Below are 57,671 nucleotides of genomic sequence, written 5' to 3' on the forward strand. Positions count from 1 at the left end.
ATCAGTTCTCCAGTTTCTACGATAGACCAACTATGCGGATGTCGTTCATTGTTTGATCTGACACCTCTGTTTTCAGTTGGGATGTATTCCGTTTTGGTAAATCCTGCGTTTATTAATGTTTTCGATAATTCTTTAATTAGATAGGCATTGGTCTGATCAAAATCGGCCATTCTGTGCTCTTTCCACCAAAGTGAATCGGGTTCTGTATACAATCTGATTTTAGTGTTTTTCAGGTTATTGATGTTCTTTATGCTACTGGTTTTTAAGGTGAAAACAGAAAACGCTTCATAGGCAGTTAAGCTCTGGTTTGGATTGCCAAATCGATCTCCCAGCATTTTTATGATCCAATTACTTTCTTGAACAGACACTTCCGAAAAGTTGCGCTGGAGGTTCTTTTCTGAGCTGAAATATAACTCGGCCAAATCTATGGGTGAATCCACAATGAAGATCCCTTTTGGTGTTAAATTGAGCTGTTCATTTTTGGTCAAATAATCACCAACTAACAGCGCCACATCTCCACCACTTGAAAATCCGCTAATGTATAGGTGGTCAGTAGGAAGATTGTTGGTCGTAAAAATCTTCTGAATTGTTTCGGACAACTCATTCAATTCGTTTTCCTCAAACCATAGTTTTTTGTTCAGATTAGAATAGACAATGGCAATTTGATTGGCCTTGGCTTTTTCCAGTATTTTAAATTCTCTTTTGATATCCTTAGCCATCTCAGGATATCCACCAAATAAGACTAAAACTGCTGTCGGTTTCACATTGGGTCGATGCAGCTCATAGTCATCAGTAGAAATAACTTGATATGTTACCTTTTCAGTCGTTGCAACTTCTTCCTTGGTATCACTTGGCTTGCAAGCATGGAACGCTATAAGGATCAATAGTAGGATGGGGAAGGATCTCATGGATGTGCTTTTTTATCGAGTTTTTGATTTTTAGTCACAATTACGCTTCGCCTGACTGCCGTAGGATAAGCTAAACTTGCACCGGCAGGGTAGGTTACGTCTGGTAAATGTCCGTAGGCTTGGTCGATCAATTTTTATAAAAGTATCTCATCGCCACAGTCTTTGCAAATAGCTCAGTTGTTTATGGATGATGGTATTTTGTGCTGGCTTTTACTTGCTTCTGGCATTTGATCATGTAGAACGGGTAATTTTCATTTACTTCTGAAATTTCGAATAGGCCTGATCCAGCAAATTCTTCTTCAATCGTTTCTTTATCGTAGAAAAACATTTTTACTCCGCCAAACATCTCGAATCTATCTTTGCCTATACAAGTGCCTTGCCCATAAGTCTGAGCACTTTTGGTGATTGTGGTAAAAACCATTATGCCATGGTCAGATAGCTGCTTATAACAATCCTGAACAAGCTTTATTCTTTCGTTCTTATCCAATAGGTGTATGAGCGCGTGACAATATATTCCGTTGTACAGGTTGTTGTCAAAAGGCATTTCGGTTGCAGAACCGTGATAGATGGTAAGTTTATTATCAAAGTGCTTGTGCGCTAGGTTAATAGCAGTTTCAGAAATTTCAATACCGGTTACTGATATTCCACTTTCTACAAATATTTTGGCGTTCCGTCCGTAACCAATGCCTGGAATGAGAACATTTTTCACTCCACGGTTTACAAATATATTTTTTACCAGAAAACTTGATTTAGCAGGATCCAAGCCCCACATTTCATGTTTGTCTTTAAATGCTTCTTCCCAAAATTCACTCATATCCTACATGTTAAACACAAACTTTGTCCTCTAGTAGGTCACAGCTAAATCCTTGTTGTGACAATTCGGCTTTGATCCAATTCGGATGGGCTAGATCTCCAGCAATTCTTAAAACGGTATGTCCACAGGGGTAGGGTTTATTCGTTTCATTTAGATCAAAATGAAAGGTGAGTTGTGGAAACTGGTTGTTGAGGTGGTCAAGCGTTTTTTTGGATTGTGCTTCGGTCTGAATATCAGTTATAAATACGTGTATCATGATAAACTTATATTGAAAACCGTGAAGGTACCGATTTTCGTTTAACGCAACAAAGTTGCATTAATAAGAAGTGTTTTCAACTGCGTAATTGCTTGAACGTACAGCTATCGGGCGTATGTCCGCAGCTAGTGAATGGCACTAAAGTAGTGAAATCTGCCGAAGCTCACAACGGTTCCATATGGCACTGCGTTCCGAAAGTCAAAAATCCTGCGAGCAGAAGTAAGTAGAACGCACTGCTGTATCTCAGCGGCAGATTCACGGTCGAGTTGCACCGAAACCAGCCAGAAAGCACAGAGACATATGCCCGATCAGCGTCTGTTATATGCCTTTAATCTCCGAAAAACTTGTATTCCACTTGCAGTTCCCCGTCGATACTGTCAGTTGTTGGCTCGAAAGTTACGAAGCACAAAGTTGAATACCAGTCAGCATTATATTTAAAATCCACACCCCCAGGAGTTAGTTGTACTGTTCTGTAGATTGTTGAGTCGTTCACGCCAAAAGTGAAAGTTAGACTGTCGGATATGTTCCCATGTACTTCAAGAAGAAGCCCGTGGATGTGTTTCTGGTCATCTCTAGCTTGGATTTCTACGGTTTGAGTTCCATGAAGGTCATCCAGTTGGTGAGTTCTGGATGGGATAGGTTCCATCCCGAGAAAAAAGAACAAGTAAGCAAATCCAAAGAAAGCTAGAATGCCAGTTCCGGCGATTAGAGAAATTATGATGATGATTGATTTCTTCATGAAGTCACGGCATATCGCCTGTTAGCTGTTGCCTTTCCTTTGCAGTTCGTTATCCCAATTCTCTAACCTTTTTGTTGCGTACTTCGAGATTATATCGTTAGAGGTTTCAGATATCTCTTTCAGGAAGTTCTTGGCTTCAGTTGTTCTAATGTCAGCTAATGCCCAAGTGCATTTTCGAGCAAGTCCAAAGGAATCATCATATTTTAAATATTCGAAATCTTTGAATGTTGTTTCTTTAAGAACTTGACAAGTTTTAGGGTCTTTTGCTTCTTGAAGCAACCTCACTATGTCTTCATGTTTGAAGTGAAAATCTTCGTTCAAAAGGTCAATCAAGTCATCAATGAATTCGCCAATTTCAGAGAGTTGGTAAAGTGGCATTAAAGATTCTTCAACCTCATAAGGTTCTCTCGATAGCAAAGCAGTTCTAATATTGTTATGGATTTCGTGATTCGTCATTCCAGAGTAGTAACAGCTAACCCAAGCTATGAGGAGTGGGAATTAGAAAGCACTAACCTCTCTTCTCGCACATAGCCACGCCTTGATTTAAATTTAAAACTTGTGGCGGACTTTCCAACCGCCACGAAAATATCCTGACCTATAAAACCCCATTCATTCATAGCATTTGTTATGAGTCTTATTGGCTCGTTGCGTTTTTTGCGGAGTTTACAATTCCATCTTCAACTTCATCAGCCGTTGTTTCAATAATGTCTTTCGTTCGATCTTCTATCGTCTTAACTATTGATTTGTCTTTGTTTTTGTCACGATCCAGTAAGTTTAGAAGAGGGTTGTCAGATTTCTGATAATCAGAGATAAGTTTTCCGGGGTTCTCATTGGCTACTGCCAAGAAGTTGTGTAGTAATTTAATTCTAAGCTCTTCTGAAATATTGTTATCCTGAATTTCTTCAATTTGATTTGACAATCCTTCAATTGTCATGCTTAAAACTTGTTTGTGAGAATATTCTTCAATTAATCTTTTTGACAAGTTAACTTTTTTGTTCGCCGAAATTGTTGTCCAAATTAAGGGAACGTAAAGTGGCAAAAATGACAAAATAACTTTCGGTGATCTTTCAACTACTTCTATTAAATTCGAACCAGTTGCAAGAAAGAAAACACTTACTGCAATTGGAAGTAATGAAACCAAGGAGAGGTATAAAATTCCTCTACTAAAACTTGCCTTATATTCTTTAAATAGTTCTTCCTCTTCATTTTTCTTAGCTATGAAAGCTGAACTTAACCCAGCAGTTAATGCATCTGGTAAGAGCGATGAAATTCTCTTGTTGATTTCATTGTATTCATTTTTCGCATCTTCCTTCGCATTGTCAATCTCACTTTGGTTTTCTTCAATGAAATTATCGAATTGTTCCTTACTATAGGTTTTAAGGCTTTCTAACTGATCAATTAATTTTTCAGCGTTATCATTTAGTTCGCTATATGCTGTTTCTAGTTCAGCTTTTAAACCTTCAATATTTACAGTTTCACCGTCTTCATCCTCATCCTCATATCCAATAATTTCCCTGTGAAGTTCATCGATTTCTGATTTCTTGGCTAAAATACCTTTATATGTAGTTGTAGCCTTACTCGCATTTTCTTGAATGCCAGTAAGTACATTTTCTAATTCTTCTGCCTCATTTTCTAATTCAGGATGCTCTTCTAGAATTTGTGTTATTTTAGTTATTGAGGATAATAATTCGTCACTCCGTTCAGTAATATTATTACTAGATTCATGAGAATTCTGATTCAGTTCATCTATTTCATTTTTTAGTTTTGAGATTGATTCAGCTTTATTATTAAGTAATGCTTCTGTACTTGTAATCCTATCAAGAATCTCGATAGCCTGATTTAATCGTTCCTCAGTTTTGTTTTTATATTCAGCTGCTTTTTTTGATGCTTGTCTCGCTTCCTTTTCAATGTCTGATGGCTTTTCTTCAATTCTTTTTTCAAGAATGGTTAATCTTTCCCATAGTTTTCTCCTTTCGTCCTCCAGATAGTCAATCTTTTTAGAGTTTTTACCATCAAACATGTTTAGTATTTTTTAAGCGGTGAATATTCCGTGACTCATAACGTAGTGATATGTAGACAAAGGTGACTATATATCTACTATACGTACTTATCTATTTACTTTTTACTTAATTTTCTCAGAAGGGCTGCGGTCTGGCTGCTGACCAGACGTGATGCAAAATAAGAAAATCAAATGATGATCACAACTGGCTGTATATCGCAGTTGATCATTTCTGAATATTGTCAAACCAGATCACTTTTGAGTCCAATTGATTCTTCGTGATTTTCAAGATGCGATACGCAAAACCAATGTTTTCTACTTCTGCTTTTTCGGAGTGTCTTTTTACTTGAATACTGGCGGAAGGGGTCACGGTTTGCGTGATGTGATTTACTGTTTGACGATCATCCAAGTGCAAGTGTCCACAAAAGATGTGAATGGGTTGATGATGTGATTTTAGTATCTCAAGTATCAGCTCATCACCATCAAGTGGAAATTCCAAATGAGGCGTGGTGTTCGTTTGCAAAATAGGGTGATGAACAAAGAGCAAAATAGGCTTTTCAGTTTGTACTTCTGATTTGAGCCAATCTAGCTGGGCCTGACTGATGGCTTCCGTAGAAGTATCCAGATAGATAGATTTGAATGCTTCGTTTTCTTCACTCCAGTACCATTCGCTTCGGTCAGCTATCACTTCGGGTCTTCTGGTTTGAATTATTTCAGCAAAGTTTTCATGATTGCCAAGTATGATTTTGTGATCGAGCGCACTTTGATCCAAGGAATCGAAGAACTGCCGATGTGCTGTTGGTGACCCGATATCACCTAAAAAAAACAATTGTTTGATTCCTCTGGACTGAATATCAGCAAGGATGGTTTTCCAGTTTTCCCAAGGGTTGACACCGTTTTTAGTGGTAAAATCTTCTTCGGCATGTAGGTCGGTGACTAAGGCTATTTTCATTCAGGTTTCTTCTTGTAATATCTAGGCTTTCCAGGCTCACGTTTGGGTTTCTCTCTGCGGCTATAGCCGCGCTTTAGTACATGCAGGTAAAAACGCTCTACTTTTTCTCTTGCCCATGGGGTTCTACGCAAGAATTTCAAACTGGATTTGATGGACGGATCGTGGGTGAAACAATTGATATTTACTTCTTCACCTAGATATTTCCAGCCGACATTTTCAACCAGATATTCTAAAATATCAGCGAGTTTTACGCCGTGTAGGGGATTGTTTACTTGTTCGTGATCACTCATTGCATGCAAGTTATTTCAAAAGACTGATTCTTACCTTCTTCTTTTTCAATCGGCTATTGTTGAGTTGGTTGCAGAGGTTTTTAGACTTCGAAATCGGTACAGCCACAAAAGCACAGTCTTGCTTGAGTTCTATCATGCCAAGTTCTTCCTTCTTCAGTTGGCCTTGTTTCATGAACAGTCCGGCAATATCTCCTTTAGATATTTTGTCTTTTCTGCCGCCAGAAATAAAGAGTGTAATCCAGGCGCTGTCTTCAAACTGGTTTTGTCCATTCAAAACTTCCTCGTTTATGTCGGAGATAAAGTCGGGCAGTCTTTCGTTTTTACCTTTCAGTAAATAAGCGGTTCCATCTTGCTGCATTCGTGCCGTGCGTCCATTTCGATGGGTAAACTCCTCTTCTTTAGGCGGCAATTGAAAATGAATAATGAAGTCTAAAGCAGGGACGTCAATGCCTCTGGCGGCTAGATCTGTAGCCAAAAGCAATCGGCTCGTGCCATTTCTAAATTTGATCAACGCCCGTTCGCGATCCTGCTGTTCTAGACCGCCATAGAAACAGCTGTGACCGATGTGGTGATCCGACAGGTAGTCGCTCACTTCCTGTATTGTGTCTTTGAAATTGCAGAAGATAATGCCATTACCCCTTTGGATATGTCCTAAGAGTTGGACAAGTGCAGCGAGTTTGTCTCTGGAATCTGAAGCCACCAATTTCAAAGTTAGATTGCTGGTTGCCTGATCTAGGAAATCCAGCTGGGTAGGATTTTTTAAGTTGACAAATGAAGGAATTTCCACCTTTTGAGTCGCTGATGTCAGTATCTTTTTTTTGGCAGTTCTGAGCTCGTCGATGATCTCGATCATTTCTGATTCGAACCCGACTTCAAGGGATTTGTCGAACTCATCAAGTACGAGTGTATCAATATAATCGGTAGATATGGTCTCTCGACGGAAATGATCTGCTATTCTTCCTGGTGTGCCAATCAGGATGGCTGGTGCATGTTTCAGTTCCATTTTATCTTTCGATCCGGCTCTACCACCGTACACGGCATTGGCTTTGAAGCCACTGCCCATTTCTCTTACTACTTGCTCGATTTGGATCGCTAGTTCGCGAGAGGGAACTAAGATCAGGACTTGGACTTCTTTTAGACTTGGATCTAAGGAGGCAATGATAGGAAGCAAAAAAGCCAAAGTTTTGCCTGTACCTGTAGGGGAGAGTAGCACCACTTCGTTATTTTCTGAAATGGCTTGTTGTGCCGCTACTTGCATAGGGTTGAGTGCTGGTATTCCCAGCTTCTGAAGAATGGCTTTCTTATCCTTGATGTGTTCTGACATGTGGCAAAGGTAGGATTAAAGAGTCATTAAAGAGGTTACTTGAAGCAACCTCTTTAATCTGGTTTTTCAAATGCTTGTCATTTTGCAGGGAGGCGCGACTGGAGAAAACTCGTTAGTTCTTTGCAGTAAGGATTCAGACCAGACACCGCTGACAAGATTCCTCCACTGCGCCTGTCTGCCGTAAGGCTGGCTACGGAATGACCATTAAAATATAAACACCATCCTCAAGTCATTTCGCAGGGAGGCACGACTGGAGAAAACTCGTTAGTTCTTTGCAGTAGGTATTCAGACCAGACACCGCTGACAAGATTCCTCCACTGCGCCTGTCTGCCGTCAGGCTGGCTACGGAATGACAATTAAAATATTAACACCCTTCTCAAGTCATTTCGCAGGGAGGCACGACCGGAGAAAACTCCTTAGTTCTTTGCAGTTAGGATTCTGACCAGACACCGCTAACAAGATTCCTCCACTGCGCCTGTCTGCCGTCAGGCTGGCTACGGAATGACCATTAAAATATAAACACCATCCTCAAGTCATTTCGCAGGGAGGCACGACCGGAGAAAACTTCTTAGTAGTTCTTTGCAGTTAGGATTCTGACCAGACACCGCTAACAAGATTCCTCCACTGCGCCTGTCTGCCGTCAGGCTGGCTACGGAATGACCATTAAAATATAAACACCAACCTCAAGTCATTTCGCAGGGAGGCACGACTGGAGAAAACTCGTTAGTTCTTTGCAGTAAGTATTCAGACCAGATACCGCTGATAAGATTCCTCCACTGCGCCTGTCTGCCGTCAGGCTAGCTACGGAATGACCATTAAAATATTAACACCCTTCTCAAGTCATTTCGCAGGGAGGCACGACCGGAGAAAACTCCTTAGTTCTTTGCGGCAGGGATTCAGGCTAGACGTCGCTGAGGAGATTCCTTCACTGCGCTTGTCTGCCGTCAGGCTAGCTACGGAATGACATTTAGAATGTTAACACCATCCTTAAGTCATTTCGCAGGGAGGCACGACTGAAGAAAACTCGTTAGTTCTTTGCGGTAGGGATTCAGACTAGACGCCGCTGAGGAGATTCCTTCGCTGCGCCTGTCTGCCGTCAGGCTGGCTACGGAATGACAATTAAAATATTAACACCATTCTCAAGTCATTTCGCAGGGAGGCACGACCGGAGAAAACTCGTTAGTTCTTTGCGGCAGGGATTCAGGCTAGACGTCGCTGAGGAGAATCCTTTGCTTCACTTTACTTCCGTCAAGTTCGTTTTGGAATGACTGAAAAATGATAGCAGTTAATGATCTTCTTCGCCATTCATTTCAATACCTTTGCGCCTCGAATGGCTACAGATAAGAAAAATATTAGCAAAGAAGACTTAGAAAAGTGCTTGTCTATCTTACAAGGATTGGTAGAAGATAGCGAACCACTTGTGGATCTAAGTGAAGAGCAGCGTGTAGCATTAATGAAAGCGGCTGGCGAAGTGTCTCGCCCTGACAGAACCGAATTGCGCAAGCGAAGAAAGGATCTGAAGAATAAAGAAAAAACCGCCATTCGAAAACAAGACCGAGAAGCAAGAGAAGCCACGGGCATTCGTTCCGCCCGAACAGCTAAAATATTCGAAGCGCCAGATCAGATATTGCTACCGGCAGCCAAGCTGGACATGGAAGGGCAAGAGTTGAATTCGCCCAGAAACTGCTATGTCTGCAAAGCCGAGTATACCAAACTCCACCCGTTCTACGACACCATGTGCGAGACTTGTGGTGACCTCAACTATGCCAAGAGATTCCAAACTGCAGACCTGACCGGACAAGTGGCTCTGATGACAGGTTCACGCTTGAAGATCGGTTATCACGTGACATTGATGATGCTTAGGGCAGGCGCAACCGTGATAGCGACTACTCGATTTCCGGCAGACTCAGCCATCCGTTTTGCGAAAGAAAAAGATTATTTTAAATGGAGTGACCGCTTGCATATCCATGGGTTGGACTTGCGCCATACGCCGAGTGTTGAGCTTTTCTGTACTTATATCGAGCAGACTTACGATCGATTAGATATTCTCATCAACAACGCAGCACAGACTGTGCGTCGTCCTCCAGGTTTTTATTCCCACATGATGGACAAGGAGCAGTTGCCATTTGAAGATCATTCTCCAGATGTGCAAAAACTATTGACCAGCCACCACAAATGCCTCAATAGAATAGGGGCGGTGAGTCCATCAGGAAAAGATACTTCGACCTTAGCTGTGTCGTGGAATGAAAAAGCACCAGGACTAGGACTTCGTGCTTCTGCGCAATTGTCTCAAATACCATACAGTTACGATGGAGCCTTGCAAAACGAAGAGGTTTTCCCAGAAGGAAAACTAGATGTGGACTTGCAGCAGGTGGATTTGAGAACCACCAATTCTTGGAGACTCAAACTAGGAGAGGTGCCCACGCCGGAATTGCTGGAAGTGCAATTGGTAAATTCTATTGCTCCGTTTGTCCTTTGTAATCGCTTATCATCCATGATGAAGAGAGAGAATACGGGCATCAAACATATCGTGAATGTCACGGCGATGGAAGGGAAGTTCTATCGCTTCAAAAAGGAGCCTCGTCACCCACATACCAATATGGCGAAAGCAGCTTTGAATATGTTGACCCACACATCTGCTGGTGAATTGGCCAAGCACGGTATTTATATGAATGCGGTAGATACGGGCTGGGTGACGGACGAAGACCCAGCGCAGATCGCTAAGTTCAAAGAGGAAGTACACGACTTTCAGCCACCGCTAGACATTGTAGATGGTGCAGCTCGTGTCATGGATCCCATATTTGACGGTATCAACCGAGGCGAACACTGGTGTGGGAAGTTTCTGAAAGATTACTTTCCGATTGATTGGTAGGCCTTAATTGAAAATCCCACTCCAGATACTTGAACCATTCTCATCTGAGGTTCTTTTGATTGAATCCTTAACTAGTTAATTGATCTATTGATTATATTAGTTTTCTATTGTTATTTGGAATTGATCACCTTTCTATATGTTGAAGTATCTATCTTTTGAATCAAGGATATTGTGCATGTCATGTGTATTTGTCCTCATTAGGATGGTAGACCCTTTGATCCGATACATAAATAGAGGGCTGCTTCCTGAATTTCTATTAATGAGTATTCTGATTTCAAGCATAAGTATAATAGTTCTACTCATTACACTTTTTGGTATTCAATCCTATAAAATTAATCTTACTTATAGTGTGGTGCTACTTTTGATTTTTTCATTTTACTGGATATCCAGGGACGGCTTGGTGAGCACTTCTGACGTTAACCTTATCGCCTTGTTTACCCTTCTAGCAGCATGCAATAGAAAAAAAGAGCTAAAGCTCGTTTTGATTTGTTCTTATATCTTCATTGTATTTGTTGTATTTGCTTGGGTTTTAGACGCTGAATTTTTGGATGTATTAGAAAGGCACCCTGTATTTGATATTTATAAATATCAATTTATAGTAATACTCTTTACTTCATTTATGATTTTATGGTTGAAACAGTATCATCAAGATCAAGATTCTTCTTCTAAAAAGGCCGAAATGATATCTTCGAAGATTCAGGAATTGGCAAATGAAAATGAAGGACTGGAAGCTCAGCAAAAGGAATTGGAAATGTCCAATGAGCAACTTGAACAACTTGTTCAGGAAAGAAAAGAAAAACTAACGAATTCAAATGCTCAAATTTCTGCTTTTCTGGATGTGAATTCCAATCAAATTGCTCCAACGGTTGAAGAATTATTGGAAGAAATTGAGTCATTAGAAGGTCTTGAAAAAGAATTGGCTTATGCAGATTGGTTGCATCGATCTGCAGAGAAATTAGAGGAGGCTTTTGTTGCAGTTAAAATGTCTCACAATAAATGGGTTCAGGAAGAATGAAACATAGTGAAACAGAATTAGATTTTAAGTATGCCTTTTTTAAGGTTTGTCTGTATGTCACTGTATTGGCCACATTTTATCAACTGATTGTGTCTTTGGTTGTACTGACTGGTGCCTTTCATATCATGCTGTCCTCCACTCTTTTTTTGGTGTCCGTTGCTTCCTTATACTTCTGGAAAGACCCTTCTAAGTATTCGGTGATAGTTTGGATTAATGCCGCAGTCTGGACTACAGCTTATATATTTTACTGGATTGGAACTGGCGGTGTTTTCTCAGCGCCCGCTTATGTTTTCTTTGTTTTGGTTATTGTTTTCATCATTGTATTGGCCAAACCTTACGGGTATTACTATACGGTGCTTTTTTGTGCTACTTGCTTAGTGCTGACAGTTGTTGCTCCAACAGGTATGTATGAATATCATATGACGCTAAGTGATGATTTGTACTATGTTTTAGCTACTCAATTTTTGATTTGTCTATTATTAATTGTCATTTCTCTTCATTTCCTCAAAACTAATTTTGATAAAGAGCGCTCGAAAAATGAAGAGTCAAACGAAACCTTAATTAGTCTAACCGCTGAATTGGAGACCAAAAAGAAAGAACTATTGGCCAAGAGGGAAAAAATTGAAAATCTCAAAAGGAACCTCGAGCATTTAGTGCATGAAAGAACCATACAGTTAGAAGAGAAGCACGAACAATTGTCTCAATATGCTTATGATAATGCACATACATTAAGAGGAGCTCTCTGTAATGTTCTTGCGATCATCAGTTTGATTAAAAAGGAACCAAATAATAGTCAAACCTTAGATGCAATAGATCGACTCAATCAAAAAGCAATTGACTTAGATTCCTTGGTTTATCAAGTGAATAACCTGCTAAAGTAGGTTTCGCATTAGAGTTGATTCCAATTTGATAAACCTAATGAATCTCCTACCTTTGCGCCCTTAATAAAAGACATTATAATGACAGAATTAAACACTGAAGAACAAAAATTCAGTTACGGACTAGGACAGAGTGTAGGTACAAACTTCACCAACGAAGGATTCAATGAAATCTTCGAGATTGATGCTTTCATGAGCGGATTGGGTGATTCATTTGCTGGTCACAGCGAATTGACAGTTGAAGAAATCAACACTGTGATCCAAAAGAAAATTGGGGAATTGAAAGCAGCTGCACATGGCGACGCCAAAGAAAAAGGCGAAGCGTTCTTAGCAGTGAATGCTGAGAAAGATGGTGTAACTGTTTTGCCGAGCGGATTGCAATATGAAGTGGTAGAATCTGGTGATGCTTCTGGAACCAAGCCATCTCCTTCTAGCAATGTGACTACTCACTACACTGGCAGCTTGATCGATGGAAAAGTGTTCGATAGCTCAGTGCAAAGAGGTGAGCCTGCTACGTTCCCAGTAAATGGTGTGATTGCAGGATGGACTGAAGCGCTTCAGTTGATGGTGCCTGGAGACAAGTGGAGACTTTATATCCCTTTCAACTTGGCCTATGGTGATAGAGGAGCAGGAGCAGATATTCCTCCTTTTGCTGCATTGGTATTCGATATCGAATTAATCAAAGTAGACTGATTAATAATAGATACTGTAGAAAATTTATAGCCTTGGCGTTTCGTTAAGGCTTTTTTTGTGCCTTTAAATTAATACACATCTAGTAATGATTTATTTGATGTATGAGAATTGATAGAATTGAATTAATTTGTGATGATATACTATTAGGTAACCCAGTCTGAAATGTGAAATGATGTAGTCTGGAATTATGAAAACAAAACCAATTTTTAAACAATGACATCTGATTCGAATAATGATAATGGTCTGGTAAATAAACTGCTAGGCCACGTAGAGCGCATTGGTAATAAACTGCCTGATCCCGCTATTCTATTTTTAGTTTCTATTTTCATCGTATGGATATTATCAGCATTGATGGCATCTATAGAGTTTACTGAAATCAACCCAAGAGATGGCCTGCCCATTAGAGTTCAAAACCTCTTAACAGGAACGGCTTTGACCACCTTCCTGTCTCAAATGGTTACTATATTCACCAGTTTTGCTCCCTTAGGTGTGGTTCTAGTTGCCATGCTTGGCGTAGGCGTAGCTGATGGTTCTGGCTATATTCATACAGCCATCAAAATGATGCTGAAGAAAACACCTGGATTCCTACTGACTCCTGTGGTCATATTTGTAGGTATTGTTTCTCATTCAGCTATTGATGCAGGATATGTTCTGGTGATACCGTTAGGAGGGATTATTTTTTATGCCGCAGGAAGACACCCTTTGGCTGGTATAGCGGCCGCTTTTGCGGGAGTTTCTGGCGGGTTTAGTGCCAATCCATTGCCTTCTGCTATTGATCCTTTGCTTCAAGGTTTTACGCAGCCTGCGGCTCAGATTATAGATCAGGCGGTTCAAGTCAATCCGTTAGCCAATTATTACTTCACGGCTTGCTCTAGTATTCTTGTGACTTTAGTGGGTTGGTATCTTACGGATAAAATCATTGAACCAAGATTGAACAAAAACAACCCAGTTGATGATGATGTGGAAAAAGCACCGGATATGGGTGATTTTACAGATCAAGAGAAAAAAGGATTCTGGACGGCTACGATCACAACTTTTGTGGTGTTTGTTTTGTTTGTCCTATCGCTTTTACCAGAAAGTTCTCCATTTAGGGATGCCTCTGGTTCTCTGACATCATTTACGGCTCCTGTCATGCAGTCTATTGTGCCACTGATATTTTTGTTTTTCTTGTTACCAGGAGTAATTCATGGAATTGTGGCTGGCAAGTTTAAGTCTAGCAAAGATGTAATAGATGTGATGTCAGAGTCCATGAGGGGTATGGCATACTACGTGGTGATGGCGTTTTTCTGTTCCCTGTTTATTTATGCGTTTGGGACTTCCAATTTAGGTGCACTATTAGCCATTAAGGGAGCCAATTTCTTGAAAGGACTGGCACTTTCTGGTCCTGTGACGATCACGGGAATTATTTTTCTAGCGGCATTTGTGAACTTATTTGTGGGTTCGGCTTCTGCCAAATGGGCGATGCTCGCGCCAATTTTTGTTCCGATGCTCATGCAGTTGGGCTATTCTCCGGAGCTAACTCAGGCAGCCTATAGAGTAGGAGACTCTTCTACTAATATCATTACACCATTGATGCCGTATTTTCCTTTGGTGGTCGTTTTCTGCCAAAAGTATGTGAAAGGAACTGGTATAGGTACTTTGGTTTCGGTTATGATTCCTTATTCAATTGCCCTACTTATTCTTTGGACCATATTCCTAGTTACTTTTTGGATTTTAGGGATTCCTTTGGGACTTCAAGCGAGTTACTTGTATGCGGGGTAAATAATCAACTGCAAATGGTTGGTCCTAAAATTGCCATAAAGGTAATTTAGGACTAACCATTTTTTATAGATGCAAACTATTCCTCTGTGGCGGCTTTGGCACGAGCCTTTTCGATTTTCTTTTTGGATTTACCTAGAGGCGCCATGAAATGTTTAGGGTTTTCATCGAAATGAATAAGCAACTGATCTAGGTCCAGAATCGTCTGATTTAGATTATTGTAGAGACTGTCTTCTTTGAGTATTTTACCGACTGTGCCTTTACCAGCATTGATATCTTCCATGATCAACGTAAGCTCTGCTAGCGTGCCGTTAAGTGCATTAATGGCACTGTCGATTGGAAGATGTTGTACCATATTTAAAGTAGAATCAGCATTAGCCAAGACAGGCTCCAGCATATCTACTTTGTCATTTACATTGGCTAATAAGGTATTGACGCCTGTCATAGTTACCTTTAGATTAGCGTTATTTTGTCTCACAAATTGATTTACACCTTTGAGCGTGGTATTTAATGATTTTAATACATCCTTGATGTCCTCTCCAGCTCCCTCCATTCCCAAAAGAATTTCGTTGATTCTTCGGATCGTCACGGTTAAGTTAGAAGTGATAGGTTCTGCGCTTTCAAATAAAGCCGCCAACCCTTTGTCAATATCCGATTTGAGTGTATCTCCACTCTTTAGTGGTCTAGATAAATCACCAATCTGGAGCAAAATTGCCTTGCTGCCTAGAAAATCACTGTTTGTCAATTGTGCCACAGTCGAATCTCCAAGAACTACCCGTTCGTCTACGTCCAATTCTACTATGATTCGATTGTTTTTTTGCTGAAGGATACCAATTGAACTCACACGACCAACCGCATATCCATTGATGATGACGGGATTAGAAACATTGAGACCGTCTATGTTTTTGTAAAGCACATAGTATTTGTTGGTAGGAGAGAAAAAATCCTTGCCCTTTAGGTAATTGAATCCGAGATAAAGGATGGCGCCAGAGATGATGGCGAACAGGCCTACTTTAAATTCTTTACTCACGTTTAGGTATTAGTTTTTAGATTCAATTTCGGTTTTGTAATCACGAAATGCACGGTATATACCCGATGCAATATAGGTTTGTTGTAATTTATCATTTAATTCTTTTTCCTCCTTAGGATTGCTTAAAAATCCAGTTTCTACTAAAATACTTGGCATAGCAGAACTCCAAAGAAGGTATAAGCTAGATTGTTTCACTCCGCGACTCTTTCTTCCAACTCTGTTTTTAAACTGATCCTCGACATTAGTGGCGAGCAAGATGCTTTGTTCTTGATAAACAGATTGAGTCAATGAAAAAAGTATGTAAGACTCAGGAGAGTTAGGGTCAAAACCTTGATAAGTTTCTTCATAATTATCTTCCAACAGAATTACTGAATTTTCTCTTTTGGCAACTTCAAAATTCCTGTCAAAGTTCTTTAAACCCATGACATAGGTTTCTGTCCCGTGTACTTCATTACTCCAAGGTGCATTGTTACAATGAATAGAAATGAATAAGTCGGCGTCGTTTTTATTGGCTAAATCCGATCGCTCGAATAAAGTAGGGAAGCTGTCATCTTGACGCGTATAAATGATCTCAACTTCAGGCATATATTTTTTTATAATCTCACCTGTTTCAAGTGCGATACTTAAAGCAATGTCTTTTTCTTTGGAATAAGAACCAAAAGTGCCAGGATCTTTTCCTCCATGGCCAGCATCAATCACAATTTTTCTAACCGTAACATCTTTTACCCCTGTATAGTTAAAGGAGCTTAAAATGAACAGAATCGAAAAAAATGATATTGCAAAAATATTTTTCATCCAGATACGCTAGTTTAAATTATAATGGCAATATTTTTGTACAAAAATGTAAATTTTTACTCGTAACTGAAAACCCCTAGTGCGCATAATCAAGTACGTAGTCATTTTAATTTTACTCATTTCCGCTAGGTTTTCAGCTTTTGGTCAAGAATCTCCATTAGATTCTGCCCAAATTGTTCAACAAACGCTGCAATTGCTAGATTCTCTTGGTGTAAGAGACTCACTAGTGAACCATCCAGAGAGACTTCCTTTTATTGCAGATTCTGCTCAAGCCATCATGGGAGCGAATCCCGATGTATTAGATAGCCTTACAAATGCTGATTTGTTAGATAGTCTAACAGAAACCGTGCCTGTAGCGGCTCCACCAAAGCCTCGAGGTGATATTGAGACTACAATTGATTATAAAGCTCGGGATTCTATCTTTTTTGATCTTGGGAATCAAATGATGTATTTGTATGGAGAATCTCAAATTGATTATGGAGATATCAGTTTGTCTGCCGATCGAATTTCTCTGGATTGGGTAACCAATTCTATCCAGGCCAACTACACACTGGATAGTGCAGGAAAAAAAGTAGGTAAGCCGATTTTTTCAGAAAAGCAGGATGTTTATGAAACAGATGACATCAAATATAATTTCAAATCTAAACGAGCGCTAATCAATGGCGTGATTACAGAGCAGGACGGTGCATTTATGCACGGTGAAAAAGTAAAGAAGAATGAGAAAAATGAAATGTTTATAAGAGGGGCGAAATACACCACTTGTGATCATGCTTATCCGCACTATTATATCAAATCGTCCAAACTGAAAGTAATTCCTAACAACAAAGTAGTTTCAGGGCCATTCAATCTGTATTTTGGAGAGATAGCAACACCAATTGGCTTTCCATTTGGGATGTTTCCCCAGCCTAAAGAAAAAGCTTCCGGTATAATTTTTCCTTCCTATGGAGAAGATCAGAATCGAGGATTCTTTTTGAGAAATGGGGGGTATTATTTTGATATCAATGATTATATGGACTTGAAGCTGACAGGAGACATATTTACGAATGGTAGTTATGGACTTCAGAGTGTGTCGACCTATAGAAAAAGGTATGCTTTTTCTGGTAATTTTAATTTGAGATACAACAAGACCAACAGTACGCAATTTGAAGATGATTCCTTCTCTAAGGATTTTTGGTTAAACTGGTCACATAGTCCACAGTCAGCTGGAACTTCGAGATTTTCTGCATCTGTTTCTGCGGGTACATCTACCTATTCGGCCAATGCAAACAACGTGGGATATGATTATGAGCAGAGTGTCAATGCACAGTTTAACTCTAACATTTCTTATTCGAAAACCTTTCAGGGTACTCCGTTCAATTTGAGTTTGAATGCTCGGCACAGCCAGAATATAAGTACTGAAATCGTCAATGTTACCTTGCCGGAATTGAGTTTCAATATGAATCGGATTTATCCACTTAAAAATATTGTGAGTTCAAAGAATGGTATTTTAAGTAAGCTTGGTTTTTCTTATAACCTTGTAGCTAAAAGTGAATTATCCAATGCTACGGTAGCAAACCCAAGTTTTGATGTGATCAATAGAAATCCATTGGATGATAGTGTGATAGGATTTTCATCAGATAATCTAGCCGCTCTTTTTGATCGTGCAAAATTAGGAGCCAGACATACCATTCCTGTAGCCACCTCTTTTAATGTGATGAAGTATTTTACTGTTTCACCAAGTTTTAATTATACGGAAGTTTGGTACCCCAAAGAATTACAATACTCGTATGATGCTGAGGAAGAAGGGGTGAGGGTAGATACTTTACGCCAATTTTCACGTGCAGGCTGGTACAGTTCTGGTGCTTCTGTTTCTACTCGTTTTTATGGAATGTATAACTTCGGAGGGGGCAAAGTCCAGGCCATTCGTCATGTGATTACTCCTAGTGTAGGCTTTAGCTATAGCCCAGATTTTGGAGACCCTTCTAAGGGACACTATGAAGAAGTACAGGTAGACGAAGATGGAAATACAAGAATACTTTCCAAATATCAAGGATTCGCTTACGGTGGGCCTGCTTTAGGAGAAAATGCAAGTTTATCATTCTCCATGAATCATAACATAGAAATGAAAGTGAAGTCCAAAAATGATTCTATCGAAGAATACAAAAAAGTAAAAATCTTTGACAACTTGTCCATGTCCTCCGGCTACAATTTTCTGGCCGATTCTTTCAACCTAAGTAATATCAACGTCAATGCACGTACCAGCCTTTTCAACCAAATGGTGAGTGTCAATATGAGTGGTACGATTGATCCGTATGTATATGTTTTAGATAGTATTGGTGAGACTGACAATGTGTACCAAAGAAGAATCGATCGACTAGCGTGGAATAATGGAGGTGGACTAGGAAAACTAACCAGAGGGAATGTAGCCATTGGCTTGAATCTAAAGCCAAAAGGAAGTCAATCTAAACAAGACAATAATGGAGATAATGGTAGAAATATTGGAATGAACGATGGTCATATCAATAACTCAGATCCCGATAATCCCTTTTTGCCTGGACAAGAAGAGAATCAAATGGCAGGAAATGTAAATCAGTTCATATCTCGAGATCCCAATCAATACGTGCCTTTTGATGTGCCTTGGGCATTGAATATCAACTATGCTTTCAATTATACGAAGAATGGATTCAATGATGCGGTAATCACTCAGACGTTAAATTTCAATGGAAACCTCAGCATCACTGACAAAACCAGAATAGGATTTAATTCTGGATATGATATTAAAAACAAGGAATTTACGGTGACCCGATTGAATGTAGGTAGAGACTTGCATTGCTGGACCATCAATTTTAATTGGGTTCCTTTCGGTCCGCGCCAATCTTATTTTGTTGAAATACGTGTAAACTCACAGTTGCTGAAAGATTTGAAGCTGGATAAAAAGAGCCGCTCCACATACACCAGTTTCTAAGGTCTAGTCATTTTTATCACTTTTAATATTTTGATCTACATTGTCATTTCGACCTTAAGGGAGAAATCTTAATGAAATTAAGTAAAATCTTGTTGATGAGATTTCTCCGCTTCGACGAACCGACTCCGTTCGAAATGACAACAAATTTTAAGATATTCCATTTAGTTTTGTGCGTCTACTATGAACAACACTCCATCTATTTTTACCATCCAGTTTGGCTTGCTTTGCCTGAGTGGATTCCTCTTTTTCGGTAGTTTCAATATGATCATTCCAGAACTACCTTCTTATCTGGATAGTTTAGGAGGAGGTGAATACAAAGGACTGATCATTGCCTTGTTTACTGTGACTGCCGGTTTATCAAGGCCATTCAGTGGTAAATTGGCGGATAAAGTCGGACGAATCCCTGTGATGGTGGTAGGTGCCTTGGTGAGTAGTATAGCTGCGTTAATTTACCCTTTTGTCACAGGGATTATTGGTTTTTTTGCTTTGCGTTTCTTTCATGGATTTTCTACTGGCTTCAAACCCACAGGTACCTCTGCTTATGTGGCGGATATCGTGCCAGCTGCACGAAGGGGAGAAGCGATGGGTATTGTTGGGTTCTTTAGTAGTCTGGGCATGGCGGCTGGCCCGGCAATTGGTTCTTTTATTGCCTCTACTGCAGGTTTAAATACTATGTTTTATAGCTCATCAGGTTTTGCTATTCTTTCTGTATTAATCCTTATTGGCATGAAAGAGTCACTGAAAGATCCGGAGAAGTTGTCAGCCAGTCATTTCTATGTAAAACCAAATGAGGTGCTTGAACCAAATGTAATTTCACCCTCCTTGATGATGATGCTTTCTGTGTTTTCGTTTGGTGCCATACTGACCGTCATACCAGACTTAAGCGATCAACTAGGCTTCCCAAATCGTGGCTTGTTTTTCACTTTCTTTACGATAGCCTCTTTATTGGTAAGAATAGTCGCGGGTAAGGCCTCGGACAAATATGGTCGGATTCCAGTGCTACGCATTGGCAGTATGATTTTATTGGTGGCCATGCTATTACTTGCTAATACAGACAATCAAATCATGTTTGTAATTAGTGGTGTGGCTTTTGGATTAGGGGTAGGGATTTGTTCGCCTACGATTTTCGCCTGGACGATCGATTTGAGTAATGAAGCCCACAGAGGAAGAGGCATTGCTACCATGTACATTGCGCTGGAAATTGGTATTGGTATGGGTGCGTTCTTGTCCGGTCTGATCTACAATAATGAATTGGCCAACATCTCTTTGGTCTTTTATATTGCTTCAGCTACCGTCTTAATTGGGCTCATCTATTTATATTCGAATCCGGTTAAGAAATTGGCACTAGCCAGTAAAGCAACATAATGAGATGAAAGACGAAAAAACTGCCCAAATCCTCAAGTACGTATTTATTGTCATTGCCGTAGCAGAACTGCTCAGTCATGCGATGGAATGGACTTGGCTCAATCAATTCACCAAACCGCTGTTGATGCCTGTGCTCTTGGTCTATTTCCGTAAGGGTCTGGAAGGACCTGTGAACTTATCTTTTATCCTAGCGGTGTTTGCCTTGCTATTCTCTTGGTTTGGAGATGTAGCTCTCATGTATGTGCACGAAAAAGAATGGTTCTTTCTGGTGGGATTGGGGGCTTTCGCAGTCGCGCAATCGTTTTATTTTTTCTCTTTCAAGAATGCCAAAACACAAGGGGGAGGAGATAATTTCTCGCCTATTCAGCATCTATTTAATGTTTTTCCGTTCGCCGTCTTTGCCATCGGTTTACTCTACACGCTTTGGCCATTTTTAGATGGATTGAAACTTCCGGTTTCGATCTATGCCACTTTGATCTGTCTGATGGCACTAGGTGCGGTGTATAGAAATGGACGTACCAGTACAGAAAGCTTCAATCAAGTAGTCTTCGGCGCCATCCTTTTCATCTTATCTGATGCCCTCATCGCCATTAATAAATTCTACGCCCCCATGGAAAACGCCTCCATCTGGATCATGGGCACCTACATCCTCGCGCAGTGGAATATCATCAATGGGTTGCAGAAGGATTATAATGAGAGGGTGTGATATTAACGATTAGCTACATGAGTACGCTCCTGAGTAGCTAGAAACACCGAAGCTTCCCTTTCGTATTATCATTTCAGATGGCCAGTTAGCATGTTCATTTTAGTGTTTGTAATGTGCTGGTTATTTCTCGTTTTTGTAAACATTTCCGCCTTTCATGACAAATTTCACGTTTTCCAATGCTTTAACATCTTTCAGTGGATTGGATTCAACAGCAATGATGTCCGCCAATAATCCCTCTTTTATTTCACCTCTGTCTGTTAGGTTGAGCATTTCAGCGGGAACTATGGTCGATGACCGAATAGCTTCTATTGGTTTCATTCCACGCTCAACCAACGCAGATAACTCCTTTGCATTCATTCCGTGGGGAATAAGAGGAGCATCGGTTCCAAGTGCAATTTTAACTCCTGCTTTTACTGCTTTTTCATGACTTTTTATAGCAATAGGTAAAATGTACTTACCTTTTTCAACAAGTCTAGGATCCATTTTATCATAACCTTTTGGTATTATATCCATTAATCCTGTAGTAGGGACAAGGTAAGTACCCTTTTCTATCATCAATTTGATCGCTTCATCATTTAATATGGAACCATGTTCAATAGATGTGACGCCCGCATTTACTGCTGCAATAATTCCCTCCGTACCATGTGCATGAGCAGCTACCGTGATGTGATGTCTTTTAGCTTCACCAACAATCGTTTCCATTTCTTCACTTGTAAGCTGCTGGGTACCAACTGATTCCTCTAAAGATAATACACCGGCAGTTGCCATAATCTTTATTCCTCTTGCACCGTATTTGATTTGATGTCGTACAGCTCTTAACACCTCGTCTTTACCATCCGCTATACCGTTTTCAGGCTCAGTATCCAAAATACCTTCTGCAAATCCCCCCATCATCGAAAGATCAGCATGCCCTCCAGTAATGCCAATCATGTGCCCACAAGGAATGATTCTCGGAGCTTCAATCCATCCATTTTTTTCTGCTTCGGACAAAGCAACGTCAATAAGCTCAATTGTAGGGTGTGTCTGCCCAATATTTCTTACGGTTGTAAAACCAGACATGAGTGTTTTTCTAGCGTTTTTTGCTGCTCTCAATGTTTGTTTACTTCCGCTTTCTGTGACAAGTTGATATTGATAGTTATTCTCAAAATTTATGTCTAAATGAACGTGCATGTCCATTAGACCAGGTAATAGAATTTGTCCTGATAGATCAATAACTTCAACAGTATCTGGGATTGAACCTGGGTTTATTGATTTTATTAATTCACCTTCGATCAAAATATTTGCTGGCTCAACAAGCTGACCCTTCTTTACATCAAGGAAGGCATCAGCTTTTATAAGTTTGGTTTGTGCATAAAGTGAGACAGTAAATAAGCATACAGTAATCAGGGTGAAAATCTTTTTCATATTTCAATTAAGTTTAGTTTGAATGATGTTTTTGACATGACGATCAGCGTCTGTTATCTACAGGGATTTTCGCTCGTGATATATCCTTGTTCAAATGCTTGTTGATAGAGTTCAGGTAGCCACTTTTCCCTATGCTTCTGATTCAGTTTGTTAGCCCGTTTTAAACTGACAAAGTCATAAATAACAGCAGGAATTAGTACAATCTCTAGTTGTTCACAGTTTTCACTTAATTCGATTGTTTCCCAGTCATAGCCGACCCATGAAACAAAGATTTTGGAAGTGTTCTCTGGTACTTCAATTTCGAAAAATCCATCTTTGTTTGATGTTCCAAGTTCAACAGTGTCTTCAGAAAAAACCATTGCACCGGGAGCTAGGAAAAATTCGGAATCCACATCCTTTTCATAGCTGGGTTCACTGATTATCACCTTACCCTGTAAAACCTTTGTTTGTCCAAAGGTTGTTAGACAGCAGGCAGTTAGAATAAAAGTTAGAAAGATGCTCAGGTTTTTCATGTTAGTTCAATCTGCGATGTGCACTACCTTGTAGATAACATCCGAATATAGTGCACAGTGCGTCATATATTCTTTATGTTTTATTTATCTATTTATTTTCTCAGAAGTGCTGCGGTTCGGCCAGCCATTCGGCGGGCAAGGTCTGGCTGCTGACAAGACCGGATGACAAGAATAGTAGAATCGTTGGAATATTGCAAGAGGCAGCAGCAGTTACCGATAAGGATGGCCACGTCGCGCTTCATTTGCTTATGAGATTGTAGTTCTGCAAGCTCCTCGCCATGACGGGTTTAAGTTGAGAGCTGAGTATGGTTGTGGAAATTGAATTTTTTTCCGTCATTGCGAGCGAAGCGCGGCAATCTTGGGCTTTAATAGTAAGTGTGAAATCTAAGAGTGGGTCACGTTATATCTTCACAAGATCACCTCATCGCCTTTGCTCCTGTCTGTCGACAGGCTGGTGACAAGGCGATCGATCTGCCGGAATGAGAGCAATTGCTGTGGATGTAGTCTGCTAGACGCGAGGGATTACCCGAATGCAGTGTCCTACGTCGACTTCATCGGGTAATGACGGTTGATTTTTGGACACAAAAAAACCTCAACTTTCGCTGAGGCTTTCAATATTTTTAAAATTGCTGTGGATCAAGTCGCACAGAATTCTTTCAATCTCTGATTCTTAGATGGCTCTCTCAATTTCTGTAGGGCCTTCTCTCTGATTTGTCTCACACGCTCACGAGTCAAGCCCATGATGTCACCAATCTCCTCTAGGGTGAATGGGTTGTCAGATCCGATACCAAAGCTCATTCTTACTACTTCTCTTTCTCTAGCAGTCAAAGTAGACAAGGCTCTGATGGTTTCTACTTTCAACGAATCGTTGAATACCATCTGACCATCTGTAGGAACTGTTGTTTTGTTTTCCAACACGTCCAATAGAGAACCAGACTCATCTTCACCGAAAGGCGCGTCCATAGACATCTGCTTCACTTCAGCACCGAGTGTGTTTCTTACTTCGCTAGGCTTCATGTCTAGGATATCAGCCAATTCCTCTTCGGTAGGCTCTCTCTCGTACTTCTGCTCTAGTTCAGCATAAGCTCTTCTGATTTGGTTGATCGCACCAGATTTGTTCATCGGTAATCTTACGATTCTCGACTGCTCAGCCAAAGCTTGCATGATCGACTGACGAATCCACCATACGGCGTAGGAGATAAACTTAAATCCTTTCGTTTCGTCAAATTTCTTAGCGGCCTTGATTAGACCTAGGTTACCTTCGTTGATCAAGTCATTCAAAGGCAAACTTCTGTTTTGGTATTGCTTGGCAACAGATACCACGAACCTCAAGTTCGCTTTTACTAATTTTTCAAGAGCAAGATCATCTCCTTGTTTAATTCTTTGTGCTAATTCTACTTCCTCATCAGGAGTAATCATTGGCACACTACTAACTTCAGTAAAATACTTTTCAAGCGTGTGGCTTTCACGTCTGTTAGTAATCGATTGTGTGATCTTCAGTTGTCTCATATGATATTGTTTTCCTTTTTTAGGGCTCTCTTGCCTAGTACTAGTATAAACGAGCCCGCAAATTTAATATTTTATACGGTTTATTTCTAATAAGAGATTAACTATTCTGACATAATTAACACTCTTTTATAAATAAAGTTCAAACATCAATGGGTGGTCAAAATTCCTAGGCTCGGCATCAAACTAATAAACATATCGCAAATATCCTACTGAAATTGTATTTTATGAGGATTTTGCTTGCTAATTGATCTAAAATATGGTAATATAAGAGTTCGTCTAATTTCAACTTCTAACTAAATCAACCATGGTAATGAACTTTAAAGGCGCTCGTGTAGAGCAGGAAAAAGGAATCAAATATGAGACTATTGCTGACTACATGGCCAAAGACTTAATCACTTTCAGACCTGACCAAGAAATTGCAGAAGCTATCGACATCATGTTGAAAAAGCGAATTTCGGGTGGACCCGTACTCAACGAAAAAAGAGAATTGGTGGGGATGTTATCCGAAAAGGATTGCTTGAAGGTGTTGGTACAGTCGTCCTATCATAACATCCCAAGTGGAAAAGGTAAAGTGTCTGATTTTATGTCCAGTAATGTGAAAACCCTTGAGATGGATATGGATGTAGTGGCCTGCGCCAATGAGTTTTTGAATACCTATTTCAGAAGATTTCCAGTGACAGAAAATGGAATTCTGAAAGGACAGATCAGTAGGAGGGATATTATGCGTGCTGCTCAGAAGATCAAATCTACGACTTGGTAGGAATCCTCTGGCCTTCGTCATTCGCTTTACTTGTCAAGGGAATCTGTCTGCAAATTACCAGCAGATGCTCCGGATAGACCGGAGCATGACGTCGAATTATAATAGAGTTGTAAAGGGACTAAACATAACTCACTTCACTCTATCCGGATTGTCAGACAAAAAGGCCTTCCAACTCTTAGCGGAGGCCTGTGGTTTTCCTCCTTGATAGTGATGACACAGTGCCACGGCTAGTGCATCTGTCGCATCCAAGAGTTTGGGTATTTCTTTGAACTTCAAAATAGACTGTAGCATAGCTGCTACTTGTTCTTTGGAAGCATTGCCATTTCCGGTGACAGATTGTTTTACTTTTTTCGGTGCATATTCTGTGATTGGAATGTCTTTGGTCAAAGCCGCGGCCATAGCTACGCCTTGCGCTCTTCCAAGTTTGAGCATCGATTGCACGTTTTTACCAAAGAACGGTGCTTCTAACGCGACTTCGTCTGGCCCAAACTCCTCAATCACATGAGTGACTCTTTCAAAGATTTTCTTGAGTTTTAATTCGTGTGATCCATATTTACTTAAGTGGATGACACCCAATTGAAGTGTGGTAATTTTACTGCCCTTCACTAAAATGATACCATAACCCATCACTGTGGTGCCTGGGTCTAGTCCTAAAATGATTTTTTCCTTAGTTTTATTCATGGAGTTGGATAGCATTGCAAGATAGAAAGATTACCTTTTATGAAAAGTGACTTTAAGTCTAATATTGGAATATGATTAAGACATTGGCAAAATATCGAAACAGTGGTTGGGGCAAAGCCATTTGGCTCCTCTGGACTTGGGTTTTGCCTGCTGTTATTCTTGTTGTCGTGGTCCTGAAGTTTATGGGGGATGGCGAAAGCCTGTCTTTACTGCATTCAGTTCCAGTGGCTCACAAGCTGGGAATCGTATTGTGCGTGGGCTTGCTACCGCTCAATATCGGGATCGAATCCTGGAAATGGAAATTCATTTTAACAAGGATGGATGAAAAAACAATTTGGGCCTGCACCAAAATTATATTGGCCGGAAAGAGCCTGAATGTAATCAGTCCATTTGGAGTTGGAGATGGTTTTTCCCGGTTCATTGGATTATCCGAAAAATACAGAGATCAAATTTTTGCTGCTTTAGCTGTTGATCGATTTTCTCAATTGCTTCCTACTTTAATGTTTGGCACAATGGCAGTTGTTTATTTGTTAAACAGAGGATTGGAAGTTCCTGTTGATGTTCTTTTTTTAGCTTTTTTAGTTTCCACTATATTGGTACTAGGTGGGGTTTTGGGATTGTATTTTTATAGAAATGGCTTGAAGAAATACTTATTTTTATTGAGTCAGCTCAACACATCATCCATTTTAAAATTATTCTTGATGTCTACTGGACGTTATGTGGTTTTTGTGTTTCAGTTTTACTTTGTTTTTTGGGCATTGGGCTGTGACTTGGATATCATCACTATGCTGTTTGGTATCGCATGGATATTTTTAATCAAAACACTATTACCAGACCTGTCAGTTCTTGGAGATTTAGTAAAGCGAGAAATTTCTGCTACGCTATTTTTTAGTTTTTTTGTCACTGACTTAAGTGTCGTTCTATTAGCTAGTTTTCTAGTTTGGCTGATCAATATTGTTTTCCCTGCTATTCTAGGACTATTCTTCGTTTCAGACTTAAAGAAATCATTTTGATTTATTGGATGGCTGGTATTGTTACCCTGCTCTATGGGTGTATTTTGCTTTTGCTATTGTGGTTTTGGCGTTCGCGAAAATTTCCTGTTTTATCTTCCAAAGAGAATCAGAACGTTTTTGCTACGATTATTATTCCAGTTAGGAATGAATCTAAAAATATAATACGTCTCATTCGATCAATTCATGAAGGAGAAAAAGATAAACAAGGTTTCGAAATCATAGTAGTGGATGATCACTCTGAGGATGATACTAAAGCAGTAGTCAAGTTGCTGCAATCGGAATATGAAAATTTGAATTATGTTGAGCTTTCAGCAAACCATTTGGGTAAGAAAGCTGGCATAACATGGGGTGCCCGTTTGGCGAAAGGCGATTTGATTGTCTGTACGGACGGAGATAGCGAAGTTGCTAGCGGTTGGTTGGATACTCATAAACATGCGTTTGCAAGCGGAACAAAATTAGCTTTCGGTCCAGTAAAGTTATTCAATCTAAATGGGTCAAGGTGGATCGATATGCTGAATCAGGAATTGGCTGCTTTGGTGGGAGTAGGGGCTGCTACTTTGCAAATGGGTAAGCCTACGATGATCAACGGATGTAATTATTCCTTTTCAAAAGATGCTTTTGAGGAAGTAAATGGTTTTACAGGCAATGAAGAAATTGCATCTGGCGACGATGAGTTTTTGCTTCGAAAAATTCACAAAACTTATCCAAATCAAATCAAATTTTTGAAATCAGAAAAGGCCTTAGTTACCAGTGAGCCACCCAAAAACTTGAGTGAATTTATCAACCAACGCAGACGATGGGCGTCCAAATGGAGATTTCATCAAGATGGGTTTTCTATGATTGCGCCTCTTTTTATTTTTTGTATATACAGCATTTGGGGATGGTTATTGATAGATGCTTGTTCGACGATGAACCCACTTGGTTTTTTCGTGTTGAGTGCAAAATTTGGTATAGACTATTTATTTATTAACAGTGTAAGTAGAATTCAAAACAGTAAAGTGTCCTTATTCAGTTTTATCTTGCTGCAAATTATTTATCCATTTTATGTTGTATTCTTTGGGCTAGCTTCTAATTTTGGAAAATACAGGTGGCGAGACCGAATCCATAAAATCTAATCCTAAACCCAATCGAGCATGAGTGATCTCGAATTTGACATATTGGACGAATTGTATTTCTTAATTCATTACAACGATCTAAAGGAAACCTTGGGATTATCGGATGAAGATTTGAAGCCTATTCTGGCTAAAATGGTAAAGAAGAATTGGTTGCGCTGCTACGATGAACCGGACGTCGAGTTGGATGCAGCAAGCATTGATATAGAGATCAATTTCAGAAAATATTATTACCTAGCCTCAAAAGAAGGACTAAAGGCACACACAAGCTAAATGGGACAAACCAAGACCATAGAATCAGATCTCAAGGAACTGGAATTGAATGCACTGTTGGAGGTAACAGAAGCAATCAATAACAATCTGTCTGAAGAGTCTTTGTATAAGATTTATCATTTCACCTTGTTGGCTAATCTTAAGGTGAAAAAACTGGCACTTTTTGTACAATCAGAAAGTGAATGGAATTGTAAAGTCTTTTTTGGTGTGGATCAAGCGCTTATTTCCAGCATTCCAGTAGATAGCTTTGAAGATGAAGTGAAAGTAAAAAGCTTGCGGGATGCTGAATGTCATGATTTTGATCACATCATACCCGTGTTACACAAAAGTAAATTACTGGCGCTGGTATTTGTGGGAGACATTGCTGAAACGGTGGAGGGATTTACGAATAACTCAGCCACTACATTTCTAGAAGCGCTTACTAACATTATATTGGTGGCGATAGAAAATAAAAAGTTGGCTCGTCAGCAATTAGAGCAGGAAGCATTCAAAAAGGAATTGGAGATTGCCAAACAAGTTCAAAATTATCTATTCCCGAAGAACCTGCCAGCAACGGATCAATTTGAGGTGGCTGCTTTTTACCAACCGCATCATAATGTAGGGGGAGATTATTACGATTACATCCCAATTGATGAAGACCAATTTCTGCTATGTATCGCTGATGTGTCAGGCAAAGGAGTTCCTGCTGCTTTGATGATGTCCAATTTTCAGGCTTCATTGCATACGTTGGTACGTCAGACGAATGATTTGACTACAATAGTTTCAGAACTAAACCATCAAATCAAATTCAGTGGTAATGGAGAGATTTTTATTACATTTTTTGTGGCTATCTACAGCAAGTCTCAACAAACGCTACGATATGTGAATTGTGGTCACAATCCGCCTTTACTTCAGGTCAACTTTAAGGAGGACATAGAATTGACTAAAGGAACTACAGTCTTGGGTATGTTTGAGCCATTGCCTTTTGTAGAAATGGGAGTCATTGAAAACCTAGCTGAATTTTACCTATTTTGTTACACAGATGGATTGAATGAAGCCATCAATCCAGATGAAGAGGAATTTGGAGAAGACCGAATCCTAGAAGGAATCAAAAGTGTGCAAAATTCTAGGCCCAATGAATTAAACCAAGCCATGATGGATGCAGTCAATAACTTCCGGAAAGGGCAAGAATACCGCGATGATGTGACGATTCTTTCTGCAAAATTCAAATCTTAAACTTGGGATTCTATTTTCATAGAATACCGTCCCTATTCCAAAAACTGTTTACACATCATATTTGGACCATCCCAAATTCGAGTAACGAAATATATCTGACTTTTGATGATGGGCCAACGCCAAAAGTATCGGAACAAATACTTCATATACTTGCTGAATACAATGTCGTAGGAACGTTTTTTTGTTTAGGAAAGAATTTGAAAAATCAAGAAAGACTTATTGAAAAAATGTACACGCAGGGGCATCAATTGGCAAATCATGGTTTTGAGCACTTGGATGGATGGAAAATATCAAAAGAAGAATATTTTGATAATCAAAAAAGAGGGGAGCAAACTTTGAATGAATATTCATCAAATAATAAAATTGCATTTCGTCCACCATACGGTCACTTTAGAGGTGGGAAATCTGCCGTGCTATGGTCATTGATGAGTGGTGATTTTGATGATAAACTTTCAAAAGAAGAGTGTCTTTCTCAATTGATTTCAAAAACAAAATCAGGAGATATCATTGTCTTCCATGACAATGAAAAGTCGTTTGACACACTCAAGTGGGTACTGCCTAAATTTCTTGATTTCTGTAAAGAGCAAGGATTTACTTTTGGTGTAATTCCTAATAGTTTATGATATTTTCAATTGTCATCGGGATTGTTTTTATATGGATGATTTTCCTTGGAAGTTTGTTGTTTATAAAAACAAAAAAAAAGGATCAATTATCTGACAAGCAGCCATTTGTGTCCATATTGATTGCTCTTCGCAATGAAGAAAGTCAAGTCCAAGAATTATGTGAAAGCCTCAATGATTTAAGCTATCCTTCTTCAAAATATGAAATACTTTTTGGAGACGATGATTCGCAAGACCATACATTAAAACTTCTGGAAAAGTATCAACCGGAAAATGCTAAAGTGATTTCATTCGATGAGAAAGAATCAGGTGCATTTGGTAAACAAAAAATCTTGGCTGAACTCTCGAAATTGGCCAGAGGAGATTATTTCCTTTTTACAGATGCTGATATGCTCTTTCAGCCCAACTGGATTGAAGGCTCATTGAGTGGGGTGTCGGATCGAAATGAATTAATAGTAGGTCTAACTACAGTTTCAAATAGCAATTGGCAGTCTTCCATTCAAAATTTAGATTGGTTGTTTAATCAATACATCATCTCATGCTTTTCTAAGCTGGGTATTTTTCCGACGGCTTGGGGAAATAACATGCTGATTTCTCGAAAGAATTATGAAGCAGTTGGCGGGCATCAATCGTTGGAACCAACTGTAGTAGAAGATGTGGCACTATTGCGGGCGTTAGTAGCGAATGGAGGAGAATTAGTGGTAAACGAAAATGCAGCAGCAGTTGCCACCACCAAGCCTATCACAACTATGATGGGGCTTCTTCATCAGCGCAAACGTTGGATGCAAGGTTTGGTAGGGTTGAACCCTTCAGTAATACTAACCGGAATAGTCAAGTTGTTGTTCTGGCCAGCTTTGATAGTACTTTCTTTTTATGGACTGCCTTGGTTGGTGTTAGGTCTGATCACAATAATTATTAAAATGGTCATCCTAAAAAGGATGTCAAAGATTACTAAATCTCGTTTTTCTCTGATTCATCTTCTCCTCTTTGAAATCTATGATTTCGTCTTTTATTTCTTCACATTTGTATTTTATGTACTTCCAATTGATTTGAAGTGGAAGGGAAGAAGGTATTAATCAAAATTGGATTGTCATTTGGAATGCAGTTAGTAGAGACCCACGCACATATATATTCGGATAAATTTAAAGATGATTTGGATGAAATGATCCAAAGATCAAGGGAACAAGGCATTGAGAAAATTTACATGCCCAATATAGATAGTGAATCAATTGATGCTATGTTGGAACTCGAACACCGTTATCCGGGATACTGTATTCCAATGATGGGTCTGCATCCCTGCTCAGTAGATCATAATTTCGAAAAGGAACTGTATATAGTAGAAGATTGGCTCTCAAAAAGAGATTTTGTAGCGGTTGGTGAAATGGGGACAGATTTGTATTGGGATAAATCTCATTTTGAACAACAAAAGGAAGCTTTTAATATCCAATCTAAATGGGCCATTGAAAAGGATAAACCAATAGTCATTCATTGTCGTGAATCTATTGACGAAACCATTGCATTGGTAGATGATCTCAAAACAGAGGATTTCAGTGGGATCTTTCATTGTTTTTCTGGGACTGTCGAACAAGCCAACCAAATTATTGATTTAGGGTTTTTGTTGGGTATTGGAGGAGTGGCGACTTTCAAGAACGGTGGATTAGAACCAGTACTTGAATCAATCCCATTAGATCATTTGGTATTGGAGACGGATAGTCCTTATCTTGCGCCGGTCCCACATAGAGGTAAGCGAAATGAACCGGCTTATCTTGAACTAATAGTGGAAAAAATTGCTACTGTTAAAAAAATGACCAAAAATGAGGTGGCGAAAGCTACCACCGAAAATGCGAACCGTATTTTCAATTAAACAACACGAATGACCCAAGTAAGTAAATTTAAAGTAGTCAACATTGCGACCAGTTCGGAAGATCCCAAATCTTCCATTCTCTTGATATATACGGGAGGTACATTTGGTATGGTGTATGACGAGGAGGGAGCCTTGGCGCCTTTCAATTTCAGTTTGGTACTGGAGAAAATCCCTGAATTACATAAGTTGGATTTGAAATTGACGGTTATTTCATTTCCTGAACCTGTTGATTCTTCAAATATCAATGTAGAACAATGGAAGGATATGGCTTCTATATTGAAAGAAAATTATCATCAGTACGACGGGTTTGTAATCTTGCATGGTACAGATACGATGGCTTATTCTGCTTCTGCCATTAGTTTTATGCTAAAAGGAGTAAACAAGCCCATTATTTTCACTGGAGCCCAAATTCCGATTGGAGCAACTCGATCAGACGCCAGAGAAAATTTGATTACGGCTTTAGAAATTGCTTCTGAGCGAAATGGTGATCATGCCATGGTTACCGAGGTGTGCTTATACTTTAATTATTATTTGCTAAAAGGAAATCGTGCCCAAAAAATTAGAAGTAGCAACTTTGCTGCTTTTGAATCAGAAAATTATCCTTACTTGGCAGAATCAGGAGTGGAAATAGTTTATAACGAATCCTTTCTCAAAAAATACAAAGATGAGGAGTTAACTTACAATTCTGATTTGGATCCTGATGTGGCTATTTTGAAGATTTTCCCAAATATTTCTCCTGCTGTAGTCAAGGGTATTTTAAGCATCCCTGGCTTAAAGGGTGTGATATTGGAATCATACGGATCAGGTAATACCATGAATTATGATTGGTTCAACAACTTACTTGAAGAAGCTATAAACAATGGGATTGTTATTTTAAATGTGTCGCAATGTATAGGTGGTAGTGTGATTCAGGGAAGATATGAAACAAGTAAAAAATTGACAGAGATTGGTGTGATTAGTGGGTTGGATATTACAACTGAGGCAGCTGTTGCTAAAATGATGCATTTGCTTGGAACAGAAAAGTCAGTTGAACAAGTCAAAAAGAAACTTAGTATTCCGATAAGGGGCGAAATGACCATTTAAATAACGTTGCCCAAATTAATATGGTACAATTTGCAAATAGTGTATTTTTATAATTTATTTGTCGCTTGGAGAAAACTAAAAAAGTTAGAGAGAGGTGGCCGAGTGGCTTAAGGTGCTCGCTTGGAAAGCGAGTGTGCCCCACAAGGGCACCGGGGGTTCGAATCCCTTCCTCTCTGCACTGAATTAGTATTTAGATTGAAAAAGAATAACTTTTAAACCTTTATTAAAGATTTACTAAAAATTAGACTATGAAAAGATTAGTAATTTTATTGATGTTGACTGGTGTGTTTACAATGAGCACCCAAATAACAATGGCACAGGATGAAGTAGCTACAGAAGAAGTAGCATCTGACTCTACAGAGATGATGGCTGAAGGCGATAGCACAGCAATGGAAGAGGAGTATCCGGAAGAAGAGTATGCTGAAGAAGAGGTAGCAGCAGCTGATTACGAAGAAGTAGCAGTTGAAGAGCCTGGTTTTCATCAAATCGTAAAAGATCAGTTTATCCAAGGTGGATGGCAGTTCATGGGCATCGTTTTGTTATGTCTAATTTTAGGATTGGCTGTAGCCATTGAAAGAATTATCACTTTGAACTTAGCTACTACTAACACTAAGAAATTGTTGGAGCAAGTAGAAGGTGCTTTGAACTCAGGTGGAGTTGAAGCTGCAAAGGATGTATGTAGAAATACACAAGGACCTGTTGCTTCAATCTTTGTACAAGGATTGATGAGAATGTCTGAAGGTGTTGAAATGGTTGAAAAATCAATCATCGCTTATGGTTCTGTAGAAATGGGTAAGTTAGAAAAAGGAATGGTTTGGATTTCACTATTCATTTCTCTAGCTCCAATGTTGGGTTTCATGGGTACAGTAATTGGTATGATCGATGCATTTGATGCGATCGCTGAAGCTGGTGATGTATCTCCTGCCTTGGTTGCTGGTGGTATTAAAGTTGCACTTTTGACTACTGTTGGTGGTTTGATCGTTGCAGTTATACTACAGTTGTTTTACAACTACCTTGTTTCTAAAATTGATTCACTAGTTAACTCTATGGAGGATGCTTCTATTTCTTTAGTAGATATCTTGGTTAAGCATTCTGCTAAATAAGATTACTCACTTAAAAAGAAAAAGAAATGGATTCTATAGATATAGCATTATATGTGTCATACACATTGACGATCCTAGCTGGATTAGCTGCGATTGTCTTTCCAATAATAAATTCAGTAAGTGATCCAAAATCTTTAACTAAAGCAGGTGCAGGTGTAGCTGGTTTGGTTGTAATTTTTGGAATCTCTTATGCATTGTCTGGATCTGAAGTTACTGCATCTGCTCTTGAGCTAGGTGTAGACGAAGGTCTGTCTAAGTTCGTAGGAGGATTGTTGACTATGATGTACATTTTGATCATAGGCGCTCTTGGCGGAATATTTTATACAGAAGTTTCAAAAGCAGTAAAATAAGATTATGGCGAAAGGTAAAAATAGACCCGCGGCCGAGGTAAACTCGGGTTCGATGGCAGATATTGCCTTTCTTTTGTTGATTTTCTTCTTGGTTACCACCACGATTGCGAACGACAAAGGGATAGCAATGCTTTTGCCTCCGAAGCCAGATCCTAACGAGCCGGAGACAGAAATCAAAATGAAGGACAAAAATATCTTTAAGATATTGGCGAATTCAAATGATCAATTGTTGGTTGAAGACGAACCAATGAAAGATGTAACTAAATTGAGGCCAATGGTTAAAGAATTTGTTTTGAATTTTGGTTCACCATCTGCGGATGGTAGACTGTTATACAATCAATTGCCAGCTACTCTGAGAAGAGAAGTGAATTCAAATGGAAGAAAAGTAGATTCTTCTGATGAACCTGGCAAAGCTGTTGTGTCATTTAAAGCGGATAGAGGTACGAGCTATGAATTATACATTCGAGTACTTGATGAAGTAAACGCCGCCTATAATGAGATATACGGTGAACGAGTTGGTATTTCGGCAGAAGAATTTTTGCAATTGGATAAGAAAGATCCAGAGCAAAAAGAAATGTATTTGAAAGCAAGAGCTGGTATTCCTAGAGCGATATCCATTGCAGAACCAAATAAAATAGGAGGTTGATATGGCGAAGTTTAAGAAAAGTTCAGGAACTACTCAGGAAATCCCAACGGCTGCATTGCCAGATATTATTTTCATGTTGTTGTTCTTCTTTATGGTAACTACCGTATTGAGAGAAACAACTATCATGGTAGAGCAGAAGCTTCCTAAGTCTACTCAGTTGAGTAAACTAGAGCGAAAATCGTTGGTGAGCTATGTATATATTGGTAAACCAAAAAGAACTGCAGTTTATGGCACAACGCCAAAAATTCAGGTCAATGATGTATTCATTGAAGTGAAAGATGTGGTTCGATTTGTAAACCAGGAGAAGGATAAATTAAGTGAAGTAGAAAGAGATCAGATTACTATGTCTATGAAAGTAGATATTGATGCCAAGATGGGTATCGTAACTGATGTTCAGCAGGAGTTCAAAGAAGCAAATGCTAGAAAACTGCTTTATAGTTCTTCTAAAAGAGTTGACTAATTACTAATCTTTAATAATATAAAAAGGTCTCGATTTATCGAGGCCTTTTTTTGTGGCTATGCAGCAGATAAAAAAAATCCAGCAAGCTTGGTGTATGTATGATTGGGCCAATTCAGCCTATCTTTTAGTCATCACGTCGACCATCTTTCCTATTTATTTTAATGGAGTAACCAGAAGTGCTTTTCAGTCAGAAACGGTACGTTTCTTTGGGCTCGAGATCACTAATTCTGTACTCTATTCATATGCTGTTGCTTCGGCTTTTTTAATTGTAGCCATTATATCGCCATGGCTTTCAGGAATGGCTGATTACGGTGGAAAGAAAAAGTTCTTTTTGAAGTTTTTTACATATTTGGGTTCTGCCGCGACTGCAGGTTTATTTTGGTTCAGAGGTGAAAATGTAGAGTATGGGATTGTTTGTTCGGTTTTAGCCGGGGTAGGCTATTCAGGTAGTTTGGTATTTTACAATTCCTACTTACCAGAGATTACCACAGCATCAAACTATGACAAGCTCAGTGCACGAGGATATGCTTATGGTTACATCGGAAGTGTTCTGCTACTATTGGTGAGCTTTGCTTTAATTACCTTTCACAAAGACTTAGGTTTTGAAGTCGAAACGGCTGCTGTTCGATTGTCGTTCTTATTAGTTGGTTTTTGGTGGTTTGGATTTGCTCAATACAGCTTTTACTTTTTGCCTGACAATAAGGATAGAAAGAAGAAGGATGAAAAGTTATTCTATAAGGGAGTGAATGAATTAAAAATTGTTTTTCAATCTTTAAAAAACCTGAAAATGATGAAAGCCTATCTATTGGCTTTCTTTTTTTATAGTGCAGGTGTACAAACGGTTATGCACCTAGCTGCCATTTTTGGAGAGAAAGAATTGAGATTAGAGGCGTCAAAGTTGATTGTCACGGTAACCATTATTCAAATTGTTGCTATTGGAGGAGCTTATCTATTTGCAGCTATTTCAAAACGATTCAATAATGGAATTTCAATACTTTTCATGTTGCTAATCTGGATAGGAGTGTGTGGTTATGCTTATGTATTACAGACTGAATATCAATTTTATGTCTTAGCCGTGATTGTGGGAATAGTAATGGGGGGCATACAGTCTATGTCCAGATCTACCTTTTCTAAACTGATTCCTGCTAATTCAATTGATAACACCTCTTACTTTAGTTTTTATGATGTGGTAGAGAAGCTATCTATTGTTATAGGTACTTTTTCTTTTGGGTTTATAGAGCAACTCACGGGATCAATGAGAAACAGCACCATAGCGCTGATGCTGTTTTTTGTGATTGGAGTAGGATTATTGCTTTATTCTAAAATCCATAAGACAACTAGTCAAACCTCATATGTTTGACAGAATCGCCTGAATTGTAAAGTTCTAGCAAGGCATCAATTCCGATCTGAATATGTTTATCAACAAAGTTACCAGTTACTTTTTTATCTGACGCATCAGTTTTTACACCTGCAGGAGTCATTGGGTTGTCAGATACTAATAATAATGCGCCTCTAGGAATTTCATTGATGAAGCCTACTGTAAATAGCGTAGCCGTTTCCATATCTATACCCATAGCTCGAATCTTTCTTAGGTATTTTTTGAATTTGCGATCGTGCTCCCATACTCTACGGTTTGTGGTGTAAACGGTACCCGTCCAATAGTCCATTTCGTGTTTTTTGATCATAGAAGAGACGGCTCGTTGCAATCTAAATGATGGTAGAGCAGGAATTTCTATAGGTAGGTAATCGTTGGAGGTACCTTCTCCTCTAATGGCAGCAATAGGTAATATCAAATCACCTAATTGTGTTTTTTTCTTAAGACCGCCACATTTTCCTAAAAACAATACGGCTTTTGGTTCAATAGCAGAAAGTAAATCCATTACAGTTGCTGCCATGGCACTCCCCATTCCGAAATTGATAATAGTAATGTTATTGGCTGTAGCCGACTGCATGGGTTTGTCAAGTCCTTGGACTTCTGTATTAAATTTTTCAGCAAATATTTCGACGTAATTGGCAAAATTGGTAAGTAGAATGTATTCTGCAAAGTCTTCTAATTCTACACCTGTGTACCTAGGGAGCCAGTTATCTACAATTTCTTTTTTGGTTTTCATATGGGTGAATGCTTTTATGATTTTTAGATGTGGAATAGTAACATCTAGGTTGAGATTAAAAGTAAACGAATTGTACTAATATTGAAAGTAAATAGTAAATAGTCATGGAGGAGTTGAATCTCCCCAGGTTTCAATTCAAAGTAAAAGAAACTGAAAGGGGAAGAGAAATATGGGATGAATTTAGAAAAAAGTATGTGGTATTGACACCAGAAGAATGGGTGCGTCAACATTTTTTAAAATTCCTCAATGATTATTTGAAGTATCCAAAATCATTGTTGAAAACAGAATTTGAAATAAAGTACAATAAACTCAAAAAAAGACCAGACATAGTCGCCTATGACCGTCAAGGCCAGCCATTGTTGGTAGTGGAGTGTAAAGCGCCAGCGGTGAAAATTTCGAATGACACTTTTCAACAAGCTGCTATTTATAATCAAACACTAAAAGCAAGGTATATAGTAATTACCAATGGAATGGATCATTTCTGCAGTGAGCAGAATTTAGAGACCGGAACTTTTCAATTAATTGAAAAAATTCCGGTCTATAACTCTTAGATAAAATTATCTAATGGGGTGTATGGAAGATCAAAAGCATCGGATACGGCTTTGTATACGACTTCGCCTTTAATGATGTTCAACCCTAATTTTAATTCATTATTCTCCTTGCAGGCAGTTTCCCATCCTTTGTTTGCCAGTTGAATAGCATAGGGAAGGGTTGCGTTGGTGAGTGCAAGCGTTGAAGTATAAGGTACAGCGCCTGGCATGTTAGCCACACTGTAGTGAACCACATCATCAATGATATAGGTAGGATCTTGATGAGTAGTAGGCTTAGTTGTTTCCATACATCCACCTTGATCTACAGCCACGTCAACCAGCACAGTGCCTGGTCTCATGTCTTTCAGCATGTCTCTGGTGATTAATTTTGGAGCTTTTGCACCTGGAATTAATACAGCACCTATAATCAAATCATGATCCTGGATCATTTCTCTGATGTTGTACTCGCTTGACATCAAGGTTTTAACATTGGCAGGCATGACATCGTCAAGATACCTTAGTCTAGGAAGACTCAAATCCAATATGGTAACATCTGCACCCATACCAGCGGCCATCTTGGCTGCTTCAGTACCGACTATTCCACCACCTAAAATCATCACTTTCGCAGGTCGAACGCCAGGTACGCCCCCTAAAAGGATTCCTCGTCCTTTCAATGGTTTTTCTAAATACTTAGCTCCTTGTTGAATGGACATTCTACCAGCGACTTCCGACATAGGAACCAATAATGGTAAAGATCTATCTGCCTTTTCCACAGTTTCATAAGCCAAACAAACAGCTTTGCTGTCGATCATCGCTTTTGTCAAAGGCTCGTGTGAAGCAAAATGGAAATAAGTAAATACCAACTGATCCTCTTTGATCAATTTATATTCCGCTTCAATAGGCTCTTTTACTTTGATGATCATTTCGGCCTTGCCGTATACATCTTCAATAGTAGGTAGGAGCTCTGCGCCTACGCTTGTGTATTCTTCATCTGCAAAGCCACTACCTTCTCCAGCAGTTTTTTGCACAAATACTTGGTGTTCGTGTCTTTTCAGTTCTTTAACTCCTGAGGGTGTAAGAGCTACACGGTTTTCGTTGTTTTTAATTTCTTTGGGTACCCCGATAATCATGGCATAAATTGTTTAACTACAATAAAATATACGACAATAATTGTTACTAATAATTTACACAACCTAATCCAGATTCGGAAGATAATTTGACGTTCTGAATCAGTTGTAAAAATTTAAATTTTAAAAAACTAACATCATTAATGATTATATCTGAAAAATAAATAATAACCAAATAATATTCTGTTTAGTCTTTTTATTTTGTCTCAAATATAATATTATTTTGTAATCTTCATAAAAATATTTGAATGATGTGGTGTGTTTATTAAATTTGTAGGGTTGGATTCTTTTATAATCGTCCTAAAAATCTTATCTTGAAATGGTGAAAGTCTCAGAAAAAACTACCGAAATCATGTCCTCTAAAAAGGAAATTTTGAACGATTACAAGCTCGCAGTAGAAAGTAGGGAAGATAGTTATATCGGACGAAAGGAAGTTTTTATGGGTAAAGCCAAGTTTGGCATTTTCGGAGACGGAAAAGAGCTTCCGCAGATTGCCATGGCTAAAGTTTTTAAGGATGGAGATTTCCGATCGGGTTACTATCGTGATCAAACATTCATGATGGCGATCGGCCAAATGACATCGCAGCAGTTTTTTGCACAACTCTATGCCCATACCTCAGTGGAGGATGAGCCAGCTTCAGCTGGTAGAATGATGAATGGCCATTTTGGGACGAGGTCTATCGATGAAAATGGGGAATGGAAAGATCTGACTAAGATAAAAAATTCAAGTTCTGATATTTCAAATACAGGAGGCCAAATGCCTCGTTTGCTAGGATTAGCGTATGCATCCAAATTATATCGTAATAATCCAACACTAAAAAAATTCAAGCAATTTTCTATCAATGGAAATGAAGTTGCTTTTGGAACGATAGGCAATGCTTCAACGTCTGAAGGTCACTTTTTTGAGGCTATGAATGCTGCAGGCGTGTTGCAAGTACCTATGGTGATGGCTGTTTGGGATGATGAGTATGGTATCTCAGTACCAAAAGAATATCACACTACGAAAGGAAGTATTTCTAAGGTTTTAGCTGGATTGCAGCGAACTGCCAAAGAAAAGGGATTTGAAATCCTGAAGACCAGAGGGTGGGACTATATCGACCTTTGCAAAACATTCCAAAAGGCTGAAAAAATTGCTCGTAATGAGCATGTGCCTGTGCTTGTACATGTAGAGGAGGTTACTCAACCACAAGGTCATTCTACTTCAGGCTCGCATGAGAGATATAAATCAAAGGAACGTTTAGAATGGGAAGCGAAATTTGATTGTTTGAAAAAAATGCGAGAGTGGATATTGGATGAAAAACTGGCATCAGGAAAAGAACTTGACGCCATAGAAGAAGAGGCCAAACAAGCAGCAAAATCAGCAAGAATGGAAGCTTGGAGGGCATATACAGCAGCTATTGATACTGATGTGGCCTCACTCATTGGAATGATAGAATCATTAGCTGAAAGAAGTGCTGAAAAAACAAAGTTATTGTCCATAGCTAAAAACATCAAAGAAGGTCTAAATATCAATAAGCTTGAATTGACCAAAGGGGCAAAGAAGACATTGAGATTAACCAGACAAGAGCCGTCTAGAAGTCGGGATATGTTGGTTCATTGGCTGAAGAAAAATAATGAGAAACGATTCGATGAATATTCTTCTCATTTGTATAGTCAGTCAAAACACTCGGCTTTGAATGTTGGAGAGTTACCTGCAAAATATTCTGATCAATCTACCATGGTGGATGGGAGAGAAGTATTACAAGCTTGTTTTGACGATGCATTAAATCGTAATCCATTGGTCTTTGCTTTAGGAGAAGATGTCGGTAAAATTGGAGATGTAAATCAAGGCTTTGCTGGGTTGCAGGAGAAGTACGGGGAAATAAGAGTTACTGATACGGGCATTCGAGAAACTACTATCATTGGTCAGGGAATTGGAGCTGCCTTGCGTGGACTTAGACCTATTGCTGAAATTCAATATTTGGATTATTTGTTGTATGCGGTACAAACATTATCCGACGATTTAGCAACACTACAATATAGAACTAAAGGAGGGCAAAAAGCACCTTTGATTATTCGATCAAGAGGTCATCGATTAGAAGGTGTTTGGCATTCGGGTTCTCCAATGGGTATGATAATAAATGCCCTACGAGGAATATTTGTGCTCGTGCCTAGAAACATGACACAGGCAGCTGGGATGTATAATACCTTACTAGCGTCAGATGATACAGCCTTGATGATTGAATGTCTAAATGGATATCGTCTCAAAGAAAGAATGCCTGATAATATTGGTGAATTCAAAGTGCCTTTGGGTATTCCAGAAATCCTTCGCAAAGGAAGTGATGTTACGATAGTTACTTATGGTTCGATGTGTAGAATCGTAATGGATGCAGCTAGTGAACTGGCCAATTACGGAATTGATGTTGAAGTGATTGATGTTCAGACTTTGTTGCCTTTCGATAGACATGAAAGCATTATCTCATCAATCAAGAAAACCAATCGATTGATAGTAGCTGATGAAGATGTGCCTGGGGGAGCTTCGGCTTTTATACTTGAAAAATTGGTAGTAGAGCAAGAGTGTTTTAGGTATTTAGATAGTCAGCCGGTAACTGTTGCGGCTAAGGAACACAGGCCGGCTTATGGTTCGGACGGAGATTACTATTCTAAGCCAAGTGTAGAAACCATATTTGATAAAGTATACGAAATGATGGGAGAGTCAGATCCTCAGCAATATCCAGATATTTACTAATAGATTATCTGATGAGTTGATCTAAGGTTATATCACCTGTTTCTGCAAAATTACTTTGCCGAAGACTTCGATCCATTATTCTGAATTTGATATTGAAAGTATCTTTTTTCAGTACAGTTCGAAACCCTGCGGATACCATACCATATTTAATTGTTCCTTCTAAGGATCCAGAATTAGATAAACTTTCGAAGTCAAGAATTGGGAATCGGCCATCAAATGAAAGACCACATCCGTATTCACTAGCTCGGTATCTCCAGTCAATTTCTTCATATTCATCAATGCCAGTTTTTCTGAAATATTTGACTTCAATATTGTTTCTGAATGGGTTCCTTTGGAGGAAGACGGTATCTTGTTCATAGACATTTGTATCAATATCATCGGGATCTGTGCCAGGAGGAAGATATCTTCTGTTTTCGTAGTCTATGTATAAAATTTCATAATTGATGCAATCATAACTAGGTCGAATATCTTCATCAAAAGTTATATTTATATCTTCTGCAGGGTCGTAAATAGTAATAGGAAGATTGACATCCGTTTGATCATAAGTGATCAATACACCATTAGCATCATAATAAAAATTGTAATCTTGATAGGGTGTCTGTATTTCATCTCCCTCCAAACCTAAATCTCCATTGCCATCTTCAAAATCAAAATATAGGATCAAGGAGTCTGGGTTGCCATTTTCAAGCAATTCAACATATTGAATATTGTTGAAATAAATTTGAGGTGTAATTGGATAGGGGTCAGGTTCTTGACAGGAAAAGATAAAACTAGAAAAGACAGCAAATAGTAAGAGCGTCTTTCCCGAAATTTTATTCCAATATTTAGTCAGTCCCTTCATTCAATAAAAATTACATTTGCTAAAATTACTGATATTAATACAATTGCCATCTTGCAATCCCTTACTATTTCTAACTTATGAAGCTTTTAAATAGTTTCAAAAAAAAGAGCACTAAAGTTTATAAAGATACTTATAATGCATTTGCACTTGACTTGTTTCATTACCAAGCTTGTCATTGCAATGTGTATCGCAATTATTTAGCGTATTTGGGAAGGGATCATAATGAAATAACGAGTATTTATGAAATTCCATATTTGCCAATTGATTTTTTTAAAACTCATTTGATTAAGACCGAAGATTGGAGAGAAGAGGAAGTTTATATGAGCAGTGGAACCACTTCTTCTATTCGCAGTCATCATTATATACAGGATTCCAGTTTTTATTTAAGCAATGCAAAATCCATTTTTGAAGGCCTTCGAGGCAAATTGACGAATCATGTTTTCTTTGCTTTGCTTCCTTCTTATCAAGAGCAAGGACAATCTTCTCTAGTGAAGATGGTGGATTTTTTCATTTCAAATAGTGATCAAGGTAATTTAGGAGGGTTTTATTTAAATAAAATTGAAGAACTCGTAGATGATTTGAAAATGGCTTTGGAACATGAAACCAAATCAATTGTTTTGTTTGGGGTTGGCTATGCATTATTAGATTTAATAGAAATTGTACAATCGAAAGGTGCAAGGTTAGATGGGCTTATTGTGATTGAAACAGGTGGAATGAAGGGAAAAAGAAAGGATTTGGTGAAAAGTGAGTTTTATTCCAAATTGAAAAATGGTTTAGGAGAAATAAAAGTTATTTCCGAATACGGAATGACGGAATTGCTTTCTCAAGCTTATTCTTTCAATGAGTATTCTTTTCAATTACCTAATCAGATGAAGGTATTGATTAGAGATGCTGAGGACCCGTTTTCTTATTTAACGGTAGGGGAGACAGGTGGAGTGAACGTTATAGATTTAGCAAATGTACACTCATGTGCATTTATTGAAACGAGAGATTTAGGTCGTTTGTCGAGTGAGAATGAGTTTGAAATTCTGGGAAGGTTAGATAATTCTGATATTAGGGGGTGCAATTTGTTGGTGGATTAATCGTTCATCGAATAACCACTCAAATATTTGATTGAAAATAGATATTTCACTTAAAGTGTAATATTTTTTATATATTTATATTCTAAAATTGAAGCAGGTAATTGATAATAACAAAAGATGAAAGTAAAGATACTTATAGTAGCCCTAGTAGTTTTTGCAATGAGTGCGTGCACCCAAAGAACGTGTCCTACTTATGCAAAAGGTGATTCTAGTTCAACAGAATTATCAAAATAATAAGAGGTAGAAAAAATATACTGTGCGGATTACACTATGGTGTATCCGCATATTTTTTTACATCTTCGGCGGTGATAGTGCCATCTGACATAATGATCAATCGCTCTACGACATTTCTGAGCTCTCTGATATTTCCAGTCCAATTGCCTTTTTTGAGCTGATCTATAGCTTTATCTTCTATAGCTTTTTTGCTAGTTCCATATTCATTGGAGATGTCATCAATAAATTTATCGACTAGCAATGGTATATCTTCACTACGATCTTTTAGTGAAGGCACTTTAATCAATATGACACTTAATCTGTGATATAAATCTTCCCTAAAACGTTTCTGATTGATCTCTTCTTTAAGATTTTTGTTTGTTGCAGCAAGCACTCTCACATTGACTTTGATTTCCTTTTCTCCGCCTACTCGTGTGATTTTATTTTCTTGCAAGGCTCTAAGTACTTTGGCCTGAGCGGAAAGACTCATATCACCTATTTCATCTAAAAAAATGGTACCATTATCAGCTTGTTCGAATTTACCAATTCGTTGTTTTACAGCTGAGGTAAAGGATCCTTTTTCATGTCCAAATAATTCACTCTCAATAAGTTCGGATGGAATTGCAGCACAGTTTACTTCAATGAGTGGCTTTTTGCTTCGGTTGCTTAGCTTGTGAATGGCATTAGCCACAAGCTCTTTTCCAGTTCCATTTTCTCCAGTGATTAAGACACGAGCTTCAGTGGAAGCTACTTTTTCTATCGTCTCTTTTACTTCTTGAATAGGTTTAGATTCTCCTACAATTTCAAGAGACTTAGCGACCTTTTTCTTCAATACTTTAGTTTCTTGAATAAGGTTGGACTTGTCTAAAGCATTTTTAATGGTGAGAAGTAAACGATTAAGATCTGGTGGTTTTTGAATAAAATCAAAGGCCCCTTTTTTAGTTGCGTCTACTGCTGTATCTATTGTGGCATGCGCTGATATCATAATAAACTGTGGGATGTGATCTAAATTCCTGGCATTTTCCAGTACTTCAATCCCATCCATTTCTGGCATTTTAACATCGCATAGTACAAGATCAAAATCTTCCTCTTTTAGTTTTTCTAAACCAATCTTTCCATTTTCTGCCTCGTCGATATGATACTTTTCGTACTCAAGAATTTCTCGTAGGGTATGACGAATGCTTTTCTCATCGTCAATAATTAATATTTTTGTCATATTATATAAATAAAAGTATAGGCCTATAAGCCGGGTTCTGTACCCCAAAAGGGTCCTTATCATTTATCTGGTTTTGATATTACTATCAAAATCTAACAATCTACCCATTCTGCATTCTGACAAAAGTCAGATCGAAGCGAGCCACTTCTTGCAGAACCTATTTGATCTTTCAACTCGTAAGGTTTACCATGCCTCTGATGTCACCATCAGAGCGGTGAGCTCTTACCTCACCATTTCACCCTTACCACTGACGAAAGTAAACTTTGTCAGGGTGGTTTGTTTTCTGTTGCACTTTCTCCTCCCGACTGATCGAGAGACTTCCAGTTAAGAAGTACGATGCTCTACGTTGCCCGGACTTTCCTTACTAACAATAGCGTCAGTACGATAAGGCAGCCTATGGTACAAAACTAATAAATATTGTAGTTGAGAAAATGAATGTGAGAAATTAAAAAATATCACGCCCTGTGATATTCATTTCCCATTTGTCAGCGAGATGGGCCACTTCTTGAATAGCACGTTTCAATAATTCGTTTGAAAATGTATCAGTAGGCGATCTTGATTCAACTTTCAAGAATCCATTTACAATTGTGAATTTACCAAATGTTGATTTGTGATTCTCTTCGAGTAGGTCTTTAAACCTAATATTATCTTCAGCTACACAGACTTTTGAAGAGATTGAAATTAGTTTGTTTTCATGATCTATTTCTCCTACTACAGCTTGTTGGCGATCCATTTCTAAAGGAACTACGATAACAGATCGCTGATCATCATACTCTGAAAAATTGCCTTTTATTTCTTCGGCGTAAGACTTCATGAAATTGTTCAATTCCATCAATTAGGGGTTTAGAATTCTCATCTAAATGTAAGCATAATAAAGGGTTAGTCGAAGTCTAAATTAAGAATATTTCAGATTTCCTTTTCACTCTCTTTGTCTTCTTCCAAGTTTTTGCGTTGGGATATATTTTTTTTCCTATTATCCGATAGAATTTGATTGAGATGATCAAAACTTTTAATGTATTGAAGGCTGAATCCAGTTTCGAAATTGCTTTCATCTTGTGTATTTAAATCATCTAGATCGGATCTACTGTACATTTTGACTCTAAACCTCCCATCATCTGTTAAAAGGTATTCTACTGTCCAGTCTCCAATTATGGAACTAACGTCTCCTTTGGTTTCTTGATTTGGTAAACTACCACCCCTGGTAACGCGTAATCTACCATCCAAAAATGTATATGACAATCTTAGTTGAAAAGTGTTGTAAGCATCGTCAGATAATCCTGCTAAATCAACATCTACTTCTAGGTTCTCGTCCACTTGTGTTGCCCAGTAGCTCAGCTGGTTAGAAACAAATTCACTTAAACTATTTCCAATCGTTTGGCTATTGACTTGAAAACTGTTTTCGGAAGAAAACCTCCTCAATATAATGAGACTGAATACTTGACGATTCATTTCTTGTTCATTGGTATTTAGATTGGCTTTGAATGCGCTGACCATTTCGTCAAGCGTGACAGAACTATTAGGAAGTTGATTATTGGGGGGGTAATCTTCAATGTTGATGTCAAAATTTATGGTTGGAGAAAGTAAATTTCCCTTGAGTTTAAGGTCTACAATTGAAGGGTATTTTTTTCTTGTTTCGGGAGAGTTTATATCTTCTGGGTCTAAAAATTTAGTCATAAGAGGAGCCAGTGAAGTTAATTGGCGATAAGATGCCGATATACCTAAATTGGCACCATACGGATCGCCATACCAGGAAATGGTACTGCCTTTTTTAATTTCAAATTCCTTGTTGATGATATTGTATAATGTAAAATTGTATCCTCCACTTTCTATGGTGTAATCGCCAAACATGGTGAAATCTCCGTCTGTATTTATTTGTAATTCTATATTTCCTGTGCCTCTACCTCTAATTATATCTCCAGCTTGGACATCAAAAATCAATTCTACATATGCATCTGGAGTAAATTCAAGATTGAAGTCAAGTTCTAATCCCTTAATTTTTAATTTCTCTTGAGTATGAACTTCTTCAATTAATTTCTGAATGTTTTGATTGTCCTTAAGGTCGACAAATTCAATATACTCTTTTTGTTCGATTTTCGAATTGGTGCTTTCACCAAGTGGAATAGAAAGTCTGGTGCCTTTATTAGTTTGTGCTTCAGCTGAGATTTGAATATTGTCTATTGCACCAAGGAAATTTATATTTCCTGTTCCATAGGCTACTCCGTAATAGGCTGAATTGTCTGCTGCTGTAGTATTGAGTAATTTGAAATTTTCGAATTCTCCTTGAAAATCAAGAACAATATTTTTGAAACCGTCGTGAAAAACGCCTCCTGTCAAATGTGCAATATTGTGCTCACTATCTTCTAAAACCAGTTTTCTAGTACTGATTTCGTTTTCATCAAAGAACAAATTGCCATTGAATTTGTATCTGGTATTAAGATAATTCACTAGTAGCTTTCCGTTAGTCACGGCACCAGTGCCTTTAAGAATTGGATATTTTGGAGTTCCTTTGATGCTAAATTGCCCAGAAGCTATACCTCCAATTTCTGTAAAATTTTTCTTTAAGAAGGGCTCGGCAATTTTCAAATTAGCACTATCAAATCGCGCGTGTAGATCGAGTTGGTCTTTTTCTTTTTTTGGGTAATAAAGGCCTTTAATTTCAATTTTCTTTTTCTCATTTTGAATAAGATCTAGGTTTAGAGCTAGTCGTTCCTTCTCACTTTCCCAAGTTGAAATTCCAAAAACATTTCCTATTAAAAAACCATCAATTTTTAATGCACGTGCAATTAAGTTTCCTTCTATCAAATCATTTTCTTCTTGCCTTTTTATTTTAATGCGTCCATCCACTGCGCCTTCTATATTGTTTGATACAAAGGATTGAATGTTTTGGATGTTAAATTCTTTCAGGTCTATGTAAAGGGATTTAGAGGGCGACTTAGAATACATGCCAGATATTTCTAATTTTTCTATTCCATTAGATGCTTTGACTGCATTAAAGCTCCACTCTCCATCCTTATGGGTTATTTTATTTGATCTGTCCCAGAACCATTCTTTCCCTAAAATTTTAATATCTGAATTTTGAAAATGCAATTGAGTAGAATCTGTAAAAAATTGCACCGAAGATTCAATAGCTATATGATTTGAGAATTCAGGCTGCTCAATATTTAGTGAAACCGACATGCTATCATCATTCCAGACAATGTCAGTAAAAACATTTTCTGTTTGATATTTATTTGACCAGTCTTGCTGGTTAGATGCAGCGTATACAGATGCAGTTGTACTTCTGTCAAAATAACCTTTGGAAATATTTACATCAAGGTAATTTTTTGATAACGTAATGTTTGAAAACTCCAAAGAGTCAATGGCTCCATATAAGTTAAGTCTTGAGATGCTATCTTGAAGAAATGACCCATGCAGTTTAACTTCTTTTGAAATGTTAAACTCAGGATAGAAAGGCTTTATAAACTTGTTGAGATCCCACAAATTAACATCAATTTTTACATTATATTTTTCTAGTTGAGCATTGCTTTTGATTGCGTAATAAGCACTTAAATCTTCTTCGTTATTATTCAAATTAAGTTTTACCTCTTTATAAAATTCTTGAATAGTTCTTATAAATACACTGTTTCTAAACTCGCCATTCATTTGACCAGTGAGACCATCCGTTTCAAAATGTATGATCCGAGTAGAGCCTATGAGTGACGATAAAAATTTGAGAGAATCAATTTTTAATGATTTCCCTTCATAGACAATATGATTGTCATATAGATTGATATATCCCACTAAATCGTCGATTTTGAGACCTTTCATATCTAAATCTATTCTTGATGAAAAATTAATTTCTTTTTCGGAAATCCCTAGAGGCTTCAAGTTGATAGTATCAAGTTTTGCTTTTATATTGACCTTGTTCTTTTGATCTTTAATGTCAATGTTGACTTTGCCTTTGAAGTTCAAATTGGGGTCATTTACTGCCAATACACCATCAAAAAAACCTAATCTGAAATGTCCATTTGTTGAGAGGTTTCGGTAAGTGTAATTTTCAATAAGTAAAGAATCTACTTGTGCGTCGAGTTTGAAATTGGCATTGTTTTCATTTAATCCACTGCCATTAATTTTACCACTGAGAGTGATTTGCTTAATCTTATCCTGCTTTTGCAAGATACTCCTCAAATCAAATTTTTGAAGTTCTAACGATCCAGTGTACCAAGCTTTGCCACCTTCTTTTATTTTGAAATTAAGATCCGTTTTGACTCGACCGACTGAAGAATTTAATTGGCCATCAGCAACAAAATCTGAAAGGAAACCCATGTACTTGCCTTGAAATTTCATAATTCCTATACTTGTGATTTGCTCCTCAAATTTCGGACTCGTAAAGTCCAATATATCGTAAGGGTTGATTGTGGAATTTTTCAATTCAAGATTGATAAACGTCTCCGACAAATTAGGCAATCCATTTAAGTTAACATTTCCTACAAGATAGCTTCCCCCTTTGGACTCAATATAAAAATCAGAGAAATTCAGCCTGTTTATACTTCCTGATAACTGACCGTTGAATGATACAGTTTTATTGATGTTTTTTAATGATTGACTGAATAGTGAAAGATCATCGAAGCTAATGGTTGAGCCTCTAAAATTGGCAAAAAATGAAACACTATCAACAAAATATTTGAAGTTAGAAGGGGAGTCATATTTAAATACGATTGAATCTTTAATGCTGCTTTGGTTCGTATTCAGTTCTAGTTTTGAAAATGTCATTTGCTCCTTTGTAAAGGAGAAGTCCGTTACAAACTTCTTAATATGTAACTGTTGGTCTGGGTCTATAGATGAAAAGTAATTGATCTTCATTCCTAAACTGTCATCTACAAAACCAAAATATGACACCTGAGATTGGATGGAATCATACACAAAATGGTGATAATCTTTTCCTTCTGTAATAGGGTCAAACCTCAAGTCATTATATGAAAAAACACCGTCCTTAACTTTGACTTCATCTATAAAGAGTGCGGTTTTTTTCTCTTTGGATTTTTGATTTTTCTTAAAAATGTCCTTCAGGTCCGTGATGAATCTGGAAATATTAATCTCAGTCGAATCGTTTTCCTTTATGATATGAATGTAGGGTCTTTCTAATTCAAGTTTATCGGCATTGAGTTTCCTGTTGACCAAAAAATCATAAAGCTTAAAATCTACTTTTATGTTTTTCACGAAAATTAATGTGCTATCATTTTGGTGATCATAAAGCCGTACATTTCTCAGAATCATATGATCAAACCAAGTGAGATTGGCGTGTCCAATTTGAATGTCGAACCCCGTATTCTCCGAAATAAGAAATGATATTTTGTTAAGAAATTTGGTCTGAATCTTTGGGATTTGAAAGGCAGAAAAAGTTAAAATCCCAACAGTTACTATTAACACAGGTAGCCATAAAAACAGCCTGGAAAGCCGACGCCTTAATTTTGAACTTTTTTGAGAATTTTCCTTCATGAAACTACTGCTCCGCAAAAGTAATTTGGATTATTTAAATGATAATCATAGGTAATTACGGAACTTTGAATGATGGTACAAAAAATATGCCCAGTTTTGTACTTTTGAAGTTCCGATTAAGACAATCTAAGTATCGAAAAGGTGAAAAACGTAATTCTGGCTATCGAGTCCTCCTGTGATGAAACATCTGCTTCAATATGTATCGATGGAAAAGTGATGAATAATATCATTGCTACACAAGAGATTCATAGTAAATATGGTGGTGTTGTGCCAGAACTTGCTTCTAGAGCTCATCAACAAGCGATTGGTCCTGTGGTAAAAGAAGCCATGGCTACGGCTGATGTGACTATGTCAGATTTAAATGCCATAGCATTTACTCAAGGACCTGGACTCTTGGGTGCTTTGTTGGTAGGAGGTGCCTTTGCTAAGTCAATGGCACTAGGATTAGGCATTCCACTAATAGGAGTGCACCATATGAAAGCGCATATTTTAGCTCATTTTATTGAAGCACCTAAGCCCAAATTTCCTTTTTTGTGCCTAACGGTTAGTGGGGGACATACTCAAATAGTGAGAGTAAATGATTATTTGCAAATGACGGTATTGGGTCAAACGACTGACGATGCAGTAGGTGAGGCCTTTGATAAATGTGCAAAACTAATGGGTCTTCCTTACCCTGGTGGACCATTGATCGATAAATTAGCTAAAGAGGGTGATGAAAATAGATTTACATTTAATGAAACTTCAATGTCTGGATTGGATTATTCATTTAGTGGAATAAAGACAGGGTTTATGAATTTTCTCAATAGGGAAAAAATGAAAGACCCAGACTTTGTTGAAAAGAATAAAAATGATCTTTGCGCAAGTATTCAGAGGCATTTGATAGACATGCTTCTGGAGAAAGTAGCATTGGCGGTAAAACAAGAAGGTGTAAATCAAGTGGCCATAGCTGGGGGTGTTTCAGCCAATAGTGGTCTGAGAAATAAATTAGAAGAAATGGCAGTTGAGAAAGGCTGGCAGACTTTTATTCCAAGATTCGAATATTGTACAGACAATGCTGGAATGATCGGAATGACCGCATATTACCAGTGGATAGCAGGGGATACGGTGTCACTTACCGCATCTCCAATGCCCAGAATGAAATTTTAATTTTTCAGTACTTTTTTTGAGTGTAGAAAAAAATAATAGATATTATAACTTTAATTTGATAGTGTAACGATGAGTAAGGGAAGGTTTTCTAATCAGGTAAACATTCGAAATAAAAAAGCGAGCTATGAATTTGAGTTCATTGACAAGTATGTAGCTGGTTTGGTTTTGAAGGGAACGGAAATAAAATCTATAAAGGAAGGAAAGGCCAGCTTGCAAGAAGCTTATTGTTACATTTCAAAAGGAGAGATGTTTATAAAAGGTATGCACATCGCAGTGTATGAGCAGGGCACTTTTAATAACCATGAGCCTCTTAGAGAAAGAAAACTATTGTTGAATAGAGTAGAATTGGATAAAATAGAAACTAAGAGCCAAGAAAAGGGCTTGACTATTATTCCACTCAGACTTTATATCAATGAAAAAGGATATGCCAAATTACAATTGGCGCTAGCTAAAGGAAAGAAGATTCACGACAAAAGAGACAGCATCAAAGAGAAAGATGTAAAAAGAGAGCTAGAACGAAATCAATATTAGCATGAATGAAAGTCCAAAGGGTATTTGCCGACTGAGTGTGGTTCCCATGAGAATGGAAGCTAAGTCAGAAGCCAGCCTTGTATCTCAACTCCTGTTTGGCGAGCATTATTCTGTTTTGGCAGAGAAGAACGATATGATAAAAATCCAGCTGTACTTCGATAATTCTGAGGGCTGGATAAGAAAAGATCAACACACAGCTATAAGTGAAGAGTATTTCAAGCAAGTCAACTTATCAGATTATAAGGTCTGTATAGATTTAAGCGGAACTATCTATTTTCAAAAGAAGCATGTACATATTTTATTTGGTAGTGTACTCCCTATAACTACCAATGAACTTTTCAAACTAGAAGAACAGGTCGCCTTCAACGGTGAGTCGAAAAGTTTATCTCAAAAAAGAGAATTTGAATACATGAAGGAGACCATGAAGAAGTATCTGAATGCTCCTTATTTGGCTGGTGGAAAAACGCCATTTGGTGTAGATGCAGGAGGTTTTGTACAGCAGTTATTCAAAATTTGTGGCTATCGACTGCCCCGGACAGTAGATGAACAAAGAAAATCTGGTCAGGAGGTAGTTGATATTAATAGTATCATTCCTGGTGATCTCATTTTCTCAAAGAAACATCAGCATCAGGCTTTTGTATTTTTAGGTGGTGATGAGTATGCCGGCATTATTGGTGGCGAAGTAAAAAAAGTGGGAATGGACAGTCTTGAGGAAAAAGGATTAGAGGCTCGTCGAATTCTGCTCAAAAAATTGACTCCGGAGCAAGCTTAAACCCTATCTGGTCGATTTATTTTTAGATTTAACTTTTAATTGGCTATTTTCATTGGTAATTACAGAAATCTGTAGAGAAACCAAATGCCATGACAGGAAAAGTACTTGTATTGAATCAGGATTACAGTCCGTTGACTGTCTGTACTATTCAGCGTGCTTTTTTGCTTGTTTATTTGAATAAAGCAGAACTCTTAGAAGCAGATAGTGAGCATTCGATTAGAACCGTATCAGCAAGTTATCCATTGCCTGCGGTAATTAAAATCAATAAATATATCCAAGTACCTTATAGAGGTGTCGTGATGACGCGTCAGAATATATTCAAGAGAGATAATGGACTTTGTCAGTATTGTGGTATTGATCGTGACCTCACATTAGATCATCTGATTCCCAGATCCAAAGGAGGAAAATCCAGTTGGAATAACTTGGTGACAGCTTGTAAAGCGTGTAACGCCAAAAAAGGAAACTATACGCTCGAAGAAGCAGGGCTGGTTTTGAAAAAACCTCCATTTAAGCCTTCTTACATTATGTTTTTGAGGAATAACCTTGGGGCTATGAAAAAAGAATGGATGCCTTATCTTAATGCTACAGCTGTTGCTTAGTTGCAATTTCATTATTTCTTCGAGACATTTTATACGCTTGAAAGAGTTTGGTTATATTCACTTTTTTGTATTCAAAGAAATATCCAATCATTCAAAATGAATCAAACCTTTGATAGCTCCAATATCAATGAAAGTATGTTGGCACAGTGTCGTCTACGAACAGACGCAATAGCTGATCGTACCATAGAAAAAATCATTGAGTCAGGATTTGAGCGACAGATAAATCAAGTTTTTTTAACGATTGTGCAAAACCATCGTTTTGATCGTCAAACTTTCATGCCTTTAGGGGAAGAGTTGGGAAGTATATTATTTGAATACTTTGAAACTACTTGCCATTTACCTGATTGGGCAGATTCTGAAATGGTGCTAAAGGGTGAGGAGGTATTTGCTGAATTTGGACCAGAAATTTTTATGCTGCTCAATGTGAGTTCCCTTCCATTGTGCTATACCTGTGCCCATGGAGCACAAGTATTGTATGATACTGGGCGGTTGCTGACGCACAAAGAAAATGTAGATCCACTGGCACGTAGGCTAATGGAGACCGCGCAAATGGTAGTGAATGTGATGTCTCCTCGTGGACTTGCGAAAGGTGGCCAAGGCATCGTGACCATTCAAAAAGTACGATTGATTCATGCTTCGATTCGATATTATTTGAAAAACAGAACAGATGGTCAGACTTGGGATGTTGGAACCTACGGCGAACCTATCAATCAAGAGGATTTAGCTGGAACATTAATGTCTTTTGGGCCAGTAATTCTATCTGGTTTGAAACAGCTAAACGTTGAATTGACGTCTGAAAGAACCAATGCATACATGCATTCATGGAAAGTTGTGGGGTATTTAATGGGTATTGAAGAACAACTGTTGCCTAGTACTTTTGAAGAAGGGTTTGATTTAGCTACCCAAATATTGAAACATCAGGCTTCTCCTTCGGAGGCAGGTGAAGCGCTGGCAAGTTCTTGTATTCAATTTGTGAATCATATCGTGCCTGGAGATACATTTGATGAACTTCCTGGTTTTTTGATGCATAATTTTTTACAAGAATACGCTGAATCGAGTGGGGTAGATTTAGCCAAGTGTATTGGTTTGAATCATGATGCAGGAGTAGCTGAAAGTATGATTTTAAAATTGACAAAACTATTTGTGGGTACTCTTAATTTCTTAGAAAAGGATCATTTTGTCAATCAGATTTCCAAACCATTCAATAAGGTATTACTGGAAGGTATAATCAAATTTTATAATGATGGACAAAGCACGCATTTCCCTATTCCACCATCGCTCAGAAAAAACTGGGGTATAGTCGAAAACTAACTTTAACAAAATCAAAAGATGAAAGGAGAATTAATTGCTGGTTTAGACAAGCAAACAACTAGAGTCATTTTGGCCTCAGCTGGTCTTTTATTGGGGTGGTCTTTCATTAGTTCTATAATGGCATTAGGGCCAGTGACGGCAAGTATTATTACCTATTCACTATATGGCTTTTATTGGTTTTATTCCATCCAATACAACAACCCATTAGTCATGAGGTTATTGATTTTTGGAACAGTTGCAGGAATTTTGGAACTAGTAACTGATCACTATTTGGTTGAAACGATCAATAGTTTGGTTTATCCTACTAAGGAATTAATGATATGGAGTTCTCCTGCTTATATGCCATTTGCTTGGAGCAATGTTTTACTTCAGCTTGGATTTATCGGTGTTTTATTGACCAGAAGGTTTGGCATACTGAAAGCATCAATCATGCTCGGTATAGCTGGTGGAATGTATATTCCTTTATACGAGCATTTGGCCAATAATGCAGGATGGTGGTGGTATAAAAAGAACACACTGATGGTATTGAATGCTCCAGTCTATGTAATTGTATGTGAGGCTTTGATTTCACTTTCTTTGCCAATTTTGATTCAATATGCTGAAAATCATTCCATCAGAAAAACGCTGGTTTTAGGCGTACTTGAAGGTGTTTGGATTTTGATAAGTGCATTTTTAGCATTTTCAGTTGCCGCCTAAGGCAGTTTTGATAAAGAAATTTGTTGAAGGAAGACGGGAACGAATGTTATTTACCGTTATATTAGTAGAAAGGTTGATTTTTTTCATTTAAAGCTATGTATGAAGGTCTCTGCACTGATTGACTTCTTCATCCACCCAGATTATTTCTTGGCTCCGGATAAGCTGAGAAGAGTACGTTTATTTGTTAGGGCTTGTTTGCTAACAAGTCTGTTTTCAAATGCATACGTATGGCTCAGCGTTTATTTTGAGTATGAAAGAGGGGTGCAATTAATGATATTTAATGTAGTTGGCTTTTTGCTCTTACCTCTTTTGAGCAAAACAAAAATACCAATCAATATTTTAGGTAATCTATACGTATTGATTGGAGCAGTTGCAGTTTTTATCCTGACTTATTTTTCTGGAGGAATTTGGTCAGCCATATATCCCTGGATAGTTTCTATACCAGTTTTGGCTATTCTTGTTGTAAATCGAACATCGGGCTTGGCATGGGGTGGGATATCATATATGGCCATGCAGTGGTTTGGAATGGTAGCTTTACAAGGAGAACAGCTCCCAGTCGAGTATAATCCAGAAATGAAAACAGCTTGGTTTGTATCAGTTCTCCCAGGTTTACTGTTAATTATACTGTTCGTCGCCTATGTTTTTGAAAGTATTCAAAGAAAGGCACTGACCGAATTGGAAGAAAAAAATAAAATTCTCAATGACCAAAAAGAAACCATCAGCGTTCAGTCAGCTGATCTGAGAAAGCACATAGAAGAGAAAGAATATATTATTAGAATCCTTGCCCATGATTTGAAAAACCCACTATCAAACATCACAAGTCTGATACATCTGATGGCCACAGAAGAAGACACAGAAATGAGGAATAGGTATGTGGAGATGATAAGCCAGTCATCCGAGAAGTCGCAGCATCTGATTAATAGTGTGTTAGAAATGGAACTTTCCGACCAGAATAATTTGAAGGTTAATTGGGAAGATGTTGATTTGAAAGAGATGCTAAAGGAGATGATTGAAGAAATGGGAATGCGAGCCCATAAAAAGGAGATCGAACTTGTTTTAGAGGACAATTGTATTCAGCATGCCATAGTTAAAGGTGATCGTACTTATTTACCATTGATTTTCGAAAATTTTATTTCCAATGCATTAAAATTTTCTGAGTATAATACTAAAGTGAGAATATTCATTGAGAATCAAGAAGATTGTATACAGGTCAAAGTATCAGATCAAGGGCCAGGTATAAAAGAAGAAGAAAGAGAAAATTTGTTTAAGAAATTCACCAAATTAAGTGCAAGACCAACTGATGGGGAAAGCTCATCTGGTTTAGGGCTTTCACTGGTTAAACGCTAT

53 protein-coding genes, 1 tRNA gene and 1 other RNA gene (2 of these 55 running past the window's edge) are annotated in these 57,671 nt (G+C 38.2%); 33 read left to right on the forward strand and 22 right to left on the reverse strand.

The window, feature by feature from the left end; all coding sequences use genetic code 11:
- From ABJH98_RS05975 to ABJH98_RS06015, 9 genes are all read right to left on the reverse strand, one after another.
- On the reverse strand, positions 1-908 hold the 5' portion of the coding sequence (locus ABJH98_RS05975) for a hypothetical protein (RefSeq protein WP_348306725.1). It extends 22 nt beyond the left edge of the window; the window shows 908 of its 930 coding nt (coding positions 1-908); the start codon lies at positions 906-908; the stop codon falls past the left edge of the window.
- A 181-nt stretch (positions 909-1,089) separates the two neighbouring features.
- Positions 1,090-1,722, reverse strand: a complete 633-nt coding sequence (locus tag ABJH98_RS05980; RefSeq protein ID WP_348306726.1) for a class I SAM-dependent methyltransferase — start codon at positions 1,720-1,722, stop codon at positions 1,090-1,092.
- 10 nt (positions 1,723-1,732) lie between these two features.
- Entirely contained in the window at positions 1,733-1,978 is a 246-nt protein-coding gene (locus tag ABJH98_RS05985; RefSeq protein WP_348306727.1) for a hypothetical protein, read from the reverse strand.
- A gap of 328 nt (positions 1,979-2,306) precedes the next feature.
- Positions 2,307-2,717, reverse strand: coding sequence for a hypothetical protein (locus ABJH98_RS05990; RefSeq protein WP_348306728.1), 411 nt, complete (start codon positions 2,715-2,717; stop codon positions 2,307-2,309).
- A gap of 21 nt (positions 2,718-2,738) precedes the next feature.
- Positions 2,739-3,173, reverse strand: coding sequence for a HEAT repeat domain-containing protein (locus ABJH98_RS05995; protein WP_348306729.1), 435 nt, complete (start codon positions 3,171-3,173; stop codon positions 2,739-2,741).
- A 178-nt stretch (positions 3,174-3,351) separates the two neighbouring features.
- Positions 3,352-4,737 (reverse strand): hypothetical protein, encoded by a 1,386-nt coding sequence (locus ABJH98_RS06000; RefSeq protein WP_348306730.1) that lies wholly within the window; start codon positions 4,735-4,737, stop codon positions 3,352-3,354.
- A gap of 205 nt (positions 4,738-4,942) precedes the next feature.
- Complete coding sequence (locus tag ABJH98_RS06005) at positions 4,943-5,668, reverse strand: metallophosphoesterase (RefSeq protein ID WP_348306731.1); 726 nt, start codon at positions 5,666-5,668, stop codon at positions 4,943-4,945.
- Positions 5,665-5,958, reverse strand: coding sequence for a VF530 family protein (locus ABJH98_RS06010; RefSeq protein WP_348306732.1), 294 nt, complete (start codon positions 5,956-5,958; stop codon positions 5,665-5,667). The genes ABJH98_RS06005 and ABJH98_RS06010 overlap by 4 nt, the downstream gene beginning before the upstream one ends.
- A gap of 10 nt (positions 5,959-5,968) precedes the next feature.
- A complete protein-coding gene (locus tag ABJH98_RS06015) occupies positions 5,969-7,282 on the reverse strand; it encodes a DEAD/DEAH box helicase (protein ID WP_348306733.1) in 1,314 nt (437 codons plus the stop codon).
- Between the two features lie 1,288 nt (positions 7,283-8,570).
- On the opposite strand from ABJH98_RS06015, the gene ABJH98_RS06020 reads away from it, so the two are divergent.
- The 5 genes from ABJH98_RS06020 to ABJH98_RS06040 all read left to right on the forward strand — a co-directional run bounded on the left by ABJH98_RS06020 (position 8,571) and on the right by ABJH98_RS06040 (position 14,501).
- On the forward strand, positions 8,571-10,154 hold the full coding sequence (locus ABJH98_RS06020; RefSeq protein WP_348306734.1) for an SDR family NAD(P)-dependent oxidoreductase: 1,584 nt from the start codon (positions 8,571-8,573) through the stop codon (positions 10,152-10,154).
- A 259-nt stretch (positions 10,155-10,413) separates the two neighbouring features.
- Entirely contained in the window at positions 10,414-11,169 is a 756-nt protein-coding gene (locus ABJH98_RS06025; RefSeq protein WP_348306735.1) for a hypothetical protein, read from the forward strand.
- Positions 11,166-12,050: a hypothetical protein gene (locus ABJH98_RS06030; protein WP_348306736.1), complete on the forward strand. Its 885-nt coding sequence runs from the start codon at positions 11,166-11,168 to the stop codon at positions 12,048-12,050. The genes ABJH98_RS06025 and ABJH98_RS06030 overlap by 4 nt, the downstream gene beginning before the upstream one ends.
- Positions 12,051-12,128: 78 nt before the next feature.
- Positions 12,129-12,740 (forward strand): FKBP-type peptidyl-prolyl cis-trans isomerase, encoded by a 612-nt coding sequence (locus tag ABJH98_RS06035; RefSeq protein ID WP_348306737.1) that lies wholly within the window; start codon positions 12,129-12,131, stop codon positions 12,738-12,740.
- A gap of 213 nt (positions 12,741-12,953) precedes the next feature.
- Entirely contained in the window at positions 12,954-14,501 is a 1,548-nt protein-coding gene (locus ABJH98_RS06040) for an AbgT family transporter (protein WP_348306738.1), read from the forward strand.
- A gap of 76 nt (positions 14,502-14,577) precedes the next feature.
- On the opposite strand, the gene ABJH98_RS06045 is transcribed toward ABJH98_RS06040, so the two are convergent.
- Both ABJH98_RS06045 and ABJH98_RS06050 read right to left on the reverse strand, forming a co-directional pair.
- Entirely contained in the window at positions 14,578-15,528 is a 951-nt protein-coding gene (locus ABJH98_RS06045) for an MlaD family protein (protein ID WP_348306739.1), read from the reverse strand.
- Positions 15,529-15,537: 9 nt separating this feature from the next.
- Positions 15,538-16,323 (reverse strand): N-acetylmuramoyl-L-alanine amidase, encoded by a 786-nt coding sequence (locus ABJH98_RS06050; RefSeq protein WP_348306740.1) that lies wholly within the window; start codon positions 16,321-16,323, stop codon positions 15,538-15,540.
- A 79-nt stretch (positions 16,324-16,402) separates the two neighbouring features.
- Here ABJH98_RS06050 and ABJH98_RS06055 point away from each other — a divergent pair, with 79 nt between their 5' ends.
- The 3 genes from ABJH98_RS06055 to ABJH98_RS06065 all read left to right on the forward strand — a co-directional run bounded on the left by ABJH98_RS06055 (position 16,403) and on the right by ABJH98_RS06065 (position 21,338).
- Positions 16,403-19,267, forward strand: coding sequence for a putative LPS assembly protein LptD (locus ABJH98_RS06055; RefSeq protein WP_348306741.1), 2,865 nt, complete (start codon positions 16,403-16,405; stop codon positions 19,265-19,267).
- Between the two features lie 180 nt (positions 19,268-19,447).
- Positions 19,448-20,632 carry an MFS transporter gene (locus ABJH98_RS06060; protein WP_348306742.1) on the forward strand — a complete coding sequence of 395 codons (1,185 nt, stop codon included), beginning with the start codon at positions 19,448-19,450 and terminating at the stop codon, positions 20,630-20,632.
- Between the two features lie 4 nt (positions 20,633-20,636).
- On the forward strand, positions 20,637-21,338 hold the full coding sequence (locus ABJH98_RS06065) for a lysoplasmalogenase (RefSeq protein WP_348306743.1): 702 nt from the start codon (positions 20,637-20,639) through the stop codon (positions 21,336-21,338).
- A 120-nt stretch (positions 21,339-21,458) separates the two neighbouring features.
- On the opposite strand, the gene ABJH98_RS06070 is transcribed toward ABJH98_RS06065, so the two are convergent.
- The 3 genes from ABJH98_RS06070 to ABJH98_RS06080 all read right to left on the reverse strand — a co-directional run bounded on the left by ABJH98_RS06070 (position 21,459) and on the right by ABJH98_RS06080 (position 24,763).
- The gene (locus ABJH98_RS06070; RefSeq protein ID WP_348306744.1) at positions 21,459-22,742 is read right to left on the reverse strand and encodes an amidohydrolase family protein; all 1,284 of its coding nucleotides are present in this window, start codon (positions 22,740-22,742) and stop codon (positions 21,459-21,461) included.
- A gap of 53 nt (positions 22,743-22,795) precedes the next feature.
- Positions 22,796-23,254, reverse strand: coding sequence for a hypothetical protein (locus tag ABJH98_RS06075; protein ID WP_348306745.1), 459 nt, complete (start codon positions 23,252-23,254; stop codon positions 22,796-22,798).
- Positions 23,255-23,890: 636 nt separating this feature from the next.
- Positions 23,891-24,763, reverse strand: coding sequence for an RNA polymerase sigma factor RpoD/SigA (locus tag ABJH98_RS06080; RefSeq protein WP_348306746.1), 873 nt, complete (start codon positions 24,761-24,763; stop codon positions 23,891-23,893).
- 310 nt (positions 24,764-25,073) lie between these two features.
- Between ABJH98_RS06080 and ABJH98_RS06085 the strand changes: the two genes are divergently transcribed.
- A complete protein-coding gene (locus ABJH98_RS06085) occupies positions 25,074-25,523 on the forward strand; it encodes a CBS domain-containing protein (RefSeq protein ID WP_348306747.1) in 450 nt (149 codons plus the stop codon).
- A gap of 129 nt (positions 25,524-25,652) precedes the next feature.
- On the opposite strand, the gene ruvC is transcribed toward ABJH98_RS06085, so the two are convergent.
- Positions 25,653-26,204 (reverse strand): crossover junction endodeoxyribonuclease RuvC, encoded by a 552-nt coding sequence (gene ruvC, locus ABJH98_RS06090; RefSeq protein WP_348306748.1) that lies wholly within the window; start codon positions 26,202-26,204, stop codon positions 25,653-25,655.
- Positions 26,205-26,275: 71 nt separating this feature from the next.
- On the opposite strand from ruvC, the gene ABJH98_RS06095 reads away from it, so the two are divergent.
- The 14 genes from ABJH98_RS06095 (at position 26,276) to ABJH98_RS06160 (ending at position 37,303) form a co-directional block, all read left to right on the forward strand.
- A complete protein-coding gene (locus ABJH98_RS06095; protein WP_348306749.1) occupies positions 26,276-27,217 on the forward strand; it encodes a lysylphosphatidylglycerol synthase domain-containing protein in 942 nt (313 codons plus the stop codon).
- An 8-nt stretch (positions 27,218-27,225) separates the two neighbouring features.
- Entirely contained in the window at positions 27,226-28,332 is a 1,107-nt protein-coding gene (locus ABJH98_RS06100) for a glycosyltransferase (protein WP_348306750.1), read from the forward strand.
- Between the two features lie 18 nt (positions 28,333-28,350).
- Positions 28,351-28,602: a hypothetical protein gene (locus ABJH98_RS06105; RefSeq protein ID WP_348306751.1), complete on the forward strand. Its 252-nt coding sequence runs from the start codon at positions 28,351-28,353 to the stop codon at positions 28,600-28,602.
- A complete protein-coding gene (locus ABJH98_RS06110; RefSeq protein WP_348306752.1) occupies positions 28,603-29,817 on the forward strand; it encodes a PP2C family protein-serine/threonine phosphatase in 1,215 nt (404 codons plus the stop codon).
- A gap of 2 nt (positions 29,818-29,819) precedes the next feature.
- On the forward strand, positions 29,820-30,440 hold the full coding sequence (locus tag ABJH98_RS06115; RefSeq protein ID WP_348306753.1) for a polysaccharide deacetylase family protein: 621 nt from the start codon (positions 29,820-29,822) through the stop codon (positions 30,438-30,440).
- Complete coding sequence (locus ABJH98_RS06120; protein WP_348306754.1) at positions 30,437-31,513, forward strand: glycosyltransferase; 1,077 nt, start codon at positions 30,437-30,439, stop codon at positions 31,511-31,513. The genes ABJH98_RS06115 and ABJH98_RS06120 overlap by 4 nt, the downstream gene beginning before the upstream one ends.
- Before the next feature lie 23 nt (positions 31,514-31,536).
- A complete protein-coding gene (locus ABJH98_RS06125) occupies positions 31,537-32,301 on the forward strand; it encodes a TatD family hydrolase (RefSeq protein ID WP_348307243.1) in 765 nt (254 codons plus the stop codon).
- Between the two features lie 9 nt (positions 32,302-32,310).
- Positions 32,311-33,384: an asparaginase gene (locus ABJH98_RS06130; protein ID WP_348306755.1), complete on the forward strand. Its 1,074-nt coding sequence runs from the start codon at positions 32,311-32,313 to the stop codon at positions 33,382-33,384.
- A gap of 88 nt (positions 33,385-33,472) precedes the next feature.
- A tRNA-Ser gene (locus ABJH98_RS06135) sits at positions 33,473-33,560 on the forward strand.
- Between the two features lie 72 nt (positions 33,561-33,632).
- Complete coding sequence (locus tag ABJH98_RS06140) at positions 33,633-34,487, forward strand: MotA/TolQ/ExbB proton channel family protein (protein ID WP_348306756.1); 855 nt, start codon at positions 33,633-33,635, stop codon at positions 34,485-34,487.
- 26 nt (positions 34,488-34,513) lie between these two features.
- Positions 34,514-34,837, forward strand: a complete 324-nt coding sequence (locus ABJH98_RS06145; RefSeq protein ID WP_348306757.1) for a hypothetical protein — start codon at positions 34,514-34,516, stop codon at positions 34,835-34,837.
- A 4-nt stretch (positions 34,838-34,841) separates the two neighbouring features.
- Complete coding sequence (locus tag ABJH98_RS06150; RefSeq protein ID WP_348306758.1) at positions 34,842-35,483, forward strand: biopolymer transporter ExbD; 642 nt, start codon at positions 34,842-34,844, stop codon at positions 35,481-35,483.
- Between the two features lies 1 nt (position 35,484).
- On the forward strand, positions 35,485-35,943 hold the full coding sequence (locus ABJH98_RS06155) for a biopolymer transporter ExbD (protein ID WP_348306759.1): 459 nt from the start codon (positions 35,485-35,487) through the stop codon (positions 35,941-35,943).
- Between the two features lie 58 nt (positions 35,944-36,001).
- Complete coding sequence (locus tag ABJH98_RS06160; protein WP_348306760.1) at positions 36,002-37,303, forward strand: MFS transporter; 1,302 nt, start codon at positions 36,002-36,004, stop codon at positions 37,301-37,303.
- Here ABJH98_RS06160 and ABJH98_RS06165 read toward each other — a convergent pair.
- Positions 37,281-38,054 (reverse strand): AMP nucleosidase, encoded by a 774-nt coding sequence (locus ABJH98_RS06165; protein WP_348306761.1) that lies wholly within the window; start codon positions 38,052-38,054, stop codon positions 37,281-37,283. The two genes, ABJH98_RS06160 and ABJH98_RS06165, sit on opposite strands and share 23 nt — an antisense overlap.
- Before the next feature lie 104 nt (positions 38,055-38,158).
- Here ABJH98_RS06165 and ABJH98_RS06170 point away from each other — a divergent pair, with 104 nt between their 5' ends.
- Positions 38,159-38,605 (forward strand): type I restriction enzyme HsdR N-terminal domain-containing protein, encoded by a 447-nt coding sequence (locus ABJH98_RS06170; RefSeq protein WP_348306762.1) that lies wholly within the window; start codon positions 38,159-38,161, stop codon positions 38,603-38,605.
- Here ABJH98_RS06170 and ald read toward each other — a convergent pair.
- Positions 38,602-39,714, reverse strand: coding sequence for an alanine dehydrogenase (gene ald / locus ABJH98_RS06175; protein WP_348306763.1), 1,113 nt, complete (start codon positions 39,712-39,714; stop codon positions 38,602-38,604). The genes ABJH98_RS06170 and ald overlap by 4 nt on opposite strands.
- A 316-nt stretch (positions 39,715-40,030) precedes the next feature.
- On the opposite strand from ald, the gene ABJH98_RS06180 reads away from it, so the two are divergent.
- Positions 40,031-42,439, forward strand: coding sequence for a thiamine pyrophosphate-dependent enzyme (locus tag ABJH98_RS06180; protein ID WP_348306764.1), 2,409 nt, complete (start codon positions 40,031-40,033; stop codon positions 42,437-42,439).
- A 4-nt stretch (positions 42,440-42,443) separates the two neighbouring features.
- On the opposite strand, the gene ABJH98_RS06185 is transcribed toward ABJH98_RS06180, so the two are convergent.
- Positions 42,444-43,280 (reverse strand): hypothetical protein, encoded by an 837-nt coding sequence (locus tag ABJH98_RS06185; RefSeq protein WP_348306765.1) that lies wholly within the window; start codon positions 43,278-43,280, stop codon positions 42,444-42,446.
- A gap of 77 nt (positions 43,281-43,357) precedes the next feature.
- On the opposite strand from ABJH98_RS06185, the gene ABJH98_RS06190 reads away from it, so the two are divergent.
- On the forward strand, positions 43,358-44,362 hold the full coding sequence (locus ABJH98_RS06190; RefSeq protein ID WP_348306766.1) for an acyl transferase: 1,005 nt from the start codon (positions 43,358-43,360) through the stop codon (positions 44,360-44,362).
- A gap of 268 nt (positions 44,363-44,630) precedes the next feature.
- Here ABJH98_RS06190 and ABJH98_RS06195 read toward each other — a convergent pair whose 3' ends face one another.
- The 4 genes from ABJH98_RS06195 to ABJH98_RS06210 all read right to left on the reverse strand — a co-directional run bounded on the left by ABJH98_RS06195 (position 44,631) and on the right by ABJH98_RS06210 (position 50,990).
- Positions 44,631-45,791 (reverse strand): sigma-54 dependent transcriptional regulator, encoded by a 1,161-nt coding sequence (locus ABJH98_RS06195; RefSeq protein WP_348306767.1) that lies wholly within the window; start codon positions 45,789-45,791, stop codon positions 44,631-44,633.
- Between the two features lie 10 nt (positions 45,792-45,801).
- An RNA gene (rnpB, locus tag ABJH98_RS06200) (RNase P RNA component class A) lies at positions 45,802-46,192 on the reverse strand.
- A gap of 44 nt (positions 46,193-46,236) precedes the next feature.
- On the reverse strand, positions 46,237-46,623 hold the full coding sequence (locus ABJH98_RS06205) for a hypothetical protein (protein WP_348306768.1): 387 nt from the start codon (positions 46,621-46,623) through the stop codon (positions 46,237-46,239).
- A gap of 74 nt (positions 46,624-46,697) precedes the next feature.
- The gene (locus ABJH98_RS06210; RefSeq protein WP_348306769.1) at positions 46,698-50,990 is read right to left on the reverse strand and encodes a translocation/assembly module TamB domain-containing protein; all 4,293 of its coding nucleotides are present in this window, start codon (positions 50,988-50,990) and stop codon (positions 46,698-46,700) included.
- 420 nt (positions 50,991-51,410) lie between these two features.
- Between ABJH98_RS06210 and tsaD the strand changes: the two genes are divergently transcribed.
- From tsaD to ABJH98_RS06245, 7 genes are all read left to right on the forward strand, one after another.
- Entirely contained in the window at positions 51,411-52,415 is a 1,005-nt protein-coding gene (gene tsaD, locus ABJH98_RS06215; protein WP_348306770.1) for a tRNA (adenosine(37)-N6)-threonylcarbamoyltransferase complex transferase subunit TsaD, read from the forward strand.
- Between the two features lie 69 nt (positions 52,416-52,484).
- Entirely contained in the window at positions 52,485-52,946 is a 462-nt protein-coding gene (smpB, locus tag ABJH98_RS06220; protein WP_348306771.1) for an SsrA-binding protein SmpB, read from the forward strand.
- A gap of 1 nt (position 52,947) precedes the next feature.
- Complete coding sequence (locus ABJH98_RS06225; protein ID WP_348306772.1) at positions 52,948-53,718, forward strand: NlpC/P60 family protein; 771 nt, start codon at positions 52,948-52,950, stop codon at positions 53,716-53,718.
- 89 nt (positions 53,719-53,807) lie between these two features.
- On the forward strand, positions 53,808-54,317 hold the full coding sequence (locus ABJH98_RS06230; RefSeq protein WP_348306773.1) for an HNH endonuclease: 510 nt from the start codon (positions 53,808-53,810) through the stop codon (positions 54,315-54,317).
- 96 nt (positions 54,318-54,413) lie between these two features.
- Complete coding sequence (locus ABJH98_RS06235; RefSeq protein WP_348306774.1) at positions 54,414-55,628, forward strand: oxygenase MpaB family protein; 1,215 nt, start codon at positions 54,414-54,416, stop codon at positions 55,626-55,628.
- Between the two features lie 18 nt (positions 55,629-55,646).
- Positions 55,647-56,324, forward strand: a complete 678-nt coding sequence (locus ABJH98_RS06240; RefSeq protein ID WP_348306775.1) for a hypothetical protein — start codon at positions 55,647-55,649, stop codon at positions 56,322-56,324.
- Between the two features lie 99 nt (positions 56,325-56,423).
- Positions 56,424-57,671 carry the 5' portion of a HAMP domain-containing sensor histidine kinase gene (locus tag ABJH98_RS06245; protein WP_348306776.1) on the forward strand. It continues 87 nt past the right edge of the window, so 1,248 of the gene's 1,335 nt are visible here — the first part of the coding sequence; the start codon lies at positions 56,424-56,426; the stop codon falls past the right edge of the window.

Source organism: Reichenbachiella sp. (assembly GCF_039969095.1).
Classification (GTDB): Bacteria; Bacteroidota; Bacteroidia; order Cytophagales; family Cyclobacteriaceae; genus Reichenbachiella.

Coding starts and splice junctions, on each gene's coding strand:
- ABJH98_RS05980 (WP_348306726.1), bottom strand. CDS start 1,722: ATGAGTGAATTTTGGGAAGAAGCATTTAAAGACAAACATGAAATGTGG.
- ABJH98_RS05985 (WP_348306727.1), bottom strand. CDS start 1,978: ATGATACACGTATTTATAACTGATATTCAGACCGAAGCACAATCCAAA.
- ABJH98_RS05990 (WP_348306728.1), bottom strand. CDS start 2,717: ATGAAGAAATCAATCATCATCATAATTTCTCTAATCGCCGGAACTGGC.
- ABJH98_RS05995 (WP_348306729.1), bottom strand. CDS start 3,173: ATGACGAATCACGAAATCCATAACAATATTAGAACTGCTTTGCTATCG.
- ABJH98_RS06000 (WP_348306730.1), bottom strand. CDS start 4,737: ATGTTTGATGGTAAAAACTCTAAAAAGATTGACTATCTGGAGGACGAA.
- ABJH98_RS06005 (WP_348306731.1), bottom strand. CDS start 5,668: ATGAAAATAGCCTTAGTCACCGACCTACATGCCGAAGAAGATTTTACC.
- ABJH98_RS06010 (WP_348306732.1), bottom strand. CDS start 5,958: ATGAGTGATCACGAACAAGTAAACAATCCCCTACACGGCGTAAAACTC.
- ABJH98_RS06015 (WP_348306733.1), bottom strand. CDS start 7,282: ATGTCAGAACACATCAAGGATAAGAAAGCCATTCTTCAGAAGCTGGGA.
- ABJH98_RS06020 (WP_348306734.1), top strand. CDS start 8,571: ATGATCTTCTTCGCCATTCATTTCAATACCTTTGCGCCTCGAATGGCT.
- ABJH98_RS06025 (WP_348306735.1), top strand. CDS start 10,414: ATGAGTATTCTGATTTCAAGCATAAGTATAATAGTTCTACTCATTACA.
- ABJH98_RS06030 (WP_348306736.1), top strand. CDS start 11,166: ATGAAACATAGTGAAACAGAATTAGATTTTAAGTATGCCTTTTTTAAG.
- ABJH98_RS06035 (WP_348306737.1), top strand. CDS start 12,129: ATGACAGAATTAAACACTGAAGAACAAAAATTCAGTTACGGACTAGGA.
- ABJH98_RS06040 (WP_348306738.1), top strand. CDS start 12,954: ATGACATCTGATTCGAATAATGATAATGGTCTGGTAAATAAACTGCTA.
- ABJH98_RS06050 (WP_348306740.1), bottom strand. CDS start 16,323: ATGAAAAATATTTTTGCAATATCATTTTTTTCGATTCTGTTCATTTTA.
- ABJH98_RS06060 (WP_348306742.1), top strand. CDS start 19,448: ATGAACAACACTCCATCTATTTTTACCATCCAGTTTGGCTTGCTTTGC.
- ABJH98_RS06065 (WP_348306743.1), top strand. CDS start 20,637: ATGAAAGACGAAAAAACTGCCCAAATCCTCAAGTACGTATTTATTGTC.
- ABJH98_RS06070 (WP_348306744.1), bottom strand. CDS start 22,742: ATGAAAAAGATTTTCACCCTGATTACTGTATGCTTATTTACTGTCTCA.
- ABJH98_RS06075 (WP_348306745.1), bottom strand. CDS start 23,254: ATGAAAAACCTGAGCATCTTTCTAACTTTTATTCTAACTGCCTGCTGT.
- ABJH98_RS06080 (WP_348306746.1), bottom strand. CDS start 24,763: ATGAGACAACTGAAGATCACACAATCGATTACTAACAGACGTGAAAGC.
- ABJH98_RS06085 (WP_348306747.1), top strand. CDS start 25,074: ATGAACTTTAAAGGCGCTCGTGTAGAGCAGGAAAAAGGAATCAAATAT.
- ruvC (WP_348306748.1), bottom strand. CDS start 26,204: ATGAATAAAACTAAGGAAAAAATCATTTTAGGACTAGACCCAGGCACC.
- ABJH98_RS06095 (WP_348306749.1), top strand. CDS start 26,276: ATGATTAAGACATTGGCAAAATATCGAAACAGTGGTTGGGGCAAAGCC.
- ABJH98_RS06100 (WP_348306750.1), top strand. CDS start 27,226: ATGGCTGGTATTGTTACCCTGCTCTATGGGTGTATTTTGCTTTTGCTA.
- ABJH98_RS06105 (WP_348306751.1), top strand. CDS start 28,351: ATGAGTGATCTCGAATTTGACATATTGGACGAATTGTATTTCTTAATT.
- ABJH98_RS06110 (WP_348306752.1), top strand. CDS start 28,603: ATGGGACAAACCAAGACCATAGAATCAGATCTCAAGGAACTGGAATTG.
- ABJH98_RS06120 (WP_348306754.1), top strand. CDS start 30,437: ATGATATTTTCAATTGTCATCGGGATTGTTTTTATATGGATGATTTTC.
- ABJH98_RS06125 (WP_348307243.1), top strand. CDS start 31,537: ATGCAGTTAGTAGAGACCCACGCACATATATATTCGGATAAATTTAAA.
- ABJH98_RS06130 (WP_348306755.1), top strand. CDS start 32,311: ATGACCCAAGTAAGTAAATTTAAAGTAGTCAACATTGCGACCAGTTCG.
- ABJH98_RS06140 (WP_348306756.1), top strand. CDS start 33,633: ATGAAAAGATTAGTAATTTTATTGATGTTGACTGGTGTGTTTACAATG.
- ABJH98_RS06145 (WP_348306757.1), top strand. CDS start 34,514: ATGGATTCTATAGATATAGCATTATATGTGTCATACACATTGACGATC.
- ABJH98_RS06150 (WP_348306758.1), top strand. CDS start 34,842: ATGGCGAAAGGTAAAAATAGACCCGCGGCCGAGGTAAACTCGGGTTCG.
- ABJH98_RS06155 (WP_348306759.1), top strand. CDS start 35,485: ATGGCGAAGTTTAAGAAAAGTTCAGGAACTACTCAGGAAATCCCAACG.
- ABJH98_RS06160 (WP_348306760.1), top strand. CDS start 36,002: ATGCAGCAGATAAAAAAAATCCAGCAAGCTTGGTGTATGTATGATTGG.
- ABJH98_RS06165 (WP_348306761.1), bottom strand. CDS start 38,054: ATGAAAACCAAAAAAGAAATTGTAGATAACTGGCTCCCTAGGTACACA.
- ABJH98_RS06170 (WP_348306762.1), top strand. CDS start 38,159: ATGGAGGAGTTGAATCTCCCCAGGTTTCAATTCAAAGTAAAAGAAACT.
- ald (WP_348306763.1), bottom strand. CDS start 39,714: ATGATTATCGGGGTACCCAAAGAAATTAAAAACAACGAAAACCGTGTA.
- ABJH98_RS06180 (WP_348306764.1), top strand. CDS start 40,031: ATGGTGAAAGTCTCAGAAAAAACTACCGAAATCATGTCCTCTAAAAAG.
- ABJH98_RS06185 (WP_348306765.1), bottom strand. CDS start 43,280: ATGAAGGGACTGACTAAATATTGGAATAAAATTTCGGGAAAGACGCTC.
- ABJH98_RS06190 (WP_348306766.1), top strand. CDS start 43,358: ATGAAGCTTTTAAATAGTTTCAAAAAAAAGAGCACTAAAGTTTATAAA.
- ABJH98_RS06195 (WP_348306767.1), bottom strand. CDS start 45,791: ATGACAAAAATATTAATTATTGACGATGAGAAAAGCATTCGTCATACC.
- ABJH98_RS06205 (WP_348306768.1), bottom strand. CDS start 46,623: ATGGAATTGAACAATTTCATGAAGTCTTACGCCGAAGAAATAAAAGGC.
- smpB (WP_348306771.1), top strand. CDS start 52,485: ATGAGTAAGGGAAGGTTTTCTAATCAGGTAAACATTCGAAATAAAAAA.
- ABJH98_RS06225 (WP_348306772.1), top strand. CDS start 52,948: ATGAATGAAAGTCCAAAGGGTATTTGCCGACTGAGTGTGGTTCCCATG.
- ABJH98_RS06230 (WP_348306773.1), top strand. CDS start 53,808: ATGACAGGAAAAGTACTTGTATTGAATCAGGATTACAGTCCGTTGACT.
- ABJH98_RS06235 (WP_348306774.1), top strand. CDS start 54,414: ATGAATCAAACCTTTGATAGCTCCAATATCAATGAAAGTATGTTGGCA.
- ABJH98_RS06240 (WP_348306775.1), top strand. CDS start 55,647: ATGAAAGGAGAATTAATTGCTGGTTTAGACAAGCAAACAACTAGAGTC.